The following is a 56636-nucleotide window of genomic DNA, read 5'->3' as shown; positions in this document are numbered from 1 at the left end:
GCGCATGGGCCAGGCGCTGGCCGGCTGGGCGGCGCAGCTGGAGGCCGCGGCCGGGCCCCTGCGCGCTGCGGCCACCGCGCTGCAGCAGCTCGCGCTGGGCGGCACCGCGGTGGGCACCGGGGTGAACGCCGACCCGCGTTTCGCGCCGCTGTGCGCCGCCGCGCTGGCAGGCGCCACAGGCCTGCCGTTCGCGCCGGCCGCCAACCGCTTCGCGCTGATGGGTGCGCAGGACACGGCGGTGGCCACATCGGGCGCGCTCAAGACGCTGGCGGTGGCGCTGATGAAGATCGCCAACGACCTGCGCTGGATGAACTCCGGCCCGCTCGCGGGCCTGGGCGAGATCGAGCTGGAAAGCCTGCAGCCGGGCTCGTCCATCATGCCCGGCAAGGTCAACCCGGTGATCCCCGAGGCCACCGCGATGGTGGCGGCGCAGGTGATCGGCAACGACACCACCCTCACCGTTGCCGGGCAGTCGGGCAACTTCGAGCTCAACGTGATGCTGCCGGTGATCGCGCGCAACCTCCTGGAGAGCATCGGCCTGCTGGCCAACGTGATGCCCCTGCTGGCCGACAAGGCCATCGCCAGCTTCAGGGTCAACGAGGCGCGGCTGCAGCAGGCGCTGGCGCGCAACCCGATCCTCGTGACGGCGCTCAACCCGCTGATCGGCTACGCAAAGGCCGCCGAGATCGCCAAGCAGGCCTACCGCGAGGGTCGGCCCATCGTCGATGTCGCGGTCGAGCACACCAACCTGCCGCGCGAAGAGCTGGAGCGGCTGCTCGACCCGGCGCGGCTGACGGGAGAGGACACGTAGCCCCCACGCTCCGCCGCTGCGCGGGTCGCTGCCCCCCCGAGGGGGTGCGAATTCAGCTTGGGGCGGCCCGGCGCTGAATTCCTGACCCCCACGCTCAACCGCTCAGGCCATCGCGCGCTCGGGCGCGGCGTGGGTCGGTGCAGCAGGGGCTGCGGCGGTGCGGGCGGTGTCCTGCGTCTGCGCCTGGGCCGTCTGCTGTGCCTGCGCCAGGTGCTGCTCTGCGGGTTTTGTCTGCGCCTCCCGCACGCCGAACTCGCTGACCGGCGCGCTGGCCTGCACCATCGCGATCCGTTCGCCGTCCTTGCTCAGGTGAAAGGCGCGCACCTCGCCGCGGTGCGCATGCGCCTGCGCGTGGCTCACCGCTGCTGCGCTGACGCGGTCGATGCGCTCGTCGTCCAGCCCCCGGGCGCGCAGCCCGGGTGCCAGCTGCTCGCGGGCCAGCGCGTGGTGGCGCTGCTGTTCGGGCGTGAGCGAGGTCTGACTCGAGCGCGTCGGCGCGGCCTGAGGGTTGCGGGGCTTCAACTCGGCGGGCAGCTCCGGCGGCGTCAGGCCGCGCTCCTTGTAGGCCTCGCGGATCGCGCCCAGGTGACCGATGTCCCGCCACAACTCGTTGGCCCCTTGCTGTACGCGCCCGGCCTGACGCTGCTGCGCCAGCGCCCTGGGCCAGCCCTGGTCGACGTTGTTGTGCGAGTCCTTGTTCGCTTGCAGTGCCTCCACCGTGCGGCGGCCCTGCGCCACCACGCCAGCGAACTGCTGGTGCTTCTGCGCCAGCTGCTGAGGGCTCAGCGCACGGTAGTTCTCCAGCGGTTCGTGGGGCAGGGCGCGTGGGTACTGCTCGTGCACCGCGTCGCTGTAGGCCCCGCGCACCGCATCAAGGGGCTTCTTGCCGGCGTCGATGTGGCGGGCCAGGGCGTCGTTCACATCGTCCTTGTCCACCTTGGGGAAGCGCGCGTGCATCGCCTCCCAGCCCTGGTCGATGCCGGCCCGGCCCTCGAAGTAGCGCCCGTTGCGTTCGGCTTCCTGGCCGAAGGCGGTGCTGGCCGCGTCCAGCCGGGTCTGCAGGCGTGCGCGCTCGGCCGGGTCGGTGGTGTGCGAAAGATCTTCCCTGAGCCCGTTGACCTGGCGCAGCAGGCGGCCTTCCTTCGACACGTAGTCATAACCCAGCTGCCCCACCTCGCGCCCCAGCGTCTTGCTCCACTGCTGCAGGCGCGATTCCTCGTAGAGCTTCTCGGCGCCATAGGCTGCGGCGCCACCGGTGGCCAGACCACCGACCACCGGGCCGACCGGCCCTGTGACCGGGCTGGTGAGCGCGCCTGCGGCCGCGCCGGGGATGGCGCCCACAGTGGCAGCGCCTCCAGTGACAGCGGTCTTGACGGTCTGGTTGGCCGTCTCCTCGCCCCCGCGCACCCACTGCTCGCGGTTGGAGCGTGCGGTGTCGATGGCGGCGTCGACCTGGCCTTTGGCGTCCACCACGCCGTAGGCCGTGCCCAGCACGCCCGCGGCTTTGCTGGCGGGACGGATGCCGTGCTGGATGGCGGTGGAGAGGGGCAGCCGGTTGTCGATGGTCTTGACCAATTCCGCGGGTTCGTAGAGCTGGCGGTTGGGCGTCAGAAACTGCCTTGCGCCACCTGGTTTGGTGACTTGGCCGTCCAGCTCGCTGGTCGGCGCCACGGTGTTGACGAAGACTTCGGTGGGCGCTTTGGGAGTGATCTTGTAGACGTCGTATTGGGGCGATTCGCTGGCGACGGGGAGGGCGAAGTGTCGCGAGAGGTTCTTGCGTTGCTGGATGGCTGCGTCGAGGTCGGCTTCCTTGGCCCAGAACGGAGAGTAGGGTGAAGGTTGCTGGCCTTTGGGGACGATCTTGACCAGGGGCTCGTCGAGCATCTCCATGCGGGGGAGTTCGCGACCGGAGGTGATCTGTTTGATGGCTCGCTCTTGGAGATCAGGCAGCGGCGTGTTGGGTGAGGCCTCATGCAAGAGGTCGAGATAACGCTCGCCTCCAGGCGTTTCAAGAAAGCCCAAGGCGGCTTCTTTGCTCACCCCACGAGTCACAAAGGTTTCCGATTTGGCGACAACGTCTTGTGGGTATCGCTGCTTTAGGGCTTCTGGCGTCAGGTCGGGGTCGCTCATGAAGCATTCCCCATGCCTTTGGATTTGGCAGCCACTCGGGCTTCAAATTTCGCCAGGATCCGCTTTTCCTGCTCTGACAAACCGCCTTCCAGTTCGATGCCGAAGTCCACGTAGGCGCTCTCCAGGTCTGGATCCGCAAATTCGCGAAACAGACCTTCAGACGACATTGCCCAGCGGAACGGCAGCTCGAACCTGTCCGGTATCGGCTCCAGAATGCGGCCGGCCTTGGCGTCGTCGATCATGGGTTGCATGACCTTCAACACATGTTGAACGCTCTCCTCATTCGGATACTGCTGGCAAACCCATTCAAGGCGCTCGGCGGCGGCCTTGAGCTTGGCGGGATCGATCTTCTGTGTCATGGCGGCTTCCCTGAAAACGGTTGTTGTGAACGACGAACCGGGATGTTCCCACACCCCGGCGCCGCCCGGTTCAACCGCTTGCGGTCCGCCGCAACAACCCCCGGGTGGCGTGGTCCGGCTCAGTCTTCAGGCCACCGGCACCCAGTGGTTGTCGAGCTGCAGCGGTGCCGAGGTGGGGCGGGCCTCGCCCTGCGTGCCGAGCACGCTGCCGGCGCCGCCCAGCCACCAGTGGCCGTCGCGGCTGGCCAGGGCGCAGGCTTCGCGGTGCGCCAGTGCGCGTTGCCAGACCCCGCGCGCGTCGTACAGCGCCAGCTGGTTCGTGCGCGGGCAGCTGACGGCGAAGCCGCCACCCGGCCAGGCGCAGATGTCGCCGCCGTAGCCGGCCACCGGCGGCTGGCCCTCGGCGGGGCGCAGGGTGCGGCCGTCCCACACCGCGAGCACCGGCGCGCCGGCCTTGTCGCTGGACTGCGGGTGTTCGGCCTGCAGCGCGATGCCCAGCGTGCCCGAGACCGGGTCGAAGGCCAGGTGGCGCAGGCTCAGGAACGGGTCGGCCAGGCGCCACTGACCCAGCAGCTCTCCGTTGGCGGGGTGCAGCGCGACGAGGGACGAATCCATGCGACCGAGTTCGCGCTTGCTGCGCCCGGTTTCGGGCAGGGTGGGAATGCCGCCGTTGGCCACCATCAGCGTGCCGGCGGGCAGGTCGCCCACGGCCTGCGGCAGCGCCAGTAACTGGTGCGGGTCCATGCCGTGCGTGGCCCACTCGCCGGTCTTCTCCAGCGACGCCGCGTCGCGCACGCCGATGCGGCCTTGCGCGGTGTCGAGGTCGGTCTCGGTGGTCCAGAGCGTGGCGCCGCCGGTGCGCGAGATCACATGGCCGTTGAAGCGTCGGTCCTCGCCGATCCAGTGCCACTGCGTGCGGCCGCTGGCCTGGTGCCAGCGCAGCAGCCAGTCGCCCGGCCGCCGCGCGACCGCCAGCACCGACCCGCCCGTCTCGACCCACAGCCCGTGCGCCCGCGTCGGCACCGCGAGCGACCGCTGCACCGACCACGAGGTGTCACCGACCGCCAGCAGCCCGATGCGCTGCTCGTCTTGCTGCTGCCAGGACGCGAGCAGGGTGGCGTCGGAGCGAGCGGCACGCGCCGCAGGCCACAGCACAGCACCCGCAGCCATCACCAACAGGTGCCGGCGCGAAATGCCTTCATCCAGCGGCCACCGCGGAACCGGCTTTGCCGGGCCGCCAGTGGCGTCCCCCCTCCGGGGGGAAGACGCCGAAGGCGGCGCAGGGGGGGTTCTTTTAGTCTCCATCCGCATCGGAAAACCCCAGCGGCACATCCAGCGCCGCCGCCACCTCCGCCTGGAACAGCGTGGTCACGCCCTTGAGCGTTTTCGACAGCGCCATCAGCTCCTTGTCGCCCGCCTTCGCGGGCAGCGCGGTGATGGCGGCGTCGGCGCGGTCCAGCGCCTGGTCCCAGCGCTGCGCCAGCGCAATGTGGCCCTTGCCCATCAGCAGGGCCTCGATGGGCACCAGGCCCTGGCCCGGCTTCGGCGGCCGGGCGCGCTGCGCGTCGCTCAGGCGCGCCTGCGCCCGCAGCGCCCGCCACTGCGCGCGCCATTCGGTGGCGTTGTCGCTGGCGGTCGCGCGGGCGAACTCGGGCGCATGGTCTTGGCCGGCCGTGCGGGCCTTCTGCACCGGCTGCTCGATGTGGGCCCAGCGCAGGCGCTCCAGACCGCCCAGCCACTGGTTGATCCATTCGGCGAAGGCGCTGCGGGCGGCGTCCTCGTCGCTGGTCCAGTCGCGTGCGGCGAGCAGGTCAAAGCCTGCGCGCAGCGCCACCGCCTCGGCCTCGATGCCCTCGGCCACCAGCACCAGGTAGGGGCAGTGGGCGGGCGAGGGTGGGGCGGCCAGCAGCTGCTCCATCGCTGGAAAGCCCTTGGCCGGTGTGCCGACGGACTCCATGTCCGCCAGTGTCTTGGGCGCGCGCGCCAGCGCCTTGGCCAGCAGGGCCGGCCGCGTGGGCCAGAAGTCGATCTGCCGCTGCGAGCGGCGCTCGATCACCGGGCCCAGCGCGGGGGTGGACAGGGCGTTCCAGGCCAGCAGGGCACGGCGCCAGGCGTCCTTCAGCGCCGCCGGGGCGGCAGGGCCAGCGCAGTGCTGGCGCGCGGCGGCGGTCAGGGCCTTGGCCTGGGTCTCGAAGTCGCGCGCCAGCGGCGGCAGGTGCTGCGCATACAGGCCCTGCAGCGCGTCCTCGCCGCTGTAGTAGGGGAAGGCGAGTGCGCCACCGGTCTGCGCGTGCAGACTGGTGACGGGCAGCGCCGCGATGGCCAGCAGGCCGGCCAGGGTGTGTCGGCGGTTGATCATGTTTGCGCCTTCACAAGGAGTTGACGAACGCGACCAGCGCGTCGCGGTCACGTTTCGAAAACTTCAGCACCTGGTCCTTCGACGCCTGTGCCTCGCCGCCATGCCACAGCACTGCTTCGAGCACGCCGTTGGCGCGGCCGTCGTGCAGCAGGCGCTGGTGGCCGTTCACGTCCTTGAACAGACCCACGCCCCACAGCGGCGGCGTCTTCCACTGCCGGCCATTGGCCTGGAAGTCGGGCCGGCCGTCGGCCAGGCCTTCGCCCATGTCGTGCAGCAGCAGGTCGGTGTAGGGCCAGATGCGCTGGCCGGCCACCTTGGGGCTGGTCAGGCGCGGGAACAGCGGCTCGCCGGTGGTGTAGCTAGGCCGGTGGCAGGCGGCGCACTGGGCCTGCGCGAACAGCGCCTGGCCGCGCAGCACCTGCGGGTCGTCGGGCTTGCGGCGCGCGGCCGGGGCCAGGGTGGCGGCGTAGAACACCACATCGCCCAGGGTCTGGTCGTCGATCTCGGGCACCTGCGCGCTGGCCTGCGACGAGGGTATCAGGCCGTCGTGGCCGGTGCGCTTGCCGCCGCCGTGCGGCGCGGCCAGGCAGTCTTTCTGCGCGGGCGTGCAGGCCTCGCGCCAGTTGACGCTGCTGGTGATGCCCATGTCGCCCAGGAACGCGCCCGCGCTCTGGTGTGCCAGGCTGCCGGTGTTGGCCTTCCAGCCGAAGCGGCCGATGACCTCCTTCTGCGCGAAGGCGTCCCAGACGCGGTTGGGCTGGCCCTTGACCGGGCCGGGCGCGGCGGCCTGCTCGCGCGCGTTGGCCAGGATCTCGCTCTCGGGAATCGCTTCGAGCAGACCCAGGCCGGCCATGTGCGGCGCGATGCGCGGGCTGACCATGACGTCCCTGGCCATGGCGCCGTAGCCGAGGTCGGTGAAGGTGTAGACCGGCTGGTGCAAGGTGTAGCGGGTGCCGTCGGCGAAGCGGCCATGCACCGGGGTGCTGCGGATGCGCACCGTGCCCTCGGCCTTCACGCCCTGGATGGCGGCGTTGTTGAACTGGTCACCGTAGGTCGGTTCGGGCACGACGCCGTCGTGCGGCGCGGGCGTGCCGGGCACCGAAAGGCGGAACAGCAGCGCGACCGTCGGGTCGGGCTCGGGGCCGAGCGTCTTTTTCCAGTCGGGCGGCGCACCGCGGCCGTCCATCACGTGGCAGCCGGCGCAGGAGCGCGCGATGAAGTGCGGCCCCAGGCCGTCGCGCGCCGTGGTGGAGGCGGGGGCCTCGACCCAGTTGCGCTTGAAGAAGGAATTGCCGATGACAAAGCGCGTGCGCTCGGCATCGTCCAGGTTGGCCAGCGGGAAAGAAAAGGAGTTTCTGCCCGTGGTGTGCACGGTGGTGGCGCCGCCGGTGAACTCGCCCAGCGGGTCCGGGTCGGCGTCGGCGGCGGCGGGTCCGATCAGGGCCCAGACCGCCGCGCCGATGGCGGCGGCCCCCATGGCTGGCGCGAAGCGCTTGGCTGTGGGAAGGAGGTTCATGAGGGATCAGGGCTCCACGAGGGTCAGCTTGGCGATGCCGACGGCCGAGGCGGATTCCACCAGCAGCTTGGACTGCGACACCAGGCTGGCGATGGTCTTCTCGATGGCGGGGCGGCCGGCCGAGCCCTTGACGATGGCGCGGTCGAACGGCGCCGGAATGGCTTCCGCACCCTTCACCGAGTCGGCGATCTGGGCCGTGGTCTTCTCGGCCAGGGCCGGGTTCTTCGCGGCCACCAGGTCGCGCACGCCCGGGCCCTTGAGCACGCTGCCGTCGCGGCGCGTGTACTCGCCGGTCCACACGTTCTGGATGCCCTTGGCGTTGGTCACCACGTCGCGGTGGGTGTTGTCGGAGAAGCAGGAATGTTCGTCTTCCTGGTCCTGCGAGTTCAGCGCCACTTCCATGCGCTCGCCCGAGAGTTCACCGCGCGAGAGCGAGCCCAGGCCGACGATGATCTTGCGCACCGACTCCTTGCCGCCCTTCTCGAACTTCGCGCGGTAGTTCTTGGCGTTCGGCTCCCAGGCCTTGGTCACGGTCGTCAGGTCGTCGACCAGCAACTCGGTGGCCACGGTCAGGTACTGCGCGCGGCGCTCCGCGTTCTGGCCCTTGCCCACCACATAGTCCTCGAACGACCGGTTGCCCGGGCCGGTCTCGCTCTGGTCCTGGCCCCACAGCAGGAACTCGATGGCGTGCCAGCCGGCGCTGATGTTCTCCTCGCCGCCGCGTTCGTTGGCCTTGGCCAGCGCGGCCTTGGTGATCTTGAATTTGGCGTTGTTGACCATGCCCGCGCCGGGCTTGCCGGTCACGTAGTCCACATAGGCCTCGTCCAGCGGCCAGGCGTTGATCTGACCCTCGGGGCCCTTGTCGTCGTCGATCGGGCCGCCGTAGAAGCGGAAGGCCTCGGTCTGGCCGTAGAACTCGCGGGCATGAAGCCAGGCCTTGCGGGCCTTGGTCAGACCGTCGGCCGACGGCGCCTTGGTGAACTCGGCGATGGCGGCCTGCAGGTCCTTGGCGGCGGCCAGGGTGTCGGCGTAGTTGGCGTGCACCAGGGCGGCGTAGTGGGCCGCCACGGCCTTGTGGTCGACGGCTGCGGCCGCCGCGGCCGCGGGTGCGGCGGTCTGGGCGTGGGCCGGCAGCGAGGCGGCGGTCAGGGAAGCCAGGGCCAGCACGGCGGCGGCGACGGTGTGCAGTTTCATCGGTGGTTGCTCCTGAGAAAATAAATGAGAATGATTCTAGTTTGAAAAACTTAAGATTCGTTGACGCCATTCACCGGATGTCGACCGGGCCTGGTGAGGATTGTTCGCGGCGCAAGGATCTGAAAGGCTCGGCACAGGCCCAGGGGCGCAGCCAGTGCGTTCGCCAGGCCAGCAACTGACCCACGCCCAGCGCGCTGCCGGCCAGCAGCATGGTCCACACCAGCACCGCCATCGACGGCCGGTCGGCCGACAGGCAGGCCAGCAGCGAGAGCAGCAAGGCGGCTGCGCCCAGGGCCCGCAGCCGCCGGCGCGGGCCTCGGACCTCGTCGGCGTGCCGGTGCATCACCTGGCCCCAGTGCACCTCCATCGCCAGCGCGAGCCAGGCCATGCCGCTGAAGCTCAGCGCCGCGGCCAGCAGCAGCCACAAGGTTTCAGACATGGGCCACCTCCGCCACCGCATCGCTGCCCGCCGGGGCGGCTGTCGCGCGAGGCGCAGCCTGCTCGCGCCGGGCCAGCTGGCGCGCCGCCCAGCCGGCGATGGCCGCGCTGGCCAGCAGGCTCAGGTCCACGCCGGCCACGGCCCAGTAGGTCTCGGTGAACACGGTCTTGACCAGGTGGTCGCCGGTGGTGAGGGCGTTGAGCGCCACCGCGGCCACGGCCAGCGCCGCGATGGCCCAGCACTGCTCGCGCCAGGCCGGGTTCATGCGCGCCTGCGCCACCGGGGCGCTGCGCACCAGGGCGTGCACCAGGGCCAGCGCCCAGACGCCGAAGAAGACCGCCTTTTCCCAGTCGCCCTTGCCCGCCAGGTCGGGCGGCAGCAGGCGGTTGGCCACCAGCATGCCGATGGCGGCGATCACCATGCCGGTGACCGTGGTCACGGCCAGCGCATCGACGATGCGGCTGCCCTGCCCGCCCGCCTTTGCGTGCTGCTGCTTGCGCTTCTCGACGAAGAAGACGAAGCCGGTGGCGATGCAGACGCAGCCCAGCAGACCGCCCAGCACATAGAGCCAGCGCAGGAACCAGTGTTCGAAGTGCTGCAGGTGCAGGCCGGTGAGGAACTCGTTGACTTCCGAGACCGGGCTGCGCGGCGGGTCCTCGCGCAGCAGCTCGCCGGTGCTGCCTTTGAAGTGGATGCCCTCGCCCACCAGCGCCACGCGGTCGCTGCCGGCGCGGTACAGGCTCACATAGCTGTTGGCGTCGCCCACGTGGTGCACCACCAGGAAGCCCACCTCGCCCGCCATGTCGCGCGCGGCCCAGCGGCGCTTGGCCTCGGCCACCATCGCGTCCACCGAGGCCAGGGGCGCGGGCACACCGGCGGCCTCGTGGGGCAGGCCGGTCTCCTGCGCCTCCATCACCTCGTGCTGGTCGTGCAGGCCCTTGAGCTGGAACTGCGAGACCGGCAGGAAGTAGAAGGCCGCAAAGATCACCAGGCCGGTGAAGGCGAAGAAGAAGTGGAAGGGCAGCGCGACCACGCCGGTCATGTTGTGCAGGTCCAGCGCGCTGCGCTGGGTGTGCTTCTTCGGCCGGAATGTGAAGAACTCGCGGAAGACCTTGCGGTGGATCACCACGCCGCTGACCAGGGCGGCCAGCATCACCAGCGCGGCCAGGCCGACGAGGAAGATGCCCAGGTTCTTCCACGACCAGTTCAGGCTGTAGTGCATGGGATAGAACCAGTCGCTGCCGATCTTGAGCTGGTCGGCGCGCACCACGGCGCCGCTGCGCGGGTCGATGGTGGTCTCGCCGTGGATGTGGTTGTGGCCCTCCGGGTCTTTGGCCAGCGGCACCTTGAAGCCGACGCCCATGCGCAGCACCGGGTCGCGGTGCGTGGTGTAGGCCCAGTACTCGTCGGCCGGCAGCTCTAGGCGCGGCGTCATCGGGCCTTTGGCCGGGTCGTGCAGCGTGGCCATGTTGGCCGCGTAGTCGGCCTCGTCGGGCTCGATCTTCCTGAACGCCGGCAGCAGCAGTTGATCGAACGACGGCATGGGCTGCGGGTCGAAGCGCGTCTCGGGAATGGCCCAGCGGTCGATCTCGCGGTCGAACACCGAGAGCGAGCCGAAGAAGAACACCACGATCAGCACGAAGCCGATCACCAGGCCGAACCAGGTGTGCAGCCAGGTCATGGACTGCCGGAAGTTCTGGAACACGGGGTTTCCTTTCAGGACAGGATGGCGCGCTGGAGGGCCCAGGCGGCGGTGAACAGCAGGGCCGCGCCCCCGGCCAGCACGGCCCAGACGCGGGCGATGCTGGCGGCGGCGAAGCTCCAGAGGAACAGGCCCAGGAACACCAGGAAGGCGAGCATGAGCACGCCCATCTCGGCGTCGTGGTACGCCACCCCCAGGCCCACCAGCGCGGCCACGCCGGCCGCCGCGAAGCCCCAGGTGAAGGCGTAGGCGCCGAAGATGCCGGCGGTCACGCGGGCGGTGATCGCCGGCCAGCGAAGCGACTTGTGGGGATGTGCCATGGTGGAGGTGTGCTGAGGATGGGAGGAGGCGGGGCCACTCAGAAGCGATGCTTGAGCGCGAGGGTGAACTTGCGCGGCTCTCCCTGCGTGTAGCCGCTCCACGAGCTGTCGTAGAAGACCTTGTCCAGCAGGTTGCTGATGTTCATTTGCACAGAGGTGCGCGGGGTCAGGGCGTAGGCCGCCATGACATCCACGAGCGCGTGGGCGGGCTGCCCGACCCGCTCTTCCAGACCGGTGACCGGGTGGGTCGCCGTGACCGGAGGCCTGCTTTCCCACACCAGACCGCCGCCCAGGCTCAGCTTCTGCAGGGCACCGCCGAGGGTGTGCCGGGTGAACAGCTTGAGTTGCTGGCGCGGGTGCTCGGTCACCACATGGGCGCCCTGTGCGTCGCGGGCGCTGAACTGGGTCCAGCCCGCGCCCAGTTGCCAGCCGGGAGCCACTTCGCCCGACACCTCCAGTTCGACACCCTGCGACTCGACCCCCTGCGCAGCGCGCGAGGCCACGGTCGCGGTGCCCGGTACGAAGTAACCCGCATCGGGCGTGGCGAGGTTGTCCTGGTCGGTGCGGAACACGGCGGCCGAGGCGTTGAGCCTGCCGTTGAAGAACTCGCCCTTGATCCCGACTTCCGAGCTGTCGCCTTCCAGCGGATCGAGGTACTGGCCGTTGCGGTCCTTTTCGGTCTGAGGCTTGAAGATGGTGGTGTGGCTGGCGTAGACCGACAGGTGGTCGTTCAGGTCGAAGACCACGCCGGCGTAGGGCGTGAGGACGCTGCTGTGCCGCAGGGTGTAGGCCTCGGCGGTCCAGGCGCCGACCTCACCCTGGCGTTTCCATTGGCTCGCACGCCCGCCCACGATGAACTTCAGCGCGTCGGTGATCTGCAGGCGCGACGCCGCATAGGCGCCGGTCTGGGTGGTCGTGTCCCGGCTGGCCAGGTAGAACGGCGACATGGCCGGTTCGGGGTAGCTGCCGTCCCATTCGTTGAAGTTGCCCACCTCGGGCAGGCCCGAGATGGCGTCGCGGTTGTCCCAGCCGTCCTTGAGCTGGCTGTGCATCACGCCGACGCTGAGTTCGTGTTCCCGCCCGCCCAGGCGGAAGGGACCGCTGGCCGAGACGCTGGCGTGGTTCTGCGTGGGCTCGGCGTGGTAGTGGTAGGGATAGGCCGACATACCCAGGCCGGTGGTCCGGTCTGGCGTGCCCCACACCCACAGCAGCTTGGAGTCTTCCACCTGCTTGCGGTGGGCGAGGTCGGCGCGCACGCGCCAGCGGTTGGCCAGCCGGTGTTCCAGGCTGGCGAAGGCCGTGGTCTCTTCGGTGTCCCACTGGTTCCAGCGTGTGGCGGTGGTCTTGGAGCGGTCCCATTGGGTGCGCCCCCCGTCGGCGTACCAGTAGGTCAGTCCCCCCCAGTAGACACCGTTGCGTCGGCGGGTTTCCTGGCTCGCGCCCACGCTCAGGCGCGTGCCGGGGGCCAGGTCCGCGTCCACCACGCCGTAGAACAGGCTGCCACGGGTGTTCTCCAGGTCGATGAAGGCGTCCTGGGCGTCGGCGCTCAGCACCACGCGCCCGCGCACCGAGGCGTCGCTGTTCAGGGGCGTGCTCAGGTCCAGGGTGCCGGCGCGGTGGTTCCAGCTGCCGATCGCCGTCTCCACCGTGGCCGTGAAGGTCTTGCTGGTGGCGTGCTTGCGCACCAAGTTGATGGCCGCGGACGGGTCGCCCGCGCCGTTGAGCAGTCCGGTGGCGCCGCGCACCACCTCGATCCGGTCGAAGGGCGCGGTGCTGATGGTCTCCGCGCCGATGTTGCCGGTGAACATGGGCACGCCATCGAACTGGTAGTTGGTGATGAGGAATCCGCGCGCCGACAGGCCGTTGCGCCCGCGGTCCATGCTCTTGAGCGAGACACCGGGGGTGGCTCGCAGCGCGTCCTCGACCGTGTCCATCGCCTGGTCCTGCATGCGCTCGCTGGTCACCACACTCACCGACTGTGGCGTGTCGCGGATCGAGAGTGGCAGGCCGGTGGCGGTCGACGAGGCTTCCGTCGTGTAGGAACCCGAACCCTCCGAGGTGGCGTCGGGTGTTCGCTGGGCCTTGACGGTGACGGGCGCGAGCGAGGCTTCTTCGGTCGGCTGGGCCTGGGCCGGCAGGGGCAGCAGACAGGCGACGGACAGCGCCGCGCAGAGGGACGTGAGGGGGTGGTGCATGGCGGATCGGGTCGGTGTGGGTGGGAGATGCGGGGCGTGTGGCTTCAGTACGCCCAGTTCAGCGTCACCGAGGCGCTGCGCGGCTCGCCGTAGTAGTTCTGGTCCCAGAGCAGGCTGTTGAGGTACTTCTCGTCGCTGGTGTTGCGCAGGTTGGCCGTCAGGCTCCAGTGCTTGCTGAAGCGGTAGCGCGCCATCAGGTCCAGCAGGGCGTAGGCGTCCTGGGTCGAGGTGATGCCGCCGCCCTGGTCGCGCGAGATCGCGCTCTGCCATTTCAGGCTGGCCCCGAGTTCGAGGCCGGGCACGGCATCGATGGCGACCATGGTCGACAGTCGCAGGGTCTGGCGCGGCACGAAGGTGCGCACGTTCTGGCCGTCCTCGCCCTTGATGCGGTTCTGCGCGTAGCCGGCGCTGAGCTGCCAGCCGGGGGCCACGGTGCCGGCGATCTCGGCCTCGAAGCCACGGGCGGTGGCGTCGACCCCGCGGTAGTAGGAGATGCCGTTGGCAAAGCCGGCGTACTCGGCGGTGTTGTCCTGCTGGGTGCGGAAGATGGCGAGGCCGCCGTTCAGGCGCTTGTCGGTCGACTCGAATTTCAGGCCCAGTTCGCCGGTGCGGCCCTCGACCGGGTCGAGCACGGCGCCGCTGGCGTCCAGCTCGATCTGCGGGTTGAAGATGCTGGCGACGCTGCCATAGAGCGAGACATTCGGATGGACGTCGTAGACCAGACCGGCGAAGGGCAGCGTCTTGCTGGCGCGGTAGTGGTGGTCGACGCCGTACTGCACGCCCGCGCTGCTGGCGCGCGTGGCGTTCAGGCCGGCGATCAGCTTGAGGCTGTCGGTGAAGCTGAACTTGCCGGCGCTGTAGACCGTGCGGCGCTTGTCGATGCGGTGGCCGAAGGCGGAGACGCCCTGATCGAAGTCGGGCATCGCGAAGCTGCCGTCCAGCACCTGCTGCAGCGTCAGCGCCTGGCCCAGGTCGTCGTAGCTGGAGGCCATGTCGACCTTGTTGCGGCCGGCCGAGGCGCCGAACACCGCTTCGTGCCGGCGGCCGCCGAGATCAAACGGCCCCCGGACCTGCACGTCGGCGATGGTCTGGCGCTCCTGGTGGTCGTAGGTGGAGGGCCAGCTGAACAGACCGGCGCCGGTCGCGCGGTCGGGCGTGCCGTAGATGTAGAGCATGACGGTGTCCGAGCGGATGCGGCGCTGGTTGAGCGTGGCCTTGGCGCTCCAGCCGCCGCCCAGGTCGTGCAGCAGCTCGGCGAAGCTGCGGCCGTCGTTGGTGTCCCAGCGCGCCCAGGCGGGCGCGGAGCTGGCCGAGCGGTCGTAGTCGATGGCCGAGCCGTCGCTGTAGTACAGCGGCAGCGCGCCCCACATCAGGCCCTGGGGCCGGTTGTTCTGCTGGGCGTGGCCCAGGGTCAACACGGTGGACGGGCCCAGGTCGGCCTCGATCACCCCCGAGGCCACCTGCTTGCGGGCCTGGTAGCGGTCGAGGTAGGAGTTCTTGTCCTCATCGGCCACGATCACGCGGCCGCGCAGGCTGCCGCTGGCGTTCAGCGGGCCGGCCACATCGGCGTCGACCCGGCGCAGGTTCCACGAGCCCAGGGTCAGGCCGGCGCTGGCCTGCAGCTTCGCGGTCGGGCGCTTGCGCACGAAGTTGACCGTGGCCGAGGGGTTGCCGGTGGAAGAGAGCAGGCCGTTGGCGCCGCGCAGCACCTCGACGCGGTCGTAGATCGCGGTGTCCATGTCGCCGTTGAGCAGGCCCGAGGCGAAGGGCAGACCGATGCCGTCTTCCTGGAAGTTGGTGATGTCGAAGCCGCGGGCGGAAAAGTAGGTGCGGTCGGTCTCGACCTTCTCGACCTGCACGCCGGTGACCCCGGACAGCAGGGTGCGCACCTCGTTGAGGCCGAAGGCCTGCATCTGGGCCTGCGAGGTCACGCTGACGGACTGGGGCGTCTCGCGCAGGCGCAGGTCCAGGCCAGTGGCCGAGCTGGACACCGATGCGCCGAAGGCTGGCGACTGTTCGGTAGGTGCGGCGCTGGCGCTGTCGCGCACGACCACCGTGCCCAGCGTGGGCTCAGGCGCGGCAGGTGCCGTCTGGGCCAGGGCGGACGGGGCCAGTCCGAACAGGACCGAACTGGCGAAGGCGATGCGGGAAGCGAGGGCGAGCGGGCTGAGCGCTGCCGGGGCAGACAGGTGGGTGTTCATGGGTCAAGAGACAGCAGTTCCGTCGTACGACGGGGGTCATTGGCTGGCTCTTGACGGCGCGCGGCGGGAGGCGCGCCCGTGGCTGGCTGGTCTTAAATGATAACCATTATCAATAAATGCTTCAAGACGTTGCCCTCGCCGCCCGTCCGCAGACCGGGCACTGCCGCGTCAGGCCACTGCCCGCACCTGGACCTTGGTGAACAGCCGCCGCACGTCGTCCGGCCGTGCGAGCCCGGTGCCGGCGGTCAGCAGTGCGGCCGAGCCGGCGGCCACGCCCCATGCGAAGGCCTGATCCATCGGCATGCCGTGCTGCCAGGCCCAGACCAGACCGGCGACGAAGCTGTCGCCCGCGCCCACCGCGCTGGCCACCGGCATGTCCAGTGGCGGTGCGAACCACATCGCCTCGCGCGTGACCAGCAGCGCGCCCAGGTGGCCCAGGGTCAGCGCCACGATCTCGCTCCTGCCGTCCAGCACCAGCTGGCGCGCCGCGGCCTGCCACTGCCCCGGCGTCTCCAGCGTCTGGCCGCTGAGTTCGGCCAGCTCCTTGAGGTTGGGCTTGAACAGGAACACACCCTCGGCCAGCGCCGCCGCCAGCGCCGGCCCGGAGGCGTCGAGCACCAGCCTGGCGCCGCGCTGGTGGCACAGGCGCGCGACGCGGGCGTAGAAGTCGGCGGGCACGCCCGGCGGCAGGCTGCCGCTGGCGACCACCAGGTCAGGGAAGTCGCTCAGGCTTTCGAGGTGCTGCAGGCAGGCCATCCATTCGGCCTCGCTCAGGTGCGGGCCGGGCATGACGAAGCGGAACTCGGCGCCGGTGCTGTGCTCGTGCACGGTGAAGCTCACGCGGGTTTCGTCGGCAATGGGCAGGAACACGCTGTCCAGCCCCTCGTCGCGCATGCGCTTTTCCAGCCACTGGCCCGGGGAGCCGCCGGTGGGGCACAGCGCCACGCAGCGCCCGCCCAGGCGCGTGAGCACGCGCGCCACGTTGACACCGCCACCGCCCGCGTCGTGCAGCGTGTCGCCGCAGCGCAGCTTGTGCGTGGGCACGACGGATTCGGTCTCGGTCGCGAGGTCGACCGAGGGGTTCATGGTCAGGCAGAGGATGCGGGGCGGGGTGTTCATGCGGCGGTTGTACCGCATGCGCCGCCCGGCGGCTTTGCCCGGCCTCAACGGATGTGTTTGGCCCGCTTGGCGAGAAAGGCCTGCGCCACGGTCATGCCGCGCCGGCCGGGGCGCACCACGATGTCCTGTCCGGCCTGCACCGTGCCCGGCTGCGCCACGGCCAGGTACCAGCCGCAGTTGCAGGCGTCCACCATGAGGCGCCCTGCGTCGGGCAGACCGGCTACGGCATTGAACTTCGAGCAGGGTTCGCGCGGCGCGGTGACGCGCAGCACCAGATCGCCGATGACCCATTCGTCGCCGATCCACACCTCGCTCTCGCGCAGGCCTTCCACACTCAGGTTCTCGCCGACGAAACCGAACGGCAGCGGCTCGTCGAACATCGACACGCCGCGTTCGCGCCGCAGGCGCTGCCAGGTCGGCAGGTGTTCCACCGGGTAGGCGTAGACCGCCTTGTCCAGGCCGCCGTGGTAGGCCGGGTCGGCCTGTTCGTCGCCGGCCAGGCCCAGCGGTCCGACCGCCACCGCGCCGCCCACCGGTGTCTTGCCGATGGCCGACAGCACGCGCCGCTCACCCACCCTCAGGGGGCGGACCACGCCGGTCTGGACGCTGACGATCCGCGCCACCTCAGCCGCGCATCAGCGCTTCGATCTCGTCGGCCTTGACCGGCACGTCGCGCGTGATCAGCTCGCAGCCGCTCTCGGTGACGATGGCGTCGTCCTCGATGCGGATGCCGATGTTCCAGAACTGCTCGGGCACGCCTTCGCCCGGGCGCACGTACAGGCCGGGCTCGATGGTCAGCGCCATGCCAGGGCGCAGGATGCGGCTGGGGCGGTCCTTGATGACCTCGCCCGACAGCGGGTCCTTGCGCTCGTTCACCGTGCCCACTTCCGACGGTTCGACGTAGCTCCCGCAGTCGTGCACGTCCATGCCCAGCCAGTGGCCGGTGCGGTGCATGTAGAACGGGAAGTAACTGCGGTTGGCGATCACGTCCTGTGCGCTGCCGACCTTGTTCTTGTCCAGCAGGCCCACGTCGAGCAGGCCCTGCGCCAGCACGGCCACCGTGGCTTCGTGCGGGTCGGTGAAGCGGTTGCCGGGTTTCGTCGCGGCCACGGCCGCGTCCTGCGAGGCCAGCACCAGGTCGTAGAGCGTGCGCTGCGGGCCGGTGAACTTGCCGTTCGCGGGGAAGGTGCGCGTGATGTCGCTGGCGTAGCCGTCGAGCTCGCAACCGGCGTCGATCAGCACCAGCTCGCCGTCGCGGATGGGCGCGGCGTCGGCGCGGTAGTGCAGCACGCAGGCGTTGGCCCCGGCGGCGACGATGCTGCCGTAGGCCGGGTACTGCGAGCCGTGCTGGCGGAACTCGTGCAGCAGCTCGGCGTCCAGGTGGTACTCGCGCACGTCCTGCCCGGCGCGCAGCATGGCGGCGCTCCTCTGCATGGCGCGAATGTGGGCGCGTGCGCTGATCTGCGCCGCGCGCCGCATCACGGCCTGCTCGTGCGCGTCCTTGATCAGGCGCATCTCGTCCAGCGGGCCGCACAGGTCGCGCTGCTGTTCGGGGCACAGCGCGCCGTAGCGCACGCGGGCGCGCACGGGTTCGAGCCAGCCGTTGATGCGGCCGTCCAGCCCCTTGTGGGTGGCGAACGGGTACCAGACCACGCTGCGGTTTTCCAGAAGCTTCGGCAGGCGCTGGTCCAGCTCGGTCACGGGGAAGGCGGCTTGCACGCCCAGCGCGTCGGGCGCGGCGGCCGGGCCCAGGCGGATGCCGTCCCAGATCTCGCGCTCGGCGTCTTTGGGGTTGCAGAACAGCGTGGCCTCGCCCTCGGCGGTTAGCACCAGCCAGGCGTTGGGCTCGGTGAAGCCGGTCAGGTAGTAGAAGTAGCTGTCGTGCCGGAACAAGAAGTCGCTGTCGCGGTTGCGCTGCTGCTCGGGCGCGGTGGGCACGATGGCGATGCCGCCGGGGGTCAGCTGCGCGGCCAGGCGGGCGCGGCGCTGTGCGTAGAGGGTGAATGAGGTCTGGGCGTCCATCGCCGCATTGTGCGGCTTTTGTTTGCTCGCGCGCGGCGCAGGGTCAGCGGTTCAGCTCATCGAGGCGCTCGGGCGTGCCCACGTCGGTCCAGGGCCCGGTGTAGAGCTCGGCACCCACGCGCCCGGCGTCCATGGCCTTGCGCAGCAGCGGCGCCAGCGGCTCGGCTGTGCCCTGCGGGTTGCCCGGGACGGTGTCGCTCCAGGGCGACTCGAACAGCTCGCGGCGGTACAGGCCGATGGTGCTGTAGGTGAAGCGCTCGCCGTCGGCGGTGTTCAGCGCGCGGCCGTCGGGCGACAGACCGAAATCGCCCCGGGGGTTGTGCGGCGGGTTGGGCACCAGCCAGAGATGGGCCAGCCGGTCGCTGTCCACGAAGCGGTCCACGCTGTCCTGGCTGAAGACGAAGTCGGGTGCGTACACGTCGCCCGCCAGCACCCAGAACACCTCACCCAGCAAGGGCAGCGCGCGCGAGATGCCGCCTGCGGTCTCCAGGGCGTAGCCGAAGTCCTGTCCTTCGTGGGAGAACCGCAATTCGGCACCGGGGTGCTGCTGCGGCCAGTCGGCGAAATGCGCCGCGATCTGCTCGCCCAGCCAGGCGGTGTTGATCACCAGCCGGTCAAAGCCGCCCCGCGACAGCGCTTCCATGGCCCACTGCATCAGCGGCTGGCCGCGCAGCGGCAGCAGGGGCTTGGGGGTGGTGTCGGTCAACGGCCGCATGCGCATGCCCCGGCCGGCGGCCAGGATCATGGCGGGAATGGGCGTGTGGAGGGTGGAGGCCATGGTGGGTGCGCGTTCGATGAACCGCCGCGCGCATTATGGTCCGCCGACGGGGGCCGATAAAATCCCTGGTTTTGGCCCGCGCCGACCCCTTCTCTCCTCCCCTCCCCCGCACCATGTCCGACGCCACCCCCAGCACCGCCCCCGCCCCCGTCTCTACCGTGAGCGCCCAGACCCAGGCCAACGCCATCCGCGCGCTCGCCATGGACGCGGTGCAGGCCGCCAACTCCGGCCACCCCGGCGCCCCCATGGGCATGGCCGACATGGCTGTCGCGCTGTGGGGCCGCCACCTGCGCCACAACCCGGCCAACCCGGCCTGGGCCAACCGCGACCGCTTCGTGCTGTCCAACGGCCACGGCTCCATGCTGATCTACGCGGTGCTGCACCTGACGGGCTACAAGCTGCCCATCGGCGAACTCAAGAACTTCCGCCAGCTGGGCAGCAAGACCGCCGGCCACCCCGAAGTTGGCCACACGCCCGGCGTCGAGACGACCACCGGCCCGCTGGGCCAAGGCATCACCAATGCGGTGGGCATGGCGCTGGCCGAGAAGCTGCTGGCGTCCGAGTTCAACCGCGAAGGCCACGCCATCGTCGACCACCACACCTACGTGTTCCTGGGCGACGGCTGCCTGATGGAAGGCATCAGCCACGAGGCCGTGGCCCTGGCCGGCGCCTGGAAGCTGAACAAGCTGGTCGCCCTGTACGACGACAACGGGATCTCCATCGACGGCCAGGTCGCACCCTGGTTCATCGACGACACGCCCAAGCGTTTTGAAGCCTGCGGCTGGAACGTGATCCGCGCCGTCGACGGCCACGACGCCGACGCTGTGAGCGCCGCCATCGCCGCCGCCAAGAACAGCGCCGACAAGCCGACGCTGATCTGCTGCAAGACCAGCATCGGCAAGGGCAGCCCGAACCGCGCCAACACCGCCAAGGCCCACGGCGAGCCGCTGGGCGCCGAAGAAATCAAGCTCACCCGCGAAGCGCTGGGCTGGAGCCACGAGCCCTTCAAGATCCCCAAGGACGTGTACGCCGCCTGGGACGCCAAGGAGGCTGGCAAGGCCTTTGAGGCCGCCTGGAACGAACAGTTCGCCGCCTACAAGGCCGCCTTCCCCGAGCTGGCCAAGGAGTTCACTCGCCGTATGAAGGGCGAGCTGCCCAAGTCCTTCAACCAGGTCGCTGTCAACGCCGCCGTCGAAGCCCACACCAAGGCCGAGACCGTGGCCAGCCGCAAGGCCAGCCAGATCGCGCTGGAGCACTTCACCGCGGCTCTGCCCGAGCTGCTGGGCGGTTCGGCCGACCTGACCGGCTCCAACCTGACCAACACCAAGTCCACACCCAACCTGCGCTTCGACCTGGCCGGCAACGTCGTGAAGAACGAGGCCGGTGTGGGCGGCCGCCACATCAACTACGGCGTGCGCGAGTTCGGCATGGCCGCGATCATGAACGGCGTTGCCCTGCACGGTGGCTTCATCCCCTACGGCGGTACCTTCCTGACCTTCAGCGACTACAGCCGCAACGCCATCCGCATGGCCGCGCTGATGAAGCAGCGCGTGGTCCACGTGTTCACGCACGACTCCATCGGTCTGGGTGAAGACGGCCCGACGCACCAGTCCATCGAACACGTCGCCAGCCTGCGCCTGATCCCGGGCCTGGACGTCTGGCGCCCGGCCGACACGGCCGAAACCGCCGTGGCCTGGGCCGTGGCCCTGCAGACCGCCAACCGCCCCAGCGCCCTGTGCCTGTCGCGCCAGAACCTGCCGTACGCACCCAAGGCCGACCTGGCCGACATCAGCAAGGGCGGCTACGTGCTGTCCGAGCCGGCCGACGTGGGCCTGAAGAAGAAGGCCCAGGCCGTGATCATCGCCACCGGCTCCGAAGTGCAGCTGGCGCTCAAGGCGCAGGAAGCCCTGGCCAAGGAACACAAGATCGCCGTGCGCGTGGTCTCGGTGCCCAGCACCAGTGTGTTCGACCGCCAGAGCGCCGATTACAAGGCCGCCGTGCTGCCCAAGGGGCTGCCGCGCGTCGCCGTCGAGATGGGTGCCACCGACGGCTGGTGGAAGTACGGCGTGTCGGCCGTGGTCGGCATCGACACCTACGGCGAATCGGCCCCGGCGCCGGTGCTGTTCAAGCACTTCGGCTTCACCCCCGAGAACGTGGCCGACACGGTGCGCGCCGTGCTCGCCAAATAAGGTTTTCCTTTCTTTTTTTCATCCATCACAGGAGCTGAGGACATGGCTATCAAAGTCGGTATCAACGGTTTCGGCCGCATCGGTCGCAACGTGCTGCGCAGCGCGATCCAGAACTTCCCGGACATCGAGATCGTGGCCATCAACGATCTGCTCGAGCCCGACTACCTGGCCTACATGCTCCAGTACGACAGCGTGCACGGCCGCTTCAAGGGCACCGTCAAGGTCGAAGGCGGCAACATCGTCGTCAACGGCAAGACCATCCGCCTGACGCAAGAGCGTGACCCCGCCAACCTGAAGTGGGCCGACGTCGGTGCCGACGTGGTCATTGAATCCACCGGCCTGTTCCTGGACAAGGTCACTGCCCAGAAGCACCTGGACGCGGGCGCCAAGAAGGTCATCCTGTCCGCTCCCTCCAAGGACGACACCCCCATGTTCGTCTTCGGCGTGAACGACAAGACCTACGCCGGCCAGGCCATCATCTCCAACGCTTCGTGCACCACCAACTGCCTGGCCCCCGTGGCCAAGGTGCTGAACGACAAGTGGGGCATCAAGCGCGGCCTGATGACGACGGTGCACGCTGCTACCGCCACGCAAAAGACGGTGGACGGCCCGTCCAACAAGGACTGGCGCGGTGGTCGCGGCATCCTGGAAAACATCATCCCGTCCTCCACCGGCGCTGCCAAGGCCGTGGGCGTGGTGATCCCCGAGCTGAACAAGAAACTGACCGGCATGTCCTTCCGCGTGCCGACCTCCGACGTGTCGGTGGTGGACCTGACCGTTGAACTCAACAGCGAAGCCACCTACGAAGAGATCTGCGCCGAAATGAAGGCCCAGAGCGAAGGCGCGCTCAAGGGCGTGCTGGGCTACACCACCGACAAGGTCGTGGCCACCGACTTCCGCGGCGAGACCTGCACCTCGGTGTTCGACGCCGACGCCGGCATCGCGCTGGACAAGACCTTCGTGAAGGTCGTGAGCTGGTACGACAACGAGTGGGGCTACTCGAACAAGTGCCTGGAAATGGTCCGCGTCGTGAGCAAATAAGCTCCCCCCTGCGCCGCTTCGCGGCTTCCCCCCGGAGAGGGGACGCACCCTGTGGCCCGGCAAAGCCGGTTCCACGGGTGCCCTGGACTCAAAAAGCCGCTGTGGAAACAGCGGCTTTTTTCATTCGCACGGCTGGAGTTTTTTGCCAGCCAGGGACTCGCCCAGGCTCTCGATCGACGTGCGCTGCTCGTCGGTAATGGCGGGCAGGCGCAGGGTCCACGAAACGCTCTCGGGGCGCTCCAGGGCGGCGCGTGCGGTGCGCACGCCCTTCCTGGCGACGTCCTTGAGCGCCTGCTGCACCGACTCCTCGCTGGAGAAAGTGCCCAGCGCCAGGCCCGGCCCGGCCGACGGCAGGTTGACCTCGCGGAACTCGATCTTGAGCTCGCGCAACTCGCCCTTCTTCTTCGCCATCTGCTCGTCGTTGTAGCGGCCCATGTAGACGATCCAGCGGCCGGAGGACTTGGCCTCGCTGAACTGCCAGAGCGCTTCGTTCAGGCCGGTGCTGACCAGCGCGGCGCGCAGCGCGTCGGCCTGAGGCGCCGTGAAGCCGCTGGCCTGCCAGCAGGACGTGGCGGGCGCGACTTCCGGCGAGCCGGTGGGGGCGGCGTCGGTGGCCTGCGCCACGTCTTCCGCTTCTGCGCGAGGGCCATTGAGCAGGCGCAGCGTGCCCGGTTCGATCTGCGCGTTCAGCCGTTCCGGTTCGCTCTGCTGGACGGGCGCCAGGCCCAGCCCCGCCAGGAAACCCTGGGTCCAGGCGAAGTAGACCGCGTTGGCCAGCAGCAGGGCGATGGCGACGAGTCTCAGCATGGGCGCACGCTCACTTCCGCGCTGTGCACGGTGCGCAGCCCCTGCGCCGTCCGCACGCGCAGGGCGCCCTGCGCGTCGACACCCTCGGCGGTGCCCTCCGTGCCGTCGGTCAGCCGCACGGCGCGGCCCAGCAGGGCATCGCGCTGCGCGAAGCGGCTCGCGAACGGGGCGAATCCGTCCGCGCCGAAGCGCAGCACGTCGCGCACCAACGCCGGCGCAACCAGGGCCAGGGTCTCGCCGGCGGTCACGCCCATGCGGACCTCGGCCAGCCCCGCTGGCGGCATGGCCGCCACCGCACCGGGCGCGGCCAGCGACTGCACCGATGCGCTGTCCGGGCGCGCGATGTTGATGCCCACGCCCACGACGACGGTGCGCGGGGCCGAGGCACCGTCGCCGTTGCCCGCGGTCTCGACCAGGATGCCGCCCAGCTTGCGCTGTTGCAGCCAGAGGTCGTTGGGCCACTTCAGTTGCACGTCCGGGTGCAGGCTCTCGGCCAGGCTCACGCCCACGGCGAGCGACAGGCCCGACCAGTCGGCCGGCGCCAGCGGCAGCGCCAGCGAGAAGGTCAGCGACTGACCCGCCCGGCTGTGCCAGCCCTTGCCCATGCGGCCCCGGCCAGCCGTCTGTTCCTCGGCCGCCAGCAGCACCGGCTCCACCAGCCCGTCGCGGGCGCGGCGCATCAGTTCGCTGCTGGTCGAGTCGATGCGGGGCAGCACCTCGACGGTGAAGGTCGGCAGGTCGGCGACGACCGACTGCCAGACGGATTCGGCGTGGGCGAGCAGGTCGGTCATCCGAGCTTCGTGGCGCGGCCGCCGCGTTTGGGGGCCAGCAGCGTGCCGCGGCAGTTTTTCGAGCCGCACCAGCAGGGGTACTGCTTCTTGAGGGCTGGCGTGTAGGGCTCGTCGATCACCAGGCCGTAGTCGTAGAACAGCTCATCGCCGGCCTTGATGTTGCGCTTGGCGCGGATGAAGACCCGGCCCTCGTCGGTCTCGGCCTCGCAGTTGGGGTCGCAGCTGTGGTTGATCCAGCGTGAGGAGTTGCCGCCGTACTTGGCGTCGATGACGTGGTCCTCGTCGATGTGGAAATAGAAGGTGTGGTTGGGGTCCTTCGGATCGTGCGGGTGGCGGCGCAGCGCCTCGTCCCAGCTGATGACCTCGCCCACGTACTCGATGACGGTTTCGCCTTCGGCCAGATCGACCAGGGCGTACACCCCCTTGCCGTGAACGCCCGAGCGGCGGGTCTGGATGCGGCGTGCGGGGGCGGTTTTCTTCACGATCGGGAATTTTGGTAAGGTTGTTTCATGCAGGTGCGCGCGTATGTGCGTGTGCGCCCCCGTGCGCGTGTACACGCGCGTGAAGCCCAAATTGTAGAGATGAACAAAACACTGGTCATTGCAGAGAAGCCGTCCGTGGCCCAGGACATCGTGCGCGCGCTCACCCCGGTGGCGGGCAAGTTCGACAAGCACGACGACCATTTCGAGAACGAGCAGTACGTCGTGACCTCCGCCGTCGGCCACCTGGTGGAGATCGCCGCGCCCGAGCAGTTCGACGTCAAGCGCGGCAAGTGGAGCTTCGCCCACCTGCCGGTGCTGCCGCCGTTCTTCGAGCTCAAGCCCATCGACAAGACCAAGTCGCGCCTGTCGGCCGTGGTCAGGCTGGCCAAGCGCAAGGACGTGGGCCGCCTGATCAACGCCTGCGACGCGGGCCGCGAGGGGGAGCTGATCTTCCGCCTGATCGAGCAGTACGCCGGCGGGCAGAAAAGCGGCCAGTACCAGGGCCTGGGCAAGCCGGTCCAGCGCCTGTGGCTGCAGTCCATGACGCCGGCCGCCATCCGCGACGGGTTTGAAAAGCTGCGCAGCGACGAGCAGATGCGCGGCCTGGCTGACGCAGCGCGCAGCCGCTCAGAAGCCGACTGGCTGGTGGGCATCAACGGCACCCGCGCCATGACCGCTTTCAACTCGCGCGACGGCGGCTTCTTCCTGACCACCGTCGGCCGGGTGCAGACGCCCACGCTGTCCATCGTGGTCGAGCGCGAAGAGCAGATCCGCGCCCACCGCAGCCGCGACTACTGGGAAATCCACGCCAGCTTCCTGGCCGAGGCCGGCGAGTACCCCGGCAAGTGGTTCGATCCCGCCTTCAAGAAGCCCACCGGCGACGACGCCGACGCCGACCTGCGCGCGGACCGCCTGTGGGACCACCGCGAGGCGCTGGCCATCGTCGAGGCGGTGCGCGGCAAGGCCGCCAGCGTCACCGAAGAGAGCAAGCCCACCACGCAGGCCAGCGGCCTGCTGTACGACCTGACCAGCCTGCAGCGTGAGGCCAACGGCCGTTTCGGCTTCTCGGCCAAGACCACGCTGCAGCTGGCGCAGAGCCTGTACGAGCGCCACAAGGCCCTGACCTACCCGCGGACCGATTCGCGCCACCTGCCCGAGGACTATCTGGGCACCGTGAAGCAGACCTTCGAGATGCTGGCCGACAGCGGCATGAAGCACCTGGCGCCGCACGCCCTGACGGCGCTCAACGGGAACTACATCAAGCCCAGCAAGCGCATCTTCGACAACAGCAAGGTCTCGGACCACTTCGCCATCATCCCGACGCTGCAGGCGCCCAGCGGCCTGAGCGAGGCCGAGCAGAAGCTCTACGACCTGGTGGTGCGCCGCTTCCTGGCGGTGTTCTTCCCCAGCGCCGAGTTCATGGTGACGACGCGCATCTCCAAGGTGCTGAACCACCACTTCAAGACCGAAGGCAAGGTGCTGGTCAAGCCGGGCTGGATGGCGGTCTACGGCAAGGAAGCGGCCGAAGACGTGGAAGGCGCGAAGGACGGCGACAAGGGTCAGAACCTGGTGCCGGTGCGCGAGGGCGAGACGGTGCGCACCGAGACCGTGGAGGCCAAAGGCCTGAAGACCAAGCCGCCGGCGCGCTATTCGGAAGCGACGCTGCTGGGCGCCATGGAAGGCGCGGGCAAGTTCATCGAGGACGACGAACTGCGCGAGGCCATGCAGGAAAAAGGCCTGGGCACGCCAGCGACGCGCGCGGCCATCATCGAAGGCCTGCTGAACGAGAAGTACATGCTGCGCGAAGGGCGCGAGATCATCCCCACCGCCAAGGCCTTCCAGCTCATGACCCTGCTGCGCGGCCTGGAGGTCGAGGAACTCTCGCGCCCCGAACTGACCGGCGAGTGGGAATACAAGCTGGCCCAGATGGAGCACGGCAAGCTCTCGCGCGCGGCCTTCATGGCCGAGATCGCCGCCATGACCGAGCGCATGGTGAAGAAGGCCAAGGAATACGACCGCGACACCGTGCCTGGCAACTACGCCACGCTCGAAGCGCCCTGCCCCAACTGCGGCGGCGTGGTGAAGGAAAACTACCGCCGCTACGCCTGCACCGGCGCCGACGGCAACAGCGAGGGCTGCGGCTTCTCGTTCACCAAGTCGCCCGCCGGCCGCACCTTCGAAGTGACCGAAGCCGAGGCCTTTGTGCGCGACAGGCACATCGGCCCGCTGGAAGGCTTCCGCTCCAAGGCCGGCTGGCCCTTCGTGGCCGAGATGACCCTCAAGTACAGCGACGAGGACAAAAACTGGAAGCTGGAGTTCGACTTCGGCGACGACAAGAACGCCGAAGAAACCGGCGAGCTGGTGGATTTTGCGGACCAGGAGGGCCTGGGCGCCTGCCCGGTCTGCGGCGCACCGGTGTTCGAGCACGGGGCCAACTATGTCTGCAGCAAGGCGGTGCCCACGGCGGCCCAGCCGACGCCCAGCTGCACGTTCAAGAGCGGCAAGGTCATCCTGCAGCAGCCGGTGGCGCGCGATCAGATGAGCAAGCTGCTGGCAACGGGCAAGACCGATCTGCTGGACAAGTTCGTCTCGATGCGCACGCGCCGCAGCTTCAAGGCCTTCCTCGCCTGGGACAAGGAGGCCGGCAAGGTGAACTTCGAGTTCGAGCCGCGCGAGAGCAAGTTCCCACCGCGCAAGACCGCCGGAGCTGCGGCCAAGGCCGCACCTGCCAAGAAGGCTGGCGCAGCCAAGAAGGCGCCGGCTGCGAAAAAGGCCGCCGCGCCCAAGGCCCCGCGCAAGACCACCGCCGCCACCGGCAAGCAGCCCAGCGCTGCGCTGGCCGCGGTGATCGGCGAAGGCGCGGTCTCGCGCCCCGAGGTGGTCAAGAAGCTGTGGGACTACATCAAGGCCCATGGCCTGCAGGACGCGGCCGACAAGCGCAAGGTCAACGCCGACGCCAAGCTGCGCCCGGTGTTCGGCAAGGACCAGGTCACGATGTTCGAGATCGCCGGCATCGTCGGCCAGCACCTGGTCGACTGATTCCATTCACCACAACACCAGGAGACACGGTCCATGAGCCTCCAACTCTTCTTCGCCCCAGGCGCCTGCTCGTTCGTGCCACACGCCATGCTCGAACTGGCCTGCGTGCCGTTCGAGCCGATGATGGTCAAGCTGCACAAGGGCGAGCAGCGCAGCCCCGAGTACCTCGCGATGAACCCGCGCGGCCAGGTGCCGGTGCTGGTGGACGACGGCGAGGTGATCACGCAGATCGTGGCCATTCTGCTGCACCTGGACGCGAAGTTCCCGCAGGCCGGCATCCTGCCCGCTTCGGGCCTGGCGCGCACCCGCGCGCTGTCCACACTGGCCTGGATGAACAACACGGTGCACCCGACCTTCACCCACGTGTTCATGCCGCAGAAGTTCACCGACGACGAGGGGGCGCAGAAGATCATCCGTGCCTTTGCGGCGAACAGCTACAAGGGGTTGCTCGGCGAGATCGAGGCCATGGCCGCCAAGGCCTCGCCCTGGCTGTGCGGCGAGGCGCCATGTGCGCTGGACGCCTACGCGCTGACCCTGCTGCGCTGGGGTGGCTACGCCGGCATCGACCCGACCACGCTGCCCGCGACCTGGACCCTGGTCCAGCGGTTCGCCGCGCTGCCGGCGGTGGCCCGCGTCATCGAGCGCGAGCGCCTGCAACTCAACGTCTACCAGCCCGCCACTTGATCACTCGTCGGGTGAACGGCGCGCGGCGAAGCGGATCGAGACCCGCAGTCCGCGCCTCGGAGCGTCCGGGTGGGCGTCCTCCATCATCACCACGGCGCCATGCTGCTGGGCGATCTCGTGCACGATGGCCAGCCCCAGGCCTGAGCCATCGACGTTGGTGCCCAGGGCGCGGTAGAACGGCTGGAGCACCAGCTCGCGCTCGTTCTCCGGAATGCCCGGGCCGTTGTCCTCGACCTGCAGGATCTGTACGCCGCTGAAACGGTCGAACAGCACGCGTGCGGTCACCACGCCGCCGCGCCCGCTGTAGTTGATCGCGTTGTCGACCAGGTTGCGCGTCATCTCCTGCAGCAGCGTGGGGTTGCCGTCCATCAGGCAGATCTCGGGCATCTCGTCCGGGCCCTCGTAGCCCAGGTCGATGCCGTGTTCCAGCGCCCGGGGCACCGAGTCGCGCACCACGCCGGTGACCAGTTGCGCGAGGTCGATCTGCGCCGTGGGCAGCGTGCGACCGGTGGTTTCCGCGCGGGCCAGGGCCAGCAACTGGTTGACGGTGTGGGTGGCGCGCGTGCTGGAGTGCGCGATCTGCTGCAGCGAGCTGCGGATCTCCTGCGGGTTGGATTCGCGCTGTGCCAGCTCGGCCTGCATGCGCAGGCCGGCCAGTGGGGTCTTGAGCTGGTGCGCGGCGTCGGCCAGGAAACGCTTCTGGGTGGTGAGCGAGGCGGTCAGGCGTGTCAGCAGGTCGTTGATCGATGACACCAGCGGGGCCACCTCCTGCGGGATGAAGGACTCTTCGATTGGGCTGAGGTCGTCGGGCTTGCGGGCGCGGATCTTCTGCTCCAGGTCGGAGAGCGGGCGGATGCCGCGCACCAGCGCCAGCCACACCAGCAGCACCGCCAGCGGCAGGATCACGAACTGCGGCACCATCACGCCCTTGATGATTTCCGTGGCCAGCGTCGAGCGCTTGCCCTTGGTTTCGGCCACCTGCATCAGCACCAGCTGGCTGGGGTCGCTGTGCCGCGCCAGCCAGGTGTAGGCCACGCGGACCTCGTCGCCGCGCACCTCGTCGTCGCGCAACAGCACCCGCCCGGCGGCCGGCACGCTGGTGTCGGGTGGTGGCGGGAAATCGGCCTCGCCGCTGATCACGCCCTGCCGGGCATCCCGGAGCTGGTAGTACACCAGGTCGCTGTCATCCGCCTTGAGCAGGTCGCGCGCCTGCGGGGTCAGGTTGAAGCTGACCTTGTCGTCCTTGGTGACGACAAACTGTGTGAGTGCCTGAAGGTTGAACTCGAGCGCCCGGTCAAATGGTTTGGACGCAATGCTCTGGGCCACGAACCAGGTCAGTGCCAGCGACAGCGGCCACAGCAGCAGCAGCGGCGTGAGCATCCAGTCGAGGATCTCACCGAACAGGCTGCGCTGCTCGCGCTGGAACAGTCCGAAGGTGATCCGGTGGCTGTCCTGCTTGTGATCGGGCATGTCGGGGCAGGAGGGCGCTCAGGCGCTCAGATCTTTTCGAGGCAGTAGCCCAGCCCCCGTACGGTCGCGATGCGGATCGGGCCTTTCTCGATCTTCTTGCGCAGACGGTGGATGTAGACCTCGATGGCGTTGTTGCTTACCTCCTCGCCCCACTCGCACAGCCGCTCGACCAGCTGGTCCTTGCTGACCAGGCGGCCGGCGCGCTGCAGCAACACCTCCAGCAGGCCCAGCTCGCGTGCCGAGAGTTCGACCATCTTGCCGTCGATGGTGGCCACGCGGCCGGCCTGGTCGTACACCAGCGGGCCGTGCTTGATGGTGGAGCTGGCGCCGCCCATGCCACGGCGCGTGAGCGCGCGCACCCGGGCTTCGAGCTCCTGCAGCGAGAACGGCTTGGCCATGTAGTCGTCGGCGCCGTAGTCCAGGCCCTTGACCCGCTCATCGACGCTGTCGGCGGCGGTCAGGATCAGCACGGGCAGGGCCGAGCCGCGTGAACGCAGGCGCTTGAGCACCTCCAGGCCGTGCAGTTTGGGCAGGCCGAGATCGAGGATCAGCAAGTCGAACTCGTTGTTGGTCATCAGGGCCGCGTCGGCCTCGCTGCCATTGGCCACATGGTCGACCGCGGCACCTGCGGCCCGCAGACTGCGCAACAGACCGTCGGCCAGGACCTGGTCGTCTTCTGCAATCAGGATGCGCATGGGTGTCTCCTTACGGGTTCTGGGGTCATTGTAGGTGGCGCGCCTAGCGCGAAGCATACGCCTCCAGCCCCAGCGCGACCACGGTCGCCACCTCGGTGCCGACCTGCGCGCGGAACTCGGTTTCCGCCCGCGCCACGGCCAGCCGGAAGGCCTCCAGCCAGAGCAGGCCGGTCTCGGTGAAGACGATGCGCCGCGCACGCGCGTCCAGCGGATCGGGCTCGCGCCGCACCAGGTCCCAGGCCTCGCACTGCGCCACCAGATCGCCCATGGCCTGCTTGCTCATGCCTGCGGCGGCGGCCAGTTCGGTCAGGCGCGAACCCTTGAGGGCGAGGTGGCGCGTGATGTGGATGTGGGCGGCGCCGATCTGCTCGCGTGCGGCCAGGTTGGACAGGGCCAGGGGCACATTGGCGTCGTGCGCCATCAGGAACAGCACGCGCTCGTCAAAGCGGCGCAGCGCATGACCCATGACACGGCCCAGGTGGGTGGCCCGCCAGCGGTCGTCGGCGGTCGTGGAAGCGGGTGAGACAGGCATGTCAAATGGTAAGGCAAACTGACCATTTATTGGCTTGTGAGAAGTTTATGTGGCGATACACTCCTGTTCAGACATCCAGCCTGTACATAAATCCACAGACTGATGCAAGTACCCACTCACACACAGGAGCACCGCACATGGACAACGCCACCAATACCGAAAAAGCCAAGGCCCTGCAGGCCGCGCTGGCCCAGATCGAAAAGCAGTTCGGCAAGGGCACCATCATGCGCCTGGGCGAAGGCGAGGCCATCGAGGACATCCAGGTGGTCTCCACCGGTTCGCTGGGTCTGGACATTGCTTTGGGTGTCGGCGGCCTGCCCCGTGGCCGTGTCATCGAAATCTACGGCCCGGAATCCTCGGGCAAGACCACGCTGACCCTGCAGGTGATTGCCGAGATGCAGAAGCTCGGCGGCACCTGCGCCTTCGTCGATGCCGAACACGCGCTGGACATCCAGTACGCGCAGAAGCTGGGCGTGCATGTGCCCGACCTGCTGATCAGTCAGCCCGACACCGGCGAACAGGCGCTGGAGATCGTGGATTCACTGGTGCGCTCCGGTGCGGTCGATCTGGTCATCATCGACTCGGTGGCGGCGCTCACGCCCAAGGCCGAAATCGAGGGCGAGATGGGCGACAGCCTGCCCGGCCTGCAGGCCCGCCTCATGAGCCAGGCCCTGCGCAAGCTCACTGCCACCATCAAGAAGACCAACTGCACGGTCATCTTCATCAATCAGATCCGCATGAAGATCGGCGTGATGTTCGGTTCGCCCGAAACCACCACCGGTGGCAACGCGCTCAAGTTCTACGCCTCCGTCCGCCTGGACATCCGCCGCACCGGCACCATCAAGAAAGGCGAGGACGCGATCGGCAACGAAACCAAGGTGAAGGTGGTGAAGAACAAGGTCTCGCCACCGTTCAAGACGGCCGAATTCGACATCCTGTTCGGCGAAGGCATCAGCCGCGAAGGCGAAATCCTTGATCTGGGCGTGCTGCACCGGGTGGTCGAGAAGTCCGGTGCCTGGTATGCCTACAACGGCGAGAAGATCGGCCAGGGTCGTGACAACGCGCGCGAGTTCCTCAAGGAGAACCCCGAGCTGCGCGTGGAGATCGAGAACAAGGTGCGCACCGAGCTGGGGGTGCCCCTGCTGCCGGTTGATGCGGGAGCCGAAGAAGCTGCCCCGGCCGTTGCCAAGGGCAAGAAGGCCAAGGCCACCGAAGCCGAGGCCGCTGAATAAGTCCTGCGGTGGGGGTCGACAAGATCTCGCTCAAGGGCCGAGCGCTGCGGCTGCTGGCCGGCCGCGAACACTCGCGCGCCGAGCTGGAGAAGAAGCTGGCACCCCACGAGCAGGAGCCTGGTGAAGTGCAGCGCGCCCTGGACGAGCTGCAGGCCAAGGGCTTCATCAGCGAACAGCGGGTGGTCGAGTCGGTGATCCACCGGCGGTCCGCCCGGCTGGGCGCAGGTCGCGTGAAGCAGGAACTGCAGGCCAAGGGCGTCAGTGCCGAGGCGGTTGCCGAGGCGGTGGACCGGCTTCGGGGCACCGAGACCGAGCGGGCCCGCGAGGTCTGGCGCAAGAAATTCGGCGAGCCCGCGGCGGACGCGGCGGGTCGTGCCAAGCAGATGCGGTTCCTCGCATCGCGCGGCTTTGGCGCCGAGGCGATCCGTCGTGTGGTCCGCGGTGCGGACGACGATTGATACGGCGGGCGTTACAGCCCCAGCATGAGCTGCAGGTTCTGCACGGCCGCGCCACTGGCGCCTTTGCCGAGGTTGTCCAGGCGCGCGATGACGACGGCGTGGCGGTGCGTCTCGTTGGCGAACACGCGCAATTCGAGTTGGTTGGTGTCGTTCAGTGCGGTGGCGTCCAGCTTGCCGTCGCTGGTCGCGGGCAATACGCTGACCCAGCCGCCTTGCGCCGCGCTGGCCGCATAGTGCGCCACCAGCGCGTCGTGCAGATCGCTGGCCTTGGGCTGACCGGGCAGGTCGTCCAGATGCAGGGGCAGCTGCACCAGCATGCCCTGGCGGAAGTTGCCGACCGCAGGAATGAAGATGGGGCGCCGGTTCAGGCCGGTGTAGCGCAGGATCTCGGGAATGTGCTTGTGCGACAGGCCCAGCGCGTAGGCCTCGTGCAGCGGTGCGGTGCCGGCCTCGTAGGCCTCGATCATGGTGCGGCCACCGCCCGAGTAACCGCTGACCGAGGGCAGCGACACCGGAAAGTCTCTGGGCAACAGGTCTGCATCGATGAGGGGGCGCAGGATCGCGATGGCTCCTGTGGCGTAGCACCCGGGGTTGGCGACGCGGTCCGCCTTCTGCACGGCCTCGCGTTGACCCGCGCTCAGTTCGGGGAAGCCGTAGATCCAGCCATCGTGACAGCGGTGTGCGGTGGAGGCGTCGATGATGCGGGGTTTGCGGCCCGGCAGGCTGTCGACCATGGCGACCGACTCGATGGCCGCATCGTCGTGCAGGCACAGGATCACCAGGTCGGCTTCTGCCATGAGGGCCTTCTTGGCCTCGGGGTCCTTGCGCCGTTCGGGCGCAATGCTCAACATTTCGATGACGGGCATCTGTTGCAGACGCTCGCGTATCTGCAGGCCGGTGGTCCCGGCCTCGCCGTCGATGAAGATTCTGGTCATGGCGGCTCCTGTTGGTGTCAGTCAGGGTTCAGCGACGGGCTCGATAATTATGCATTATGTAAGCCAGCGCTTATATATTGGTGCGTCGCAACATGATACAGTCGTCGGTTGCCGTGTCCACGAGCCCGCGCACCGGCTGTGCCCTTTGGCCGGATCGAACAACCCCAGTCCGAGAGAAACCTCATGAAGATTCACGAGTACCAAGGCAAGGAAATCTTGCGTCAGTTTGGTGTGCCGGTCCCCCGCGGCATTCCCGCGTTCACGGTGCAGGAAGCCGTCGAAGCCGCGCAGAAACTCGGTGGCCCGGTCTGGGTGGTCAAGGCCCAGATCCACGCCGGTGGCCGTGGCAAGGGCGGTGGTGTGAAGGTGGCCAAGAGCATTGACGACGTCAAGGCCCGCGCCACGGATATTCTGGGCATGCAACTGGTCACGCACCAGACCGGTCCAGAAGGCCAGAAGGTCCGCCGCCTCTACATCGAAGACGGCGCCGACATCAAGAACGAACTGTACGTGTCGCTGGTCACCGACCGCGCCACGCAGAAGGTGGCCCTGATCGCGTCGAGCGAAGGCGGCATGGACATCGAGGAAGTGGCCCACTCCACGCCCGAGAAGATCATCACCGAGATGATCGATCCGCTGACCGGCATCACCGAAGCGCAGTCGCGCAAGGTGGCGACCGCCATCGGCCTGACAGGCGGCTCCGTGGACCAGGCGGTGGATCTGTTCGCCAAGATCTACAAGTGCTATATGGACACCGACGCATCGCTGGTGGAAATCAACCCGCTGAACTGCGACTCCAAGGGCAACCTGATGGCCCTGGACGCGAAGTTCAACTTCGACGCCAACGCCCTGTTCCGCCATCCCGAAATCGTGGCCTTCCGCGATCTGGACGAGGAAGATCCGGCCGAAATCGAGGCTTCCAAGTTTGACCTGGCCTACATCAGCCTGGACGGCAACATCGGTTGCCTGGTCAACGGTGCTGGCCTGGCCATGGCCACCATGGACACCATCAAGCTGTTCGGCGGCGAGCCGGCCAACTTCCTGGACGTGGGCGGCGGCGCCACCCCCGAGAAGGTCACCGAAGCCTTCAAGATCATGCTCAAGAACCCCAAAGTCAAGGGCATCCTGGTCAACATCTTCGGCGGCATCATGAAGTGCGACACCATCGCCACCGGCGTGATCACCGCCTGCAAGGCCGTGAACCTGAGCGTGCCGCTGGTCGTGCGCATGAAGGGCACGAACGAAGAGCTGGGCAAGAAGATGCTGGCCGAGTCCGGCCTGCCCATCATCGCTGCAGACACCATGGCCGAAGCAGCGACCAAGATCGTTGCTGCCGTCAAGTAAGCCCGGAGAACACACATGTCGATCTACATCAACAAAGACACCAAGGTCATCACCCAGGGCATCACGGGCAAGACTGGCCAGTTCCACACCGAGAAGTGCCAAGAATACGCGAACGGCAAGAACTGCTTTGTCGCTGGCGTGAACCCCAAGAAGGCTGGCGAGTCGATCTTCAACATCCCTATCTACGCCTCCGTGAAGGAAGCAGCCCAGCAGACCGGCGCGACCGTGTCGGTGATCTACGTGCCTCCAGCAGGCGCTGCAGATGCGATCTGGGAAGCCGTGGAAGCCGACCTGGATCTGGCCATCTGCATCACCGAGGGCATTCCCGTCAAGGACATGCTGATGGTGCGCAACAAGATGAAGGCGAAGGAAGCTGCCGGCGGCAAGAAGACCCTGCTGCTGGGCCCCAATTGCCCTGGCCTGATCACCCCAGACGAGATCAAGATCGGCATCATGCCCGGCCACATCCACCGCAAGGGCCGCATCGGCGTGGTGTCACGTTCGGGCACGCTCACGTACGAAGCCGTGGCCATGCTGACCGAAGTCGGCCTCGGCCAGTCGAGCGCCGTGGGCATTGGTGGCGACCCCATCAACGGCCTGAAGCACATCGACGTGATGAAGGCTTTCAACGACGATCCAGACACCGACGCGGTGATCATGATTGGCGAAATCGGCGGCCCGGACGAAGCCGAAGCGGCCCAGTGGTGCAAGGCCAACATGAAGAAGCCCGTGGTGGGCTTCATCGCTGGCGTGACGGCCCCTCCCGGCAAGCGCATGGGCCACGCCGGCGCGCTGATCTCTGGCGGTGCCGACACAGCCGACGCCAAGCTGGCCATCATGGAAGAGTGTGGTTTCGTGATCACGCGCAACCCGTCCGAGCTGGGCAAGCTGCTCAAGGCACAGCTGTAATCAGCGTCAACAACGAGAGAAAAGGCCACGCATTCGTGGCCTTTTTTTGTTCCGTTGGCGGTCGATGGTTCAAAGTCTGGCATCCGGGTTTGAAGCCGAGAAAAGACAGGTGACTGTCTTCAAAGCGTGACAAATGTCTCAGCGAGCAACGGCCGCGGAATCTGATTCAAGCTATAAAACCGGTCTACATGATCTTCGAGTATTACAGCCAGACAGATCCCGGCCTGATTCGTGAAAACAACGAAGACTCGGTCGCGCTTGATCCTGCCAATCAGGTGGTCGTTCTGGCTGATGGCATGGGTGGGTACAACGCTGGTGAGGTGGCCAGTGCCATGGCCACGGGCTTCATTCACAACGAACTGGGGCGCTGGATGACCGAGGGCGGTCACGAGGCGCATGCGCGCGAGCTCAAGCGGGCCATGGAGATCTGCGTCGACAACGCCAACCGGTCGATCTTCAATGCGGCCAATTCCAATCCGCTGTATGCGGGGATGGGCACCACGCTGGTCATGGGGGTGTTCCAGGGCGCCCGGGTCATGATTGGGCACGTGGGCGATTCGCGTTGCTACCGCCTGCGGGGCGGGACCCTTCAGCAGATCACCAGAGACCATTCGCTGCTGCAGGAGCAGATCGATGCCGGGCTGATCTCGGTGGAGCAGGCGCAATTTGCCACCCACAAGAATCTGGTGACGAGGGCGCTGGGTGTTGAAGACACCGTGCTGCTTGAAGTCAACGAGTTCCGGGTCGAGGACGGCGACATCTACCTGTTCTGTTCCGACGGTCTGAGCGACATGGTGCCCGACGAGCGCATCGCAGAGATCCTGCTGGAGGAGGCTGGGCTCGAGGCCTCGGGTCGCAGCCTGGTCGACTGCGCCAATGGCAACGGGGGTCGCGATAATATTTCGGTGATACTGGCCCAGGCCCGCGCCAAACCGGTCAAGAGGGGCCTGTTGTCGCGTATGCTGGGGCAGCCGTAAACAATTGGCATTAGTTATTAGGTTCCAGAGGAGTCGGCCATGCCGAAAATGATCGTTTCCATCGACGGCGTCGTCATCAAGGAAGTGCAGCTCACCAAGGATCGCACGACGCTGGGCCGTCGGCCCTACAACGACATCGTGATCGACAACCTGGCGGTCAGCGGCGAGCATGCCGTCATGCAGATGTCGGGTGCAGATGTGTTCCTGGAAGATCTCAATAGCACCAACGGAACGTACGTCAACGGCAAGGCGATCAAGAAGCAGCAGTTGCAGAACGGCGATACCGTCGAGATCGGCAAGTACAAGATCAAGTTCTTCCACGAAGGGGCTTCCGATCAGCAGGAAAAAACGACAGTGATCAATTCGGGTGCGGTGGTGGCATCCGAGCCTTCGACGGTGGGTGAAGCCTCCATCCGGGTTATGTCGGGGGCGGCGGCTGGCCGCGAGGTGCCGCTGGTCAAGGTGGTGACCACGATCGGCAAGCCCGGTGTTGCCGTGGCGGCCATCACTCGCCGTCCGCATGGCTTCGTTGTGGCGCTGGTGGAGGGGGCGGTCAAGCCCACGGTGAACGGCAAGGCGCTGACCACCGAGGCCGTGAACCTCCAGAACGGCGACATGATCGAACTGGCCGGCACCCAGATGCAGTTCGTCCAGGCCTGACGTTCTGTCTGCGGGAGTCGCCGCCTAGGCGGCCCGCTTGTCATGAAACGCCTCATGCGGGCCTTGAGCAGACATGGCCGGCGCGTGGCCGTTTCCCTGTTGCCGCTTCTGCTGGGTGTGCTGCACGTCCTGGGTCTGCTGCCTCTGGACAGTCTGCAGCGGCTCGACGACCAGATCTACGATGCGCGCCTGCGCTGGACCATGCCGGCGACCCTGGACGAGCGCGTGGTGATCGTGGACATCGATGAGCAGAGCCTGGCCGAGGTGGGGCGCTGGCCCTGGCCCAGGAACCGCGTGGCGGACTTGGTGGATGCGCTGTTTGATCGCCACCAGATCGCCTTGCTCGGCATGGACACGGTGTTTGCCGAGCCGGACGGAAGTTCCGGTTTGCCCCAACTGGAGCGACTGGCTCGCGAAGACCTGAAAGATCTTCCAGAGTTTTCATCAGCGCTCACACGCCTGCGTCAGGGGCTGGACCACGACCGGCGACTGGCAGATACCCTGCGCGGACGGCCGGTGGTGATGGGCTTCTACTTCAGCAACGAATCCGGCGGGCGGACATCCGGGACTTTGCCAGAGCCCGTGCTCAGGCGCGCCGGCCTGCAGGGCCGCACTCTGCAGGCCACGCAGTGGACGGGCTACGGAGCCAACCTGCCGGGTCTGGCGTCTGCTGCGCCTCTGGCGGGGTTCTTCAATGCCGTGCCCGGTGACGACGGAATGGTGCGCTCCCTCCCCCTGCTGGCCGAGCACGGCGGGTCGTACTACGAATCCTTGTCCCTCGCCATGTTCCGGAGGATCACCGGCATGCCGACGGTCGAGCCGCGTTATCCGCCGCAGCCCGCAGTGGGTGATCGCTACGACTGGCCCCGCAGCATCGCTCTGCGCAAGAACGGCGGAACGCTGGAGATCCCGGTGGACGAACGAGTGGCGGTGCTGGTGCCTTTCCGCGGACCCGGTGGCCCGCAGGGCGGCTCGTTCCGCTATGTCTCGGCGTCTGATGTGCTGGCCAATCGGGTGGCGTCCGACTTGCTGAAGGGCCGCATCGTGCTTCTGGGCACCACCGCGCCTGGGCTGCTGGACCTGCGCGCCACCCCGGTGGGCGAGGCCTATCCAGGCGTCGAAACCCATGCCAACGTGCTGACCGCGCTGATGGATGGTCGCCTGGTCGCCCGGCCCGACTACGCCGCCGGTTACGAACTGGTCGTGCTGCTGCTGGCCGGCCTGGTGCTGGCGTTCGGACTGCCCGTGGTGGGCGCCACCGGCGCCGTGGCCCTGAGTCTGGCCGTGTTCGCGGCCGTGGTGGGGCTCAACACCTGGCTGTATCTGGCCCACGGGCTGGCGCTGCCCATGGCCAGCACCCTGGTGATGGCAGGGCTCACCTTCGTGATCAACATGAGCTACGGCTACCTGGTGGAAAGCCGGGCCAAACGGGAGCTGGCCCAGTTGTTCGGCACCTACGTGCCGCCCGAGCTGGTGGACGAGATGGTCAAGGATCCGGACAGCTACAGCATGGAAGCCAGTACGCGGGAACTGACCGTGCTGTTCTGCGACATGCGCGGTTTCACGGCCATTGCCGAGTCCATGCCGCCCACCGGGCTGCAGGCGCTGCTCAACACCGTGTTCAGCCGACTCACGCGGGTGATCCGACAGCACCGAGGCACCATCGACAAATACATGGGCGATTGCGTGATGGCCTTCTGGGGAGCCCCTGTCGAAACCCGAGGGCACGCCGCACTGGCCGTGCAGACGGCGCTGGACATGGCCGCCGAGATCGGGACCATCAACCGCGAACGCCAGGCCGCACACCTGCCCGCCATTGGCGTGGGCATCGGGCTGAACACCGGCGACATGTGTGTGGGCGACATGGGATCGGACGTACGGCGCAGTTACACCGTGGTCGGCGACGCCGTGAACCTTGGCGCCCGGCTGGAGGGGCTGACCCGTGTGTACGGCGTCGACGTGGTGGCCAGCGGGTCCACGCGCCAGCAGGCGCCGGACTTCGTCTGGCAGGAGCTGGACCGGGTGCGGGTCAAGGGCAAGGCGCAGGCCGTGGACATCCATACGCCCCTGTGCGCCGGCGACCAGATGACGCCGGAACTTTCAGACGAGTTGAAAGAATGGGAGCAGGCACTGCAGGCTTGGCGCCAGCAGAACTGGGACCGCTGCCTTGCTCATTTGGAGAAGCTGCAGCGGAAGAATGCCAAAAAAGTCCTTTACCGGCTCTACGCCGAACGGGTAGTCTCCATGCGGGTCGAGCCTCCGCCCCCGGACTGGGACGGCTCCACCGCGTTCGACACCAAATAATCCGCCCGAACGGGCCACCAACTCCTGGAACATTGATGAGGGTACGCGTACTGGGCTGCTCGGGCGCCATATCGCAAGGCTGCCGGACGACCTCTTTCCTGCTCGACGACGATGTGCTCATCGACGCCGGGACGGGGGTGGGCGACCTCAGCCTCGACGAAATGGCCCGGGTCGACCATGTGCTGCTCACCCATTCCCACCTCGACCATGTGGCCAGCCTGCCCCTGATGCTCGATGCCGTCGCCGCGCGGCGGCTGGCGGCGGGCGCCGCGCCGCTGGTGGTACACGCCCTGCCGGGCACCATCTCCGCGCTGCGGGTGCACATCTTCAACAACCTGATCTGGCCCGATTTTTCGACCATCCCCAGCGCAGAGACGCCGCTGATGCGCTTTGTGTCCATCACCGTGGGCGAACTGCTGCGCGTGGGGGGCAAACGCATCGAGGTGCTGCCGGCGGTGCACACCGTCCCGGCCGTGGGCTATGCGGTCGACAGCCCCAGCGGCCACTGGGTGTTCAGCGGCGACACCGAGCGCAACCCAGCGTTCTGGCAGCGCGTCAACCGGATTGATGTGGCCATGCTGATCATCGAGACCGCGTTCAGCGACCGCGAACGCGAACTGGCCCAGCGCAGCCTGCATCTGGCGCCCAGTTCGCTGGCCGACGAACTGGACCAGATCGACCGCAGCCGACGCTTCCCGATCTACATCACCCATACCAAGCCGGCGGAAACCGGGCTGATCATGGAAGAGATCCGCCGCTTCGACGACGCACCCAACCGCCCGAACGACGTGCGCCACGACATCCGCTGGCTCAGCGCGGGGCAGACCTTCGAACTCTGACAATTTTTGTCCCACGAATGGGGGGTGACAAAAATTGTCAGTGACCGCCGGCGACAGAGGACACAAATCGTCACTTACAGCGGGCGAGGCGTGAAAAAGCATGCGAAAAGCAGGGCAAATCGGGCTGGCACGCTCTGTGCGTCGAAGTCCCTGTCCTCAACCCACAACCCCCTTCAAGGAGTTTTCAATGAAGCGTTCCCTGCAAAAAGGTTTCACCCTGATCGAACTGATGATCGTGGTGGCCATCATCGGTATCCTGGCTGCGGTGGCGCTGCCGGCGTATCAGGACTACACGATCCGCGCCCGCGTGACGGAAGGTCTGTCGGTGGCAGCCGATGCAAAAACGCAGATCGGCACCAGCGCTACGACGGCGACCGAGCTGGCGGCACTGGCTGCTTCGTGGAACGCCCAAGGTGGCAGCACCGGTGCGACCAGCAAGTACGTGTCCAGCGTGCTGATGGATGACGCCACGGGTGAGATCACGGTGACCTACAACCGCGCCAACGTGGGTACCATCCCTGACAACGCGACGCTCAATCTGAAGCCTTTCATGTCCGTCGGCAGCACCTTTGTTGCACTCGATACCGCACTGGCCGCTGCGTACTCCGGTGAGACCGGTGCCATCGATTGGGCTTGCGCTTCGGTCGCCAATACCGTGGCAACGGCTCGTGGTATGGATGCTGGCCTCACGGCGGGCACTCTGCCGGCCAAGTTCGCGCCCAGCGAGTGCCGCTGATAGAAGCGCTATAGATCTCAGGTTGACTGATTTCAAAGGGGCACTGCGGTGCCCCTTTTTTGTGCCAGTTCCTGATGAATTAAGTTGATGTTGCGCCTGTCTATTGCACGAGAGCGCCGATGAGACTGATGAATTGCTTGCGAATGGAGTGAATATATCTTTGAAGAGTTTTGAGCTCTTGGCATGCAACCTGCTTGTTTTTGGAATCGCAAAAACACATTCTATGGGGTGCAAATGAGTTCCAAATACCATCGAGGGTTCACGCTGATTGAGTTGATGATCGTGGTTGCGATCATTGGCATCCTGGCGGCTGTTGCACTGCCAGCATACCAGGACTACACAATCCGTTCACGCATTGTTGAAGGGCTCTCACTGGCCTCGGATGCAAAGCAGGCGGTGGCCACTGCCGCATTGACACAGACTGAGCTGGCGGCTGTGGCTGGCTCATACAATGAGGCCAACGGTAGCAATGGGCTTGTGAGCAAATACGTGAGTGGTGTTCAGATTGATGCGATAACCGGCGAAATATCGATCACTTTCAATCGTGAAAACGTCGGAACCATTCCTGATGATTCGATGATGAGGCTCAAGCCATTTGTATCCGTGGGCAGCAATTTTGTGGCGCTGGACACCGCGCTGTCTTCAACCTATTCAGGCGAGACCGGCCCCGTGGACTGGGCCTGCGCATCTTCTGCAAACAATGTGGCTACGGCCAGGGGAATGACCATCGGTATTCCCGCCAATGCGCTGCCCTCCCGGTTTGCGCCTACCGAATGTCGATGACGCCTGCGTCGTTGTGGCGCAGTTTCAGGGAGGTGTTGGGCTCGCGTAGGATTGGTGGACTGGATTTGTTGCAGCGCATTTGTGCGAATGACTGACTCACGTTTTCTCACCACATTGAGCACCAGAGCCAAGGCGGCAGGGGTGCATCTGCTGTTGTCTGCATCCGTGGCCTCGGTGTTGGCTGTGCTCGTCTTCGGCTTCTGGTATCCGGCTGACTACCGTATGCTGGCGGGGGGTACAGACCTCTTCCTGATTGTCATGATGGTGGATGTCGTGCTCGGGCCACTTCTGACATTTGTCGTATTTGACCGCTCAAAAGGCTGGCCTCATCTCAGGCGGGATCTTGCGGTCATTGCGCTCCTTCAGGTACTGGCCCTGTCGTATGGGCTTCACGCGGTCTATCTGGGGCGGCCAGTGGCGCTTGCGTTCGAATTCGACCGCTTTCGCGTGGTTTCTTTTGCCGAGGTGGTGGAAGAAGAACTACCTCAGGCTCTGCCCATGTTTCGGCGTCTGCCCATGAATGGGCCCATGCTGCTTGCGGTGCGAAAGTCGCGCACACCGCAAGAGCGCTCCGATGCTTTGAATGCTGCGATTCTCCAGGGAATCGACAACAGTCAGCGCCCGAAGTTCTGGGTTCCGTACGACGAACAAGCTCGAGCCGCAGCGGTGTCTGCCGGACGGACACTGGACGTTCTGGTGTCCAGATATCCAGCGGCCAAGGCCGCTGCTGAGCAACTGTCTGCATCGACTGATGCTCACGAAGAACGAAGCGGTTTGCGCTTTCTGCCTGTTCGTGCCAAACACGATGCGGTGGCCGTTTTGCGTCGAGATGGAGAAATCGTCGGCATCCTGCCATTTGATGGGTTTTTTTGATGAACCGGCAATCTCCGCTGTTGAACCGTTCCCCTTGGTACAAGACAGGCTGGCTCAGGATCGTGCTGGCGGTCATCGCTCTCGTCTTGTTGAACGGGATTTTCCAATATGTGGCACTCCGTTTCGGATACAAGCGCTATTTTCTCGGCTTTGAGTTGCTGGTGGCCGTTGTCTTTTTTGCGCTGGGGTACCGGTGGTCTGGACTGCTTCTGTTTTTGTCTGGTTTGGTGTTGGAAATAGTTCTTGGGCTGACCGGATTGTTTCATTTCATGAATGTCCGGGAGGCGCTGGACATGGCGGAGTTTGCGCTTCTTGCGCGCCCTGAAGATATATTTTGGTTTGTCGCTTCGCTTGTATTGGTGGTGGGGTGTTTCTGGGTGGCGGGTACGTTACTTTCGGGCGTTCGCTTCAGTCGAATGGCGTTGATTGGCGGCGTGTTTGTTGTCGGATTGACCTACGGGCAGTGGTCAATTTCCGAAGAGCGGGGTGAATTTTTCACGCCGGTTCTTGCCAGTCAGGACGCTTTGTTATTTGGAAGCGCCTCCTTTCTGCTGAAGAATACGCTGGATCTGAATCGAGTCAAGCAGGCGGTCGATGGCAATCCTGACATTGAATACCACAAGATTCGACATCCTTCGGCGGCAGATGGAATCATGGGGGAATCACCAGATTCCCGGAGAATTCTCTTCGTGATCAGCGAGGCATGGGGCTTGCCAAGGGATCCGAACATTCTGGAGAAGCAGATTCTCTCCTTGCGCAACAGTGCTCATGTGCAGGGCCTGGAACTGAACAGCGTGTATGCAAGAGGAGCGACGGCTGCAGGCGAGTTGCGCGAGTTATGTGGCCTGATACCCAGCCGGATGAATTTCGGAAAAATGACATCCGAATTGGTTGGGGAGTGCCTTCCCAAGAAATTGAAGACCCTTGGGTATCGAACGGTCGCGGTTCATGGGGCTGACAGTGGCATGTACCGAAGAAGCCGGTGGTATCCCATACTTGGATTTGAACAGATGTTCTTCAAGGACGACATGCCTGCGTCTGAATCACACTGTTATTCGTTTCCCGGATATTGCGATCGCAACATTTTTCCGGTGGTGCGGGATCAACTGAAAAATGACCAGGTGTTTGTATATTGGTTGACCCTCAATACCCATGTTCCCTACGATCGGCGCGATATATCGCAGTATCGTGAGGAGCTTTGCAGTGTATTCACTGGCGAAAGCTCCAATGAGATGCTTTGCAACTATCAGAACCTGCATGCCCAATTTTTTGACGGGCTGGCCAATCTCATCAAGGATGACGCGTTGCGAGGTGTGGAGGTTGTGGTGGTTGGGGATCACGCGCCAATATTTCTTGATGGCGAGACGCGTGAGCGCTTCGAACGTGAGCGGGTTCCCGTGCTGCATTTCAAAGTGAAGTGATGGGGTCGCCCAGCGCGCGCGCGCAATACGCCAACGCCCCTGGTGTGAGGGGCCTGCTTGCACTGGCGGCCTATCTTCTTCTGGGCCTGCTCTTTCAGTGGACTTCACTGCATTTCGGCTTCAAGCGCTACCTGTTGAATGCTGAAATGTTGATGGCCATGCTGCTGTTTGTGGCGGGGTGGCGGTGGTTGGGTGTTTTGGTCTTTTTTGCGGCGGTCTGCTTGGAGTTGACCCTTGGCGCTACCTCCGTTTTTCGCTTGATCGAGGTTGCTCAAGTGGGAGACATGGCCGGGTACCTTCTGGAAGCCAAGGGGACCTACCTTGTGATGCTCGCTGCGCTGGCGGTGATCGCCGCTGCAGGCTTCTGGGTCGCGGCGGGAAGCTTGAAGGGGGTTCGTTGGCGATGGCTTTGGCTTTTTGCGTCGGGGCTATTGCTGACTCAGTGGCAGCTGTCATTTGCTGGTGCCACTTTTTTTTCACCGCCATTCGCCGAGCGAGACCGGCTGCTGTTCGGCAGTTCTGCTCATTTCGTCCACCAGGTGCTTGAGGAAAACCGCAGGCGGCATGTGCACATTGGCGCCGACGCCGAGGATGCTGAGTACCTTCCGGTCGCACAGCCATCGGCAGCCAGCTTGATGCTGGGCGAGCAACCCAGATCGCCGCGTATCCTGTTCATCATTGCCGAATCCTGGGGGAGGCCTCATCAGCCAGCTGTGCTTGAGCAGCAGATTTCGGCATTGCGCAGCAGTGCGCATGTGCACGACTTGCAGGTGGGAAGCATCAACGCCGTCGGAACGACGGCGGCGGGGGAGTTGCGTGAGCTTTGCGGACGTATCCCGACGCGCCTGAACTTTCAGCGGATGACGCCAGAGGCCATAGGTGAATGCCTGCCAGCCAAGCTCGCCAAGCAGGGTTACAAGACAGTGGCTCTGCATGCGGCCTTCGGCGCCATGTACCGCCGAGTGAACTGGTACCCGGTCATCGGCTTCGATGACCTCGTGTTCAGGGAGAACCTTCCATTTGAGGGAACACAGTGCTATTCGTTTCCAGGTTACTGCGACCGTCATCTTCTGGATGTGGTGCGCAAGAAGCTGGGCCATGAGAAGGTTTTTCTCTACTGGCTAAGCTTGAATTCGCACATACCGTACGACCGACGCGACGTAGAGAACTACCGCGAAGCGGTGTGTCACAAGGCGTTCGGAGACGCATACAGCGACCAGCTATGTGGATACCAGAACCTGCATGTGCAGTTCTTCGAGGGCCTGGCCAAGCTGGCCGAAGAAGAATCCCTCAAGGGAGTGGAGGTGGTCGTCGTGGGGGACCATGCGCCCATTTTTAACGACTCAGCGTCTCGTGTCAGGTTCAAGCAGGAACAGGTGCCGATGCTTCGTTTCGTAGTGCAGTGAGGGCTTCGGTCCTGTTCGGACACCGGAGGTACCCGCAAGCCGCACATTCTTGTCGGACACCGATGCAGAAGGGCTGCGACGTGCAAGCGATATTGGGCCGTTCTGTCGGGCCGCCTTGGCGTTACTGCTTCCTCAAGTGAAGATCGAATCGTCTGGCCTCTGACAGATCGGCGACAGTGTCCACTTCCCGAAGGTTCAGCTCTGAGCAGGGGATTGGCAACTGCTGCTCCAGTCGGTTGAAGACGTAGCGAACCTCTCCGTCAAGGGCGTCTGCCGGACCTGAAAACACGTTGGCCCACTCCAGCGGCGTTGCCTGCGTGCGGGTGAAACCTGTCACCAGCATTTCCTCTCCAGGCTGGGTTCTTGTGGTCACGTATACCGCGTTCTCGCTGCTGGAGGGCGTGACACCGATCAGCAGCGGATGGGACGTGGCTTCGGAGACAAAGGCCTGGAGCGATTCGGGTTCAATCAGCAGGTCTCCATCGAGGTACAGCACCTTCCCCTGGCAACCACGCGCGCCCAGTGCCATGCTCTGCGCCGTGTTGGTGGTTCGAAACTGGGGGTTCCGGACCAGCACCACATCTCGGTGCCTCCTCGCAACGAGGTCCGCGATCATCTCCTCGCGATAGCCGACCACCACATGGATTCGCCGCACCAAGGGGGTCAGCGTGTCGATGAGCTTGCTCAGCAGTGTGCTTCCGCCAATTTCCAGCATGCATTTGGGGATGCCGTATCCCAGTCGGGAGCCAAGACCGGCGGCGGCGATCACAGCGAAGTCAACAGGCTGCATAGGGTTTTTCCATCATGAATCACGTAGTCGGCAGCGCCAATGGCGGCCGCGGTCGGGCTGTGCGTTCCACCGTAGGCGATGGCCACGTCGGCCGCGCGCAGCATGGGGACATCGTTGGAGCCGTCACCCACGGCAATGATCCGGGAGTGGCCCAGCGTCCGAAGATGGTCGACGGCATCGCCCTTGTTGAGGATGTTGTCGAGGCGCACCTGACCATCCACCAGGCTGGCCGAAGAGAAGTAGCCTGTGCAACCGAGCGACTCCACCACAGGGCGGGTCCAGAGATCCAGGTTGCCTGTCACGACAAAGCATGAGTCCGACCGCTCGCGAATGAATGCGAGAAGTGCCTCGTCCATGGGTATGTCGGCGATGATGGAGTGCACCCTGTCTGCAGGGACGCGGCCCAGGATCGCAACCCGCAGCGCAAGCGACTCCTCAAAAGTGATCAGGCCTTCCATCGTGATGCGTGTCAGCGTCGCGATTTCCTGGGAGATGCCCAGCTCGGAGGCAATGCAGGGAAGGATCTCCGTTCGGGTGAGCGTTCCGTCTAGGTCAAAGCAGAAGGCCGTGCTCATGAGGCGCGCTCCACCACAAACCATCGCTGCCGGGTCTCTGCCCGGTTGTTCAGTGCCTGGTCACTGTAGACATCGCCACTGTCCGTGAGTTGGCAACCCTGGACTCCCATCGCCTGGGCCACGAAGGCGCGCAGTTCGCTGTCTGTACGGTAAATCGCGTGGTAGTCCTGCTCCAGCTCTTCGGAAAAATGGTCCTTGATGGTCAGCCGCTGACCCTGGGCCACCGGCTCCCGAAAAACCGCTTTCCCGCCGGGTGCCAAAGCGTCAGCGACGCAGCGCAGGGCGCGCAAGAGCTCGTCGTCGTTCAGATAGATCAGCACCCCTGCGCACAGCACGCGATCAAAGGGAAGACTCTCCCCGAGCGACGCCAGCGAAAAATCATCCACCGATGCGACGGAAAACCGGCAAGTGCTCTGCGCACCGTATCGGGACTTCGCGTAGGCCACCAGATCAGCGCTGAAATCCAGGCCGTGGTATGCATGGCACTGACCCAGCAGGCTGCTGGCCCAGCGGCCAGTGCCACAGCCGACATCCAGCACCCGTTGGGTACCGTCCAGCAGCAGCAAGGGCAGCAGGCAGACTTTCTCTGCCTCGTCGCGGCGTTCCGCCAGGTCCGCATGCTTGTCCTGATAGATGACAGCCCTCACTGGCCCGACACGCTCGATGCGGCGGGCCCGCTCGGCGAAGAAGTCACCCACTTTCGAGCGGTCGATCCGGGGAGGATCGCTGCTCTGGTCGTCGGAAAAGATGCGGCTCATGATTCTTCGTGGTGAATGTTGTGCGACTCAGGGAGCGGAGCTGCTCCATCCCTCGCGGTTGAAGGGGTCCTTGCCTGTGAGCATCAGCTGTTTCCTGATGACAAAGGCATCAGGCCTCTGAAGGCTGAACTGCCAGGGGACCAGCGACACGGGAAACGGGTCGTCGCGTCCATCGGTCGCGATCGGCTTGTTGTCCATATATGGGTTGATACATCCACCAATGGACCTGCACAAGATGATCGGCACCTCAGCGTTGGGCATGAACGTCTCGGACACTTTCATTGCACCCTTGGCGCCCGCGTCCTTGACCATCACGAGGGGCCGGACGCTGACATAGGTGTTGTCGGTGGCCCCTCCTGCAACCGCTCGGCTGGAGCTGTCCTGCACCGATCCCACAATGCCGTGGTCCGACGCGATGACGATGGTTGTCTGGTCGTAGACACCGACCTCTTTCAGATGATCCAGATATTGGGCAACCAGTCGCAGTGCGCATCGGGCGGTGTTGGCGTGCTGGAGGGAGAACAGGCTCTTGTGGCCTAGCTTCTGGAGTTCTTCGGTGGACACATGCAGCTGGGTGGTCTTTGGAAGACAGTCGAGACCCATGTAGTAGGGTTCGTGGGGCAGGATGTTGGTGACCATGTTGAAGGCCGGTGCCGCGTCATCGACCGAGGTCAGCTCTTTCAGAGAATCGAGCTCGGCCCACTCGCGGAACGTGGTGCCTGACGAGTGGTCAAGAAAGGGTTGCCACGGCCCCCTGGCGTAGATCGCCTCCTTCATGGCATAGGGCGCGACGCGCATGGCACCCAGCAGCGATAACAGACTGGCGTAGTTCGCCTCCGCGAGCGCATGGACCGGAAAGCCCATCTGCTGGGCTTTCTGTCGCGATACACCTGCGGGGATGTGCGAACAGAACACGCTTTCCCAGTTCAGAAAACTGCAGTCCCCCATCATGGTGAAACCCAGTCCCCGGGGGTTGACCACGTTCGTGCGGTATCCCTTCTGAGCGAAGTTGCGAGGGAGGATGGAAAAGGCCTCGACCGACAAGTCCTTCAGCGATCGGCCTCGTGCGTTCATTTCGACGGGAAGGTAGTCGTAGCCACCCAACAGGGGATGGACACCTGCGATCGAATTCTCTCCGGCCGAGACGCTGCGTGGGTACCAGGTGAACCCACTCAAGCGGTCTGCGAGCTGAGGTTCGTCTCTCAGGGCCGATTCCACGTGAGAGCCCATGAAGCGGTCGAGAAAGATGAACAGCGTGTTCGGCTGTGTTCGGGAGAACACCATGGGTCTGGAGTGCGTTGGTGTTTCGTTGATGTTCCCGGCCAGACCCACCTGATCGCGGGACGCACTGAAGCCGACGGCCAGGGCAATGGAAACGTTGGCCATCATGACCGCGCCTAGAACCGCTCGAGAGCCGAACCGCAGCCAGCAGTACCGCAGCGCGAACGCGACCGCGAGCACGACCACCAGATCCATGGCGCTTCTGAGCAAGATGTCCTGCAGCGGGCGCGCAAGCTGCTCGAACGCCAGCCCGGTCAGCATGGGGTATCCGAAAGGCAGCACGAAGGCGTACATCCAGCCGAGGAAGAAGGCGCCAGTGGCCACCACTGCCATGGCGGCGCGCAGTCCTGGGACTGTGGCCAGCAGGTAAATGAATGCCGCGCTGTACACGATCACCATCACGTCGCGCACATTCACCTTGAGCAACCGATCCATGTGGATGCCCAGCTCTCCCGGTGAAGTCAAAAAGGTGGTGATGGGAATGGCGACCAGAACCAGCAGTGCGATGCCAAATATGGACAACAGGAACAGCGCAAGCCGGTATCGGCCCACGAAGACCGCCAGCGCGCTGTGGGACGGTTTGTCCGCCACATACCAGCCCAGGACCGTGGCCAGTCCTGACGCGACAATCGTCCCGACGGAACACTCGTGCCAAAGGGACAGGGTTGCCACGAGAAACAGCAAACTCACCTGGATAGAGAACACGACACCCGCGTGCTTGCCAGAACCTGTCCGTTTCAGCAGAGCCGTCGCTGTGACGACGATGATGAACCCGACAACAAAGACAACCAGAGCTTCCATCGGATGTACTGTTCAGCGGCGCAGAGCGGCCATGTTGCGGACCAAGGACCAGAGGTTGTTGATGGTCCAGTACAGCACGAGGCCCGAGGGGCTCGCATACAGCAGGACCAGAAAGACCAGGGCCAGTGCAATGCCCTGCCCGCGTTGCCCTTTGTCTTTCACGTAGTAGGTCACCGACAGCACATTGATGGCCGTCATCAGCAAGGGCAGGAGATGCAGGCCACCGAGAAGGCCGTCGGGCTGGCCCAGGTCGCTGATCTGGCCGAATGCGTGACCGTCCAGCAACTGGGAGCCGGAGAGGAACTGGAACACGGTCGCAAACACCAGAATCTGCAGCAGCAGTTCGTTGGAGGAGAGCAGGGCGTGAATGGGGTGGTGCCCAAACTGCCGGTGGACGGCACGGATGTAGAAGTAGCGCTCGCGACCCCGGAAGTTCGCTTTCATGCGCGCAACCTCCTTGTTCATCGCGGCGAGCTTTTCCCGTCCAGCCTTTGCACGAGCCTCCATCTGCCGGTAGGCCGGTGCCAGCAGCAGGTTCAGCAGAAGAGCAAAAACGATGATCCTCGGGCCGGAATCGAGCCCGGGGACCGCATCAAAAAGCCACCGGTAGATCACCATCAGTGGCTGCAGGAAAAGGATGTCGAGGATCTCGAACATCACGCATGGACCTCGCGTGTGCCGATCGATGCGCCGGTCTTTTCGACGGCGTAGAGTTCTGCAAGCTGGCGTGCTGCCACATCGCCCGCTTGCCCGAAGTTGTAGACCAGCTGGCTGCGCACCTTCTCCAGTGTTTCGACAGAGTGCGAACGCAGCACCTTCTCCAGGTGATCCGTGATGTGGTCGATCTCCGTGGGTTGCACAGGGACGATGAAGTCGCGGCACAGTTGCTTGAGTTCGCTGTCGCCTCCCAGCAGCTCGCCTTCCAGTCCTCCTGTCTTCATCTGACGATCAATGACGACCACAGGGCGCTCGTAAATGAACGCGAATTCGTGCGCGATGCCAGAGATGTCGCTCAGAAGAATGTGGGCCCTTGACAGTGCCGATACGGGTGTTCTGTCAGTGCTGACCTCGACGCCCTCCAGTCCGAGAATCTCGCTGTAGAGCTCTGGTTGGGACACCCGCATCTGGGGGTGGGGGCGAACGATCACACGGAAGCGCCCTGCAATGGTTTTCACAAAGCCGGTTCCAAACGCCTCGAACATGCTCAACGGGCCCCAGCTCGGGGCGATCAGCACGACGGGCTCGCCTTCCAGAGGAGGGGCTTGCCGTGCAGCCTTGGTCATTTCGTCGTAATGCGGAATGCCGGTTTCCAGCAGGTTTTTCGGGCGAGCCTGACGGATCGACTCGATGCGCCGAATGTTGGCTTTCACAATGGGGCCGCAACACAGCACCGAATCGAAGTGATCGTAGGCATACGGGCGCACGAACCGGGACTCTCCCAGCGCGTGTTGCACGATGGCGTAGTGCCGGACGCGCCGAGAGCGGCGGAAGGTCATTACATCCAGCTGTGGTGTCGTCGTCACCAGGAGGGTGGCCTCAATGTTGTTGAGGTAGGCGTAGCCCATCATTCCCTCGGGAATGGCGCGATGCACCGTTCGGTTGGGAAGGGTCTCGAAGGAGTTGTCCCTGGGATACATCGTGAAGAAGGTCACCTCGATGCCTTGTGCATCCAGTGCACGGACGATCGGGATGAATGTGATTTCATAGCGAGGGTCCTCGCAGTGAATCGCGATCTCACACCGTTGATCCCGGTGACGCACGCGAAAGAACCAGTCGATCGCCCGGTAGTAAATGCCACGCACTGCGAAGTAGACAGAAACCACCAGTCCCGTGACCACGTAGAAGAGCGCACTGCCCGTGCCGGGGTCGATGTAGGCGGCAGCCGGAGACGAGTACAAGACCAAGGCCACCGCAGCCAACAGGGGGTGCGAGCGGGGTGGTCGCCAGAATGAAGGCTGGTGCATGACAGTTCTGCAGACGAACGTGTTCAGGCGGACTGGGCCAGCGTGCGGCACAGGTTCATTGGCTGTTGGCCGGTTCCGCCACAAAACTCCCACTCTTCCCGCCATGCTTCTCCATCAGCCGTACCCCGCTGATGGTCATGCCGCGGTCCACGGCCTTGCACATGTCGTAGATCGTCAGCAGCGCCACGCTGGCGGCGGACAGGGCCTCCATTTCCACCCCGGTCTGGCCGGTGCATTCTGCGGTCGCGCGGCATCGCACGCTGCTTGAAGCCTCGTCCACCTCGAACTCCACCGCCACGCGGGTGAGTGCGATCGGGTGGCACAGGGGGATCAGGTCGCTGGTCTTCTTGGCGCCCTGGATGCCCGCGATGCGGGCGATGCCCAGCACGTCGCCCTTCTTGGCGCTGCCGCTGCGGATGAGCGCCAGCGTGGCGGGCAGCATGGTGATGCGGCCCTCCGCGATGGCCACCCGGTGGGTGCTGGCCTTGGCCGACACGTCGACCATGTGGGCCTGGCCCTGGGCGTCGAAGTGGGTGAGCGGGCTGGGCGGCTGGGTGGATGTGTCGGACATGGTGGCTGGTCTTTGCGCGGTCTTTACAGAAACCTCTGGGGCTTGGCGGCATCATACGAGGATGGTTTTCCACGCCCGCCCCCCGCTGTCGCCGCCTTTCCGCCGCTGGTCCGTCGCCGTGCTCGCTGCCGCGCTGCTGCTGCCGCCCTCGGCGGTCACGCATGCGCAGTCCGGTGTCAACCTGCCCTCGCTGGGCGACGGCGCGGGCATGTCCATCGCGGCCGAGCGGCGGCTGGGCGACAGCATCGCGCGCGACATCTACCGCGACCCGGACTACCTGGACGACCCGGTGCTGGTCGACTACCTGCAGACGCTCTGGCAGCCGCTGCTGGGCGCTGCGCGGGCCAGGGGCGACGTGCCGCCCGAGTTGTCGGACCGGCTGGCCTGGCAGCTGCTGATCTCACGCGACAAGCGGGTCAATGCGTTCGCCCTGCCTGGCGGGTACCTGGGGGTGCACCTGGGGCTGGTGGCGGCGACCGAGTCGTCTGCGGAGCTGGCCAGCGTGCTCGCACACGAGCTCAGCCACGTTTCGCAGCGCCACATCGCGCGCATGCTCACCAAACAGGACCAGGCAGCGCCCTGGCTGATGGGGGCCATGATCCTCGGGGTGCTGGCGGCGCGGGCCAATGTGGATGTGGCCAACGCCGCCATCGCCGGCAGCCAGGCGGTGGCGATCCAGAACCAGCTCAACTTTTCGCGCGACATGGAGCGCGAGGCCGACCGCGTCGGTTTCGGTGTGCTCACCGGCGCCGGATTCGAACCGCTGGGCTTTGTGACCATGTTCGAGAAGCTGCAGCAGGCGGCCCGGCTCAACGACGACGGATCGTTCCCCTATCTGCGCAGCCACCCGCTGACCAGCGAGCGCATGGCCGACATGCGGGCCCGGGTGCCGCTGGCCGAAGCGCCACTGGCCGGACCACGCGTTGGTGCTCCGGTCACAGGGCCGGCGGCTACGCCACCCAAGGCCTTGCATTCACTGATGGCGGCCCGTGCCCGGGTGCTGTCGGAGAACGGGCCAGACCGCCAGCGCGCCTGGCTGCAGGCCGGGCAGGCGCCCAACGCCGCGCCCGCGGCACAGTACGCGGCAGCCCTCTCCGCCCACCGGCTCGGGCAGTCGGCGCAGGCCTTGTCCATCGCGCGCCAGGGCCGCGCCGCCGCAGCGCCGGGTACCCAGGACGCCTGGGCTCTGCTGCAGTTGGAGATTCTGGTTGGGCCGAATGCCCGGGCGCTCAACGACGCTTCGCTGGCCACACTGCGGGACCAGGCGCTCGCCGGAAGCACCCGGGCCGATCTGCTGTTCGGCGCTCAGGCGGCGCTGGCCAGCCAGGGGGCCCTGGCCGGGGCCGCCGCCCGCCTGCAGGCCTGGGTGGTGGCACAGCCGAAGGATGCGCAGGCCTGGCAGACCCTTTCGCGCGTGCAGGCCGCGCTGGGTCAGCGCCTGCGCTCCGTGCGCTCGGAGGCCGAAGCGCGGGCGGCGCAGATGGACTACGGCGGGGCGCTCGACCGCCTGCGCGCCGCGCAGATGCTGCCCGCGGCCGAGCGCAATGCCGACCCGATGGAACTGGCCATCGTCGACGTGCGCCGGCGCGAGGTGGAGGAACTGTTGCGCGACTCAGCGCGACAGGAGTGACTTCACCGCGGCATCCACCACCAGCATGATCGCCGAGTAGATCAGCGAGCCCAGCAGCGCGGCGCCGAAGCCGTTGACGTGGAAGCCGTCCAGCACGCTGGCGGCGGCCCAGAACAGCAGGGCGTTGATCACGAACAGGAACAGCCCCAGCGTGATGAGCGTGACCGGCAGGGTCAGCAGCACGAGGATCGGGCGCAGCACCATGTTGAACAGGCCGATCACGAAGGCGGCGATCAGCGCGGAAGTGAAACTCTGCACCTGAACCCCGGGGTACAGATAGGCCACCAGAAGCAAGGCGCAGGCGGCGAGCAGCCAGGTCACGATTGTTTTCATGCGGCCAGCATAGCACCGGCCATGAAAAAGGGCGGCCCCCTTTCGGTTGGCCGCCCCAGGGCGTTCGGAGCTTGGGCGATCAGGCGCCGGCTTCTTCCGCAGGCTTCTGGCGCGAGGCCACGAACTTGCCGACGGCCAGCACCAGCAGGGCTCCGGCGACGTGGGCAGTCCAGTACAGCGAGTCGGAGATGACCGCCAGACCCTGGGTATCCACCGAGCCCAGCTTGGGCATCCATGTCCACTTGTCCGGGTTCACGAAGGCGGGGTCGGTGACCAGCATGCCGCCCGCGATCCAGCCCAGCAGCATGCCGCCGGCCACGATGATCACCGGGAAGCGGGCCATCAGCTTGATGACCAGGGTGCTGCCCCAGACGATGATGGGGATGGAGATCAGCAGGCCCAGCACCACCAGCAGCAGCGAGTGCTCGCCAGCGTTCTGGGCGGCGCCGGCGATGGCGATCACGTTGTCCACGCTCATCACCAGGTCGGCCACGATGATGGTCTTGATGGCAGCGAACAGCTTGTCGCTGCCCTGGATGTCGCCGTGACCGTCTTCGTCAGGCGCGATCAGCTTGATGCCGATCCAGACCAGCAGGATGGCGCCGACCAGCTTGAGGAAGGGCACGTTCAGCAGCGTCATGGCGAACGCGATCAGGACCACGCGCAGGACGATGGCGCCCGCCGTGCCCCAGATGATGCCCTTGGTGCGCTGCGCAGGAGGCAGCTTGCGGCAGGCCAGCGCGATCACGACCGCGTTGTCGCCCCCGAGCAGGATGTCGATGATGATGATCTGTCCCAGAGCGACCCAGAACTCGGGTGAAGTCAGGAAATCCATTGGATGCCTCGTTGTGTGGTGGTGGGCCCCTGACAGGCCGGTTCCGGCGCAGACCGACCCTCGGCGCCGGATGGTGGACATCGGCGCGAAGGGGCAGTGAGGCCTAGATCGGTCCGCAGGGACGGTCCAAAGGTCTTGCTCAGGCCGGTGGCGGGCACCGGGCTCGGATCGCCGGAAGCATGTGCTTCGTCCTGACGACGAACCGAACGGGTTGAAACGGTGCGCCTGGCGCAGTTTCCTCCCGGAGAGCTACTCCCCTTCGAGTCCGGCGATTGTAGCGGCGCGCCCTTCCATTCGACCCTGATTGCAGATACGCACTTTCCACACCGTATCATCGCCGTCCCATGGCCGGCATCCACATCACCGACATCGAGGCAGCCATCAACTACTGGCGTGAGCGCTCACCCTCGCCTGACGCAGCCATGCCTCTGACACTTCCCCTGCGTGCGCTGGCCGAGGTCTATGCACTGATGGTCTACCACCGGCAGACCGACACCGACGAGGCGGCCCTGCCGCCCGCGGCCCGCCAGGCCTGGCTGGCCTGGTTCGACACCACGCCGGACACGCCCTGCATCGCCATCTGCTCCACCAGCCAGGGCGATGAGGTGTGCAAGGGCTGCGGCCGGAGTTTCGACGAGGTCCAGCACTGGACAGCCATGAGTCCGGCCGAGAAAAGGGGTGTGTGGCGTCGCATCACCCTGCAGGGCGACGCCTGGCGCTTCAACCGCTATGCCGAGCGCGCGATTGAGGAGAAGACGGGTCAGGCCGGAATCGTGTAGTTCGCCTGCGTCACGTTGTCGATCCCGCAGGTCAGATCACCGATCCAGCCGATGAACTCCTTGACCGCGTCGCCCGCCAGCGGCGCGCCGTGCTGCGGCACGATCATCTTGATCGGCAGGTCCCGCACCATGTTCGCCCACAGGCGCAGGATCTTCTGCGACACCATGTAGCGGCGGTGGAAGGCTTCCATGCGGGCCAGGTGGGGACCCAGGCTGGTGATGGGGGCGGACGCGTCCTTGGACGTGCCCAGCGACACGCCCAGGTCGCCGGAGAACAGGATCTTGCTGACCGGGTCCCAGAACTGGAAGTTGCCCTCGGCGTGCATGAAGTGCGCCGGCAGCGCAATGATTTCGCTGCGCCCGAGCTTGATGCGCATGCCAGGGTCGGGGATGCCGATGATGCGGCCCGCGGTCTTGCCCGGCTTGCAGAAGTGGGGCGCAAAGCGCTCCCACAGCTTGGAGATGTAGAGCGTGGCCTGGGTGCTGGTCATCCAGCGGTCCAGCGAGGCGATGATGTCCGGGTCGGCGTGCGAGGCCAGGATCTCGGTGAGCTTGTTGGGCGGGAAA

Annotated in this window: 52 protein-coding genes (2 of these 52 only partly in view); 20 read left to right on the top strand and 32 right to left on the bottom strand. The window is 66.2% G+C overall.

The window, feature by feature from the left end; translation table 11 throughout:
- Positions 1-811: the 3' portion of a class II fumarate hydratase gene (locus tag HPS01S_RS18480; protein WP_066159473.1), read on the top strand. 611 nt of this gene lie to the left of the window's left edge; only the last 811 of its 1422 coding nucleotides appear in the window; the start codon falls outside the window, past its left edge; the stop codon is at positions 809-811.
- A 102-nt stretch (positions 812-913) separates the two neighbouring features.
- Here the strand turns inward: HPS01S_RS18480 and HPS01S_RS18475 are convergent, their stop codons facing one another.
- The 15 genes from HPS01S_RS18475 to HPS01S_RS18405 form a co-directional block, all read right to left on the bottom strand.
- Positions 914-2851 carry a hypothetical protein gene (locus HPS01S_RS18475; protein ID WP_157576450.1) on the bottom strand — a complete coding sequence of 646 codons (1938 nt, stop codon included), beginning with the start codon at positions 2849-2851 and terminating at the stop codon, positions 914-916.
- An 86-nt stretch (positions 2852-2937) separates the two neighbouring features.
- Positions 2938-3300, bottom strand: a complete 363-nt coding sequence (locus HPS01S_RS18470) for a hypothetical protein (protein WP_066159467.1) — start codon at positions 3298-3300, stop codon at positions 2938-2940.
- A gap of 126 nt (positions 3301-3426) precedes the next feature.
- Positions 3427-4470, bottom strand: coding sequence for a DUF1513 domain-containing protein (locus HPS01S_RS18465; protein WP_066159464.1), 1044 nt, complete (start codon positions 4468-4470; stop codon positions 3427-3429).
- 124 nt (positions 4471-4594) lie between these two features.
- Entirely contained in the window at positions 4595-5659 is a 1065-nt protein-coding gene (locus HPS01S_RS18460; protein WP_066159460.1) for an imelysin family protein, read from the bottom strand.
- A 10-nt stretch (positions 5660-5669) separates the two neighbouring features.
- Entirely contained in the window at positions 5670-7175 is a 1506-nt protein-coding gene (locus HPS01S_RS18455) for a di-heme oxidoreductase family protein (protein WP_241559748.1), read from the bottom strand.
- Positions 7176-7181: 6 nt separating this feature from the next.
- The gene (locus HPS01S_RS18450; RefSeq protein WP_066159456.1) at positions 7182-8369 is read right to left on the bottom strand and encodes an imelysin family protein; all 1188 of its coding nucleotides are present in this window, start codon (positions 8367-8369) and stop codon (positions 7182-7184) included.
- Positions 8370-8439: 70 nt separating this feature from the next.
- A complete protein-coding gene (locus tag HPS01S_RS18445; RefSeq protein ID WP_084397515.1) occupies positions 8440-8808 on the bottom strand; it encodes a DUF3325 domain-containing protein in 369 nt (122 codons plus the stop codon).
- Complete coding sequence (locus tag HPS01S_RS18440) at positions 8801-10513, bottom strand: PepSY-associated TM helix domain-containing protein (RefSeq protein ID WP_066159453.1); 1713 nt, start codon at positions 10511-10513, stop codon at positions 8801-8803. Before HPS01S_RS18440 ends, HPS01S_RS18445 begins: the two co-directional genes overlap by 8 nt.
- Before the next feature lie 11 nt (positions 10514-10524).
- A complete protein-coding gene (locus HPS01S_RS18435) occupies positions 10525-10830 on the bottom strand; it encodes an iron uptake protein (protein ID WP_066159450.1) in 306 nt (101 codons plus the stop codon).
- Between the two features lie 38 nt (positions 10831-10868).
- Positions 10869-13025, bottom strand: a complete 2157-nt coding sequence (locus tag HPS01S_RS18430; protein ID WP_066159447.1) for a TonB-dependent siderophore receptor — start codon at positions 13023-13025, stop codon at positions 10869-10871.
- A 44-nt stretch (positions 13026-13069) separates the two neighbouring features.
- Positions 13070-15226 (bottom strand): TonB-dependent siderophore receptor, encoded by a 2157-nt coding sequence (locus tag HPS01S_RS18425; protein ID WP_066159444.1) that lies wholly within the window; start codon positions 15224-15226, stop codon positions 13070-13072.
- Positions 15227-15394: 168 nt separating this feature from the next.
- Positions 15395-16345, bottom strand: a complete 951-nt coding sequence (locus tag HPS01S_RS18420) for a 1-phosphofructokinase family hexose kinase (RefSeq protein ID WP_066159563.1) — start codon at positions 16343-16345, stop codon at positions 15395-15397.
- A gap of 44 nt (positions 16346-16389) precedes the next feature.
- A complete protein-coding gene (locus HPS01S_RS18415) occupies positions 16390-16968 on the bottom strand; it encodes an MOSC domain-containing protein (protein WP_066159442.1) in 579 nt (192 codons plus the stop codon).
- Between the two features lies 1 nt (position 16969).
- On the bottom strand, positions 16970-18367 hold the full coding sequence (locus HPS01S_RS18410) for an aminopeptidase P N-terminal domain-containing protein (RefSeq protein ID WP_066159439.1): 1398 nt from the start codon (positions 18365-18367) through the stop codon (positions 16970-16972).
- Between the two features lie 43 nt (positions 18368-18410).
- Positions 18411-19145: a nucleotidyltransferase family protein gene (locus HPS01S_RS18405; RefSeq protein WP_303741007.1), complete on the bottom strand. Its 735-nt coding sequence runs from the start codon at positions 19143-19145 to the stop codon at positions 18411-18413.
- 113 nt (positions 19146-19258) lie between these two features.
- Here HPS01S_RS18405 and tkt point away from each other — a divergent pair, with 113 nt between their 5' ends.
- Positions 19259-21334: a transketolase gene (gene tkt, locus HPS01S_RS18400; protein WP_066159436.1), complete on the top strand. Its 2076-nt coding sequence runs from the start codon at positions 19259-19261 to the stop codon at positions 21332-21334.
- Between the two features lie 42 nt (positions 21335-21376).
- Positions 21377-22375 carry a type I glyceraldehyde-3-phosphate dehydrogenase gene (gap, locus tag HPS01S_RS18395; protein WP_066159435.1) on the top strand — a complete coding sequence of 333 codons (999 nt, stop codon included), beginning with the start codon at positions 21377-21379 and terminating at the stop codon, positions 22373-22375.
- A 120-nt stretch (positions 22376-22495) separates the two neighbouring features.
- On the opposite strand, the gene HPS01S_RS18390 is transcribed toward gap, so the two are convergent.
- The 3 genes from HPS01S_RS18390 to HPS01S_RS18380 are packed head-to-tail and all read right to left on the bottom strand — an operon-like array spanning position 22496 to position 24455.
- A complete protein-coding gene (locus HPS01S_RS18390) occupies positions 22496-23182 on the bottom strand; it encodes a hypothetical protein (protein ID WP_066159431.1) in 687 nt (228 codons plus the stop codon).
- Positions 23176-23973 (bottom strand): biotin--[acetyl-CoA-carboxylase] ligase, encoded by a 798-nt coding sequence (locus HPS01S_RS18385; protein WP_066159429.1) that lies wholly within the window; start codon positions 23971-23973, stop codon positions 23176-23178. The genes HPS01S_RS18390 and HPS01S_RS18385 overlap by 7 nt, the downstream gene beginning before the upstream one ends.
- Positions 23970-24455, bottom strand: a complete 486-nt coding sequence (locus HPS01S_RS18380; RefSeq protein WP_241559749.1) for an SET domain-containing protein — start codon at positions 24453-24455, stop codon at positions 23970-23972. Before HPS01S_RS18380 ends, HPS01S_RS18385 begins: the two co-directional genes overlap by 4 nt.
- Positions 24456-24554: 99 nt before the next feature.
- Here HPS01S_RS18380 and HPS01S_RS18375 point away from each other — a divergent pair, with 99 nt between their 5' ends.
- Together HPS01S_RS18375 and HPS01S_RS18370 are read left to right on the top strand one after the other, a co-directional pair.
- Positions 24555-27494 (top strand): DNA topoisomerase III, encoded by a 2940-nt coding sequence (locus HPS01S_RS18375; RefSeq protein ID WP_066159426.1) that lies wholly within the window; start codon positions 24555-24557, stop codon positions 27492-27494.
- A gap of 33 nt (positions 27495-27527) precedes the next feature.
- The gene (locus HPS01S_RS18370; protein WP_066159424.1) at positions 27528-28178 is read left to right on the top strand and encodes a glutathione S-transferase family protein; all 651 of its coding nucleotides are present in this window, start codon (positions 27528-27530) and stop codon (positions 28176-28178) included.
- Here the strand turns inward: HPS01S_RS18370 and HPS01S_RS18365 are convergent, their stop codons facing one another.
- From HPS01S_RS18365 to HPS01S_RS18355, 3 genes are read right to left on the bottom strand one after another with little or no spacing between them, the layout of a single operon-like run.
- Positions 28179-29648, bottom strand: a complete 1470-nt coding sequence (locus HPS01S_RS18365) for a sensor histidine kinase (RefSeq protein WP_066159421.1) — start codon at positions 29646-29648, stop codon at positions 28179-28181.
- 26 nt (positions 29649-29674) lie between these two features.
- Entirely contained in the window at positions 29675-30343 is a 669-nt protein-coding gene (locus HPS01S_RS18360; protein ID WP_066159418.1) for a response regulator, read from the bottom strand.
- 43 nt (positions 30344-30386) lie between these two features.
- A complete protein-coding gene (locus tag HPS01S_RS18355; RefSeq protein WP_066159416.1) occupies positions 30387-30875 on the bottom strand; it encodes a MarR family winged helix-turn-helix transcriptional regulator in 489 nt (162 codons plus the stop codon).
- Between the two features lie 137 nt (positions 30876-31012).
- Here HPS01S_RS18355 and recA point away from each other — a divergent pair, with 137 nt between their 5' ends.
- Both recA and recX read left to right on the top strand, forming a co-directional pair.
- Positions 31013-32107 carry a recombinase RecA gene (gene recA, locus HPS01S_RS18350; protein WP_066159414.1) on the top strand — a complete coding sequence of 365 codons (1095 nt, stop codon included), beginning with the start codon at positions 31013-31015 and terminating at the stop codon, positions 32105-32107.
- Between the two features lie 8 nt (positions 32108-32115).
- Positions 32116-32565: a recombination regulator RecX gene (recX, locus tag HPS01S_RS18345; protein ID WP_066159411.1), complete on the top strand. Its 450-nt coding sequence runs from the start codon at positions 32116-32118 to the stop codon at positions 32563-32565.
- 11 nt (positions 32566-32576) lie between these two features.
- Here the strand turns inward: recX and argC are convergent, their stop codons facing one another.
- Positions 32577-33500: an N-acetyl-gamma-glutamyl-phosphate reductase gene (gene argC, locus HPS01S_RS18340; RefSeq protein WP_066159407.1), complete on the bottom strand. Its 924-nt coding sequence runs from the start codon at positions 33498-33500 to the stop codon at positions 32577-32579.
- A gap of 183 nt (positions 33501-33683) precedes the next feature.
- Here argC and sucC point away from each other — a divergent pair, with 183 nt between their 5' ends.
- The 11 genes from sucC (at position 33684) to HPS01S_RS18290 (ending at position 45752) form a co-directional block, all read left to right on the top strand.
- Positions 33684-34844, top strand: a complete 1161-nt coding sequence (sucC, locus tag HPS01S_RS18335; RefSeq protein ID WP_066159404.1) for an ADP-forming succinate--CoA ligase subunit beta — start codon at positions 33684-33686, stop codon at positions 34842-34844.
- A 15-nt stretch (positions 34845-34859) separates the two neighbouring features.
- Entirely contained in the window at positions 34860-35753 is an 894-nt protein-coding gene (sucD, locus tag HPS01S_RS18330) for a succinate--CoA ligase subunit alpha (protein WP_066159401.1), read from the top strand.
- Positions 35754-35941: 188 nt separating this feature from the next.
- Positions 35942-36730, top strand: a complete 789-nt coding sequence (locus tag HPS01S_RS18325; RefSeq protein WP_066159398.1) for a Stp1/IreP family PP2C-type Ser/Thr phosphatase — start codon at positions 35942-35944, stop codon at positions 36728-36730.
- A gap of 39 nt (positions 36731-36769) precedes the next feature.
- Entirely contained in the window at positions 36770-37390 is a 621-nt protein-coding gene (locus HPS01S_RS18320; RefSeq protein ID WP_066159395.1) for an FHA domain-containing protein, read from the top strand.
- A 42-nt stretch (positions 37391-37432) separates the two neighbouring features.
- On the top strand, positions 37433-39694 hold the full coding sequence (locus HPS01S_RS18315; protein ID WP_255284248.1) for a CHASE2 domain-containing protein: 2262 nt from the start codon (positions 37433-37435) through the stop codon (positions 39692-39694).
- A 35-nt stretch (positions 39695-39729) separates the two neighbouring features.
- Entirely contained in the window at positions 39730-40533 is an 804-nt protein-coding gene (locus HPS01S_RS18310) for an MBL fold metallo-hydrolase (RefSeq protein ID WP_066159391.1), read from the top strand.
- Between the two features lie 187 nt (positions 40534-40720).
- Positions 40721-41269 carry a pilin gene (locus tag HPS01S_RS18305; RefSeq protein ID WP_066159389.1) on the top strand — a complete coding sequence of 183 codons (549 nt, stop codon included), beginning with the start codon at positions 40721-40723 and terminating at the stop codon, positions 41267-41269.
- A gap of 234 nt (positions 41270-41503) precedes the next feature.
- Positions 41504-42052 carry a pilin gene (locus tag HPS01S_RS22380; RefSeq protein WP_084397511.1) on the top strand — a complete coding sequence of 183 codons (549 nt, stop codon included), beginning with the start codon at positions 41504-41506 and terminating at the stop codon, positions 42050-42052.
- Between the two features lie 87 nt (positions 42053-42139).
- Entirely contained in the window at positions 42140-42925 is a 786-nt protein-coding gene (gene tfpZ, locus HPS01S_RS18300) for a TfpX/TfpZ family type IV pilin accessory protein (protein WP_066159386.1), read from the top strand.
- A complete protein-coding gene (locus tag HPS01S_RS18295; RefSeq protein WP_157576444.1) occupies positions 42925-44346 on the top strand; it encodes a sulfatase-like hydrolase/transferase in 1422 nt (473 codons plus the stop codon). The genes tfpZ and HPS01S_RS18295 overlap by 1 nt, the downstream gene beginning before the upstream one ends.
- Entirely contained in the window at positions 44346-45752 is a 1407-nt protein-coding gene (locus HPS01S_RS18290) for a sulfatase-like hydrolase/transferase (RefSeq protein WP_066159380.1), read from the top strand. The genes HPS01S_RS18295 and HPS01S_RS18290 overlap by 1 nt, the downstream gene beginning before the upstream one ends.
- Before the next feature lie 121 nt (positions 45753-45873).
- On the opposite strand, the gene HPS01S_RS18285 is transcribed toward HPS01S_RS18290, so the two are convergent.
- Genes HPS01S_RS18285 through moaC form a run of 7 tightly spaced genes read right to left on the bottom strand, consistent with a single transcriptional unit; the run spans position 45874 to position 52492 of the window.
- Positions 45874-46542, bottom strand: coding sequence for an NTP transferase domain-containing protein (locus tag HPS01S_RS18285; protein ID WP_218016610.1), 669 nt, complete (start codon positions 46540-46542; stop codon positions 45874-45876).
- The gene (locus tag HPS01S_RS18280; protein ID WP_066159374.1) at positions 46518-47117 is read right to left on the bottom strand and encodes an HAD family hydrolase; all 600 of its coding nucleotides are present in this window, start codon (positions 47115-47117) and stop codon (positions 46518-46520) included. Before HPS01S_RS18280 ends, HPS01S_RS18285 begins: the two co-directional genes overlap by 25 nt.
- Positions 47114-47875, bottom strand: coding sequence for a class I SAM-dependent methyltransferase (locus HPS01S_RS18275; protein WP_066159371.1), 762 nt, complete (start codon positions 47873-47875; stop codon positions 47114-47116). The genes HPS01S_RS18280 and HPS01S_RS18275 overlap by 4 nt, the downstream gene beginning before the upstream one ends.
- Before the next feature lie 27 nt (positions 47876-47902).
- Positions 47903-49957, bottom strand: coding sequence for an alkaline phosphatase family protein (locus HPS01S_RS18270; RefSeq protein ID WP_066159368.1), 2055 nt, complete (start codon positions 49955-49957; stop codon positions 47903-47905).
- A 12-nt stretch (positions 49958-49969) separates the two neighbouring features.
- Positions 49970-50614 (bottom strand): YidC/Oxa1 family membrane protein insertase, encoded by a 645-nt coding sequence (locus HPS01S_RS18265; protein WP_066159364.1) that lies wholly within the window; start codon positions 50612-50614, stop codon positions 49970-49972.
- On the bottom strand, positions 50614-51921 hold the full coding sequence (locus HPS01S_RS18260) for a CDP-glycerol glycerophosphotransferase family protein (RefSeq protein ID WP_157576441.1): 1308 nt from the start codon (positions 51919-51921) through the stop codon (positions 50614-50616). Before HPS01S_RS18260 ends, HPS01S_RS18265 begins: the two co-directional genes overlap by 1 nt.
- Positions 51922-51976: 55 nt before the next feature.
- Positions 51977-52492, bottom strand: coding sequence for a cyclic pyranopterin monophosphate synthase MoaC (gene moaC / locus HPS01S_RS18255; protein ID WP_066159359.1), 516 nt, complete (start codon positions 52490-52492; stop codon positions 51977-51979).
- Between the two features lie 61 nt (positions 52493-52553).
- Here moaC and HPS01S_RS18250 point away from each other — a divergent pair, with 61 nt between their 5' ends.
- Complete coding sequence (locus HPS01S_RS18250) at positions 52554-54122, top strand: M48 family metalloprotease (protein WP_084397509.1); 1569 nt, start codon at positions 52554-52556, stop codon at positions 54120-54122.
- On the opposite strand, the gene HPS01S_RS18245 is transcribed toward HPS01S_RS18250, so the two are convergent.
- Entirely contained in the window at positions 54105-54455 is a 351-nt protein-coding gene (locus HPS01S_RS18245) for a phage holin family protein (RefSeq protein WP_066159355.1), read from the bottom strand. The genes HPS01S_RS18250 and HPS01S_RS18245 overlap by 18 nt on opposite strands.
- Before the next feature lie 79 nt (positions 54456-54534).
- Complete coding sequence (locus tag HPS01S_RS18240) at positions 54535-55290, bottom strand: TerC family protein (RefSeq protein WP_066159352.1); 756 nt, start codon at positions 55288-55290, stop codon at positions 54535-54537.
- Positions 55291-55634: 344 nt separating this feature from the next.
- Here HPS01S_RS18240 and HPS01S_RS18235 point away from each other — a divergent pair, with 344 nt between their 5' ends.
- Positions 55635-56069 (top strand): DUF3717 domain-containing protein, encoded by a 435-nt coding sequence (locus HPS01S_RS18235; protein ID WP_066159349.1) that lies wholly within the window; start codon positions 55635-55637, stop codon positions 56067-56069.
- Here HPS01S_RS18235 and HPS01S_RS18230 read toward each other — a convergent pair.
- Positions 56051-56636 carry the 3' portion of an oxygen-binding di-iron domain-containing protein gene (locus HPS01S_RS18230; RefSeq protein WP_066159346.1) on the bottom strand. 182 nt of this gene lie beyond the right edge of the window, so the window shows 586 of its 768 coding nt (coding positions 183-768); its start codon lies off the right edge, out of view; it ends in the stop codon at positions 56051-56053. The genes HPS01S_RS18235 and HPS01S_RS18230 overlap by 19 nt on opposite strands.

Source organism: Hydrogenophaga pseudoflava NBRC 102511 (assembly GCF_001592285.1).
Taxonomy (GTDB): Bacteria; Pseudomonadota; Gammaproteobacteria; order Burkholderiales; family Burkholderiaceae_C; genus Hydrogenophaga; species Hydrogenophaga pseudoflava.
This window is presented reverse-complemented; position numbering and strand designations above follow the sequence as displayed.

Coding starts and splice junctions, on each gene's coding strand:
- HPS01S_RS18470 (WP_066159467.1), bottom strand. CDS start 3,300: ATGACACAGAAGATCGATCCCGCCAAGCTCAAGGCCGCCGCCGAGCGC.
- HPS01S_RS18465 (WP_066159464.1), bottom strand. CDS start 4,470: ATGGCTGCGGGTGCTGTGCTGTGGCCTGCGGCGCGTGCCGCTCGCTCC.
- HPS01S_RS18460 (WP_066159460.1), bottom strand. CDS start 5,659: ATGATCAACCGCCGACACACCCTGGCCGGCCTGCTGGCCATCGCGGCG.
- HPS01S_RS18455 (WP_241559748.1), bottom strand. CDS start 7,175: ATGAACCTCCTTCCCACAGCCAAGCGCTTCGCGCCAGCCATGGGGGCC.
- HPS01S_RS18450 (WP_066159456.1), bottom strand. CDS start 8,369: ATGAAACTGCACACCGTCGCCGCCGCCGTGCTGGCCCTGGCTTCCCTG.
- HPS01S_RS18445 (WP_084397515.1), bottom strand. CDS start 8,808: ATGTCTGAAACCTTGTGGCTGCTGCTGGCCGCGGCGCTGAGCTTCAGC.
- HPS01S_RS18435 (WP_066159450.1), bottom strand. CDS start 10,830: ATGGCACATCCCCACAAGTCGCTTCGCTGGCCGGCGATCACCGCCCGC.
- HPS01S_RS18430 (WP_066159447.1), bottom strand. CDS start 13,025: ATGCACCACCCCCTCACGTCCCTCTGCGCGGCGCTGTCCGTCGCCTGT.
- HPS01S_RS18425 (WP_066159444.1), bottom strand. CDS start 15,226: ATGAACACCCACCTGTCTGCCCCGGCAGCGCTCAGCCCGCTCGCCCTC.
- HPS01S_RS18420 (WP_066159563.1), bottom strand. CDS start 16,345: ATGAACACCCCGCCCCGCATCCTCTGCCTGACCATGAACCCCTCGGTC.
- HPS01S_RS18410 (WP_066159439.1), bottom strand. CDS start 18,367: ATGGACGCCCAGACCTCATTCACCCTCTACGCACAGCGCCGCGCCCGC.
- HPS01S_RS18405 (WP_303741007.1), bottom strand. CDS start 19,145: ATGGCCTCCACCCTCCACACGCCCATTCCCGCCATGATCCTGGCCGCC.
- tkt (WP_066159436.1), top strand. CDS start 19,259: ATGTCCGACGCCACCCCCAGCACCGCCCCCGCCCCCGTCTCTACCGTG.
- gap (WP_066159435.1), top strand. CDS start 21,377: ATGGCTATCAAAGTCGGTATCAACGGTTTCGGCCGCATCGGTCGCAAC.
- HPS01S_RS18390 (WP_066159431.1), bottom strand. CDS start 23,182: ATGCTGAGACTCGTCGCCATCGCCCTGCTGCTGGCCAACGCGGTCTAC.
- HPS01S_RS18385 (WP_066159429.1), bottom strand. CDS start 23,973: ATGACCGACCTGCTCGCCCACGCCGAATCCGTCTGGCAGTCGGTCGTC.
- HPS01S_RS18375 (WP_066159426.1), top strand. CDS start 24,555: ATGAACAAAACACTGGTCATTGCAGAGAAGCCGTCCGTGGCCCAGGAC.
- HPS01S_RS18370 (WP_066159424.1), top strand. CDS start 27,528: ATGAGCCTCCAACTCTTCTTCGCCCCAGGCGCCTGCTCGTTCGTGCCA.
- HPS01S_RS18365 (WP_066159421.1), bottom strand. CDS start 29,648: ATGCCCGATCACAAGCAGGACAGCCACCGGATCACCTTCGGACTGTTC.
- HPS01S_RS18360 (WP_066159418.1), bottom strand. CDS start 30,343: ATGCGCATCCTGATTGCAGAAGACGACCAGGTCCTGGCCGACGGTCTG.
- HPS01S_RS18355 (WP_066159416.1), bottom strand. CDS start 30,875: ATGCCTGTCTCACCCGCTTCCACGACCGCCGACGACCGCTGGCGGGCC.
- recA (WP_066159414.1), top strand. CDS start 31,013: ATGGACAACGCCACCAATACCGAAAAAGCCAAGGCCCTGCAGGCCGCG.
- argC (WP_066159407.1), bottom strand. CDS start 33,500: ATGACCAGAATCTTCATCGACGGCGAGGCCGGGACCACCGGCCTGCAG.
- sucC (WP_066159404.1), top strand. CDS start 33,684: ATGAAGATTCACGAGTACCAAGGCAAGGAAATCTTGCGTCAGTTTGGT.
- sucD (WP_066159401.1), top strand. CDS start 34,860: ATGTCGATCTACATCAACAAAGACACCAAGGTCATCACCCAGGGCATC.
- HPS01S_RS18325 (WP_066159398.1), top strand. CDS start 35,942: ATGATCTTCGAGTATTACAGCCAGACAGATCCCGGCCTGATTCGTGAA.
- HPS01S_RS18320 (WP_066159395.1), top strand. CDS start 36,770: ATGCCGAAAATGATCGTTTCCATCGACGGCGTCGTCATCAAGGAAGTG.
- HPS01S_RS18315 (WP_255284248.1), top strand. CDS start 37,433: ATGAAACGCCTCATGCGGGCCTTGAGCAGACATGGCCGGCGCGTGGCC.
- HPS01S_RS18310 (WP_066159391.1), top strand. CDS start 39,730: ATGAGGGTACGCGTACTGGGCTGCTCGGGCGCCATATCGCAAGGCTGC.
- HPS01S_RS18305 (WP_066159389.1), top strand. CDS start 40,721: ATGAAGCGTTCCCTGCAAAAAGGTTTCACCCTGATCGAACTGATGATC.
- HPS01S_RS22380 (WP_084397511.1), top strand. CDS start 41,504: ATGAGTTCCAAATACCATCGAGGGTTCACGCTGATTGAGTTGATGATC.
- tfpZ (WP_066159386.1), top strand. CDS start 42,140: ATGACTGACTCACGTTTTCTCACCACATTGAGCACCAGAGCCAAGGCG.
- HPS01S_RS18295 (WP_157576444.1), top strand. CDS start 42,925: ATGAACCGGCAATCTCCGCTGTTGAACCGTTCCCCTTGGTACAAGACA.
- HPS01S_RS18290 (WP_066159380.1), top strand. CDS start 44,346: ATGGGGTCGCCCAGCGCGCGCGCGCAATACGCCAACGCCCCTGGTGTG.
- HPS01S_RS18285 (WP_218016610.1), bottom strand. CDS start 46,542: ATGCAGCCTGTTGACTTCGCTGTGATCGCCGCCGCCGGTCTTGGCTCC.
- HPS01S_RS18280 (WP_066159374.1), bottom strand. CDS start 47,117: ATGAGCACGGCCTTCTGCTTTGACCTAGACGGAACGCTCACCCGAACG.
- HPS01S_RS18275 (WP_066159371.1), bottom strand. CDS start 47,875: ATGAGCCGCATCTTTTCCGACGACCAGAGCAGCGATCCTCCCCGGATC.
- HPS01S_RS18270 (WP_066159368.1), bottom strand. CDS start 49,957: ATGGAAGCTCTGGTTGTCTTTGTTGTCGGGTTCATCATCGTCGTCACA.
- HPS01S_RS18265 (WP_066159364.1), bottom strand. CDS start 50,614: ATGTTCGAGATCCTCGACATCCTTTTCCTGCAGCCACTGATGGTGATC.
- HPS01S_RS18260 (WP_157576441.1), bottom strand. CDS start 51,921: ATGCACCAGCCTTCATTCTGGCGACCACCCCGCTCGCACCCCCTGTTG.
- moaC (WP_066159359.1), bottom strand. CDS start 52,492: ATGTCCGACACATCCACCCAGCCGCCCAGCCCGCTCACCCACTTCGAC.
- HPS01S_RS18250 (WP_084397509.1), top strand. CDS start 52,554: ATGGTTTTCCACGCCCGCCCCCCGCTGTCGCCGCCTTTCCGCCGCTGG.
- HPS01S_RS18245 (WP_066159355.1), bottom strand. CDS start 54,455: ATGAAAACAATCGTGACCTGGCTGCTCGCCGCCTGCGCCTTGCTTCTG.
- HPS01S_RS18240 (WP_066159352.1), bottom strand. CDS start 55,290: ATGGATTTCCTGACTTCACCCGAGTTCTGGGTCGCTCTGGGACAGATC.
- HPS01S_RS18235 (WP_066159349.1), top strand. CDS start 55,635: ATGGCCGGCATCCACATCACCGACATCGAGGCAGCCATCAACTACTGG.